Source organism: Hanamia caeni, from assembly GCF_003721595.1.
Taxonomy (GTDB): domain Bacteria; phylum Bacteroidota; class Bacteroidia; order Chitinophagales; family Chitinophagaceae; genus Ginsengibacter; species Ginsengibacter caeni.
In genome coordinates this window covers 1-45,053 of record NZ_RJJR01000025.1, presented here as the reverse complement: position 1 = coordinate 45,053, position 45,053 = coordinate 1, and the positions used below count along the sequence as shown (strand labels likewise).

Annotated in this window: 36 protein-coding genes and 1 other RNA gene; 28 read left to right on the top strand and 9 right to left on the bottom strand. The window is 38.0% G+C overall.

Annotated features, from left to right (window positions below):
• Positions 1-90 precede the first annotated feature (90 nt).
• A complete protein-coding gene (locus tag EFY79_RS20255) occupies positions 91-1,356 on the bottom strand; it encodes a glycosyltransferase family 2 protein (protein WP_123122580.1) in 1,266 nt (421 codons plus the stop codon).
• A gap of 157 nt (positions 1,357-1,513) precedes the next feature.
• Here EFY79_RS20255 and EFY79_RS20250 point away from each other — a divergent pair, with 157 nt between their 5' ends.
• The 4 genes from EFY79_RS20250 to EFY79_RS20235 all read left to right on the top strand — a co-directional run bounded on the left by EFY79_RS20250 (position 1,514) and on the right by EFY79_RS20235 (position 8,136).
• Entirely contained in the window at positions 1,514-2,302 is a 789-nt protein-coding gene (locus EFY79_RS20250; RefSeq protein WP_123122579.1) for an inositol monophosphatase family protein, read from the top strand.
• 73 nt (positions 2,303-2,375) lie between these two features.
• Entirely contained in the window at positions 2,376-3,461 is a 1,086-nt protein-coding gene (gcvT, locus tag EFY79_RS20245) for a glycine cleavage system aminomethyltransferase GcvT (protein ID WP_123122578.1), read from the top strand.
• 30 nt (positions 3,462-3,491) lie between these two features.
• Positions 3,492-4,232: a 2-phosphosulfolactate phosphatase gene (locus tag EFY79_RS20240; protein ID WP_123122577.1), complete on the top strand. Its 741-nt coding sequence runs from the start codon at positions 3,492-3,494 to the stop codon at positions 4,230-4,232.
• A 139-nt stretch (positions 4,233-4,371) separates the two neighbouring features.
• Positions 4,372-8,136 (top strand): DEAD/DEAH box helicase, encoded by a 3,765-nt coding sequence (locus tag EFY79_RS20235; protein ID WP_123122576.1) that lies wholly within the window; start codon positions 4,372-4,374, stop codon positions 8,134-8,136.
• Between the two features lie 854 nt (positions 8,137-8,990).
• Here the strand turns inward: EFY79_RS20235 and EFY79_RS20230 are convergent.
• From EFY79_RS20230 to prfA, 4 genes are all read right to left on the bottom strand, one after another.
• Positions 8,991-9,596, bottom strand: coding sequence for a superoxide dismutase (locus EFY79_RS20230; protein ID WP_123122575.1), 606 nt, complete (start codon positions 9,594-9,596; stop codon positions 8,991-8,993).
• Positions 9,597-9,746: 150 nt separating this feature from the next.
• Positions 9,747-10,211, bottom strand: coding sequence for a nucleoside deaminase (locus tag EFY79_RS20225; protein WP_123122574.1), 465 nt, complete (start codon positions 10,209-10,211; stop codon positions 9,747-9,749).
• Positions 10,212-10,236: 25 nt separating this feature from the next.
• The gene (locus EFY79_RS20220) at positions 10,237-13,716 is read right to left on the bottom strand and encodes a glycosyltransferase (RefSeq protein WP_123122573.1); all 3,480 of its coding nucleotides are present in this window, start codon (positions 13,714-13,716) and stop codon (positions 10,237-10,239) included.
• 374 nt (positions 13,717-14,090) lie between these two features.
• Complete coding sequence (gene prfA, locus EFY79_RS20215; protein ID WP_123122572.1) at positions 14,091-15,152, bottom strand: peptide chain release factor 1; 1,062 nt, start codon at positions 15,150-15,152, stop codon at positions 14,091-14,093.
• Positions 15,153-15,268: 116 nt separating this feature from the next.
• Between prfA and EFY79_RS20210 the strand changes: the two genes are divergently transcribed.
• Positions 15,269-16,444 carry an amidohydrolase family protein gene (locus EFY79_RS20210; protein ID WP_123122571.1) on the top strand — a complete coding sequence of 392 codons (1,176 nt, stop codon included), beginning with the start codon at positions 15,269-15,271 and terminating at the stop codon, positions 16,442-16,444.
• Between the two features lie 51 nt (positions 16,445-16,495).
• Here the strand turns inward: EFY79_RS20210 and recO are convergent, their stop codons facing one another.
• Both recO and EFY79_RS20200 read right to left on the bottom strand, forming a co-directional pair.
• Positions 16,496-17,227, bottom strand: a complete 732-nt coding sequence (gene recO / locus EFY79_RS20205; RefSeq protein ID WP_123122570.1) for a DNA repair protein RecO — start codon at positions 17,225-17,227, stop codon at positions 16,496-16,498.
• A 72-nt stretch (positions 17,228-17,299) separates the two neighbouring features.
• Positions 17,300-17,857 carry a Uma2 family endonuclease gene (locus EFY79_RS20200; protein WP_123122569.1) on the bottom strand — a complete coding sequence of 186 codons (558 nt, stop codon included), beginning with the start codon at positions 17,855-17,857 and terminating at the stop codon, positions 17,300-17,302.
• A gap of 187 nt (positions 17,858-18,044) precedes the next feature.
• Here EFY79_RS20200 and rsmA point away from each other — a divergent pair, with 187 nt between their 5' ends.
• The 12 genes from rsmA (at position 18,045) to ligD (ending at position 34,042) form a co-directional block, all read left to right on the top strand.
• On the top strand, positions 18,045-18,797 hold the full coding sequence (gene rsmA, locus EFY79_RS20195) for a 16S rRNA (adenine(1518)-N(6)/adenine(1519)-N(6))-dimethyltransferase RsmA (RefSeq protein ID WP_123122568.1): 753 nt from the start codon (positions 18,045-18,047) through the stop codon (positions 18,795-18,797).
• 111 nt (positions 18,798-18,908) lie between these two features.
• Complete coding sequence (locus tag EFY79_RS20190) at positions 18,909-19,121, top strand: KTSC domain-containing protein (RefSeq protein WP_123122567.1); 213 nt, start codon at positions 18,909-18,911, stop codon at positions 19,119-19,121.
• Positions 19,122-19,353: 232 nt separating this feature from the next.
• A complete protein-coding gene (locus EFY79_RS20185; protein ID WP_123122566.1) occupies positions 19,354-22,842 on the top strand; it encodes a methylmalonyl-CoA mutase family protein in 3,489 nt (1,162 codons plus the stop codon).
• A gap of 88 nt (positions 22,843-22,930) precedes the next feature.
• On the top strand, positions 22,931-23,737 hold the full coding sequence (locus EFY79_RS20180) for an N-acetylmuramoyl-L-alanine amidase (protein ID WP_123122565.1): 807 nt from the start codon (positions 22,931-22,933) through the stop codon (positions 23,735-23,737).
• Between the two features lie 71 nt (positions 23,738-23,808).
• Entirely contained in the window at positions 23,809-24,198 is a 390-nt protein-coding gene (locus tag EFY79_RS20175; RefSeq protein ID WP_123122564.1) for a DUF4258 domain-containing protein, read from the top strand.
• Between the two features lie 62 nt (positions 24,199-24,260).
• Entirely contained in the window at positions 24,261-25,784 is a 1,524-nt protein-coding gene (locus EFY79_RS20170; protein WP_449404882.1) for a GH3 auxin-responsive promoter family protein, read from the top strand.
• Positions 25,785-25,981: 197 nt separating this feature from the next.
• Positions 25,982-27,145, top strand: a complete 1,164-nt coding sequence (locus EFY79_RS20165) for a hypothetical protein (RefSeq protein WP_123122563.1) — start codon at positions 25,982-25,984, stop codon at positions 27,143-27,145.
• A 128-nt stretch (positions 27,146-27,273) separates the two neighbouring features.
• Positions 27,274-29,070: a DNA polymerase III subunit gamma/tau gene (gene dnaX / locus EFY79_RS20160; protein ID WP_123122562.1), complete on the top strand. Its 1,797-nt coding sequence runs from the start codon at positions 27,274-27,276 to the stop codon at positions 29,068-29,070.
• A gap of 135 nt (positions 29,071-29,205) precedes the next feature.
• Positions 29,206-31,557: an efflux RND transporter permease subunit gene (locus tag EFY79_RS20155; protein WP_123122561.1), complete on the top strand. Its 2,352-nt coding sequence runs from the start codon at positions 29,206-29,208 to the stop codon at positions 31,555-31,557.
• 142 nt (positions 31,558-31,699) lie between these two features.
• Positions 31,700-32,476, top strand: a complete 777-nt coding sequence (gene ku, locus EFY79_RS20150) for a non-homologous end joining protein Ku (protein WP_123122560.1) — start codon at positions 31,700-31,702, stop codon at positions 32,474-32,476.
• The gene (locus EFY79_RS21815) at positions 32,476-33,090 is read left to right on the top strand and encodes a DNA polymerase ligase N-terminal domain-containing protein (RefSeq protein ID WP_123122559.1); all 615 of its coding nucleotides are present in this window, start codon (positions 32,476-32,478) and stop codon (positions 33,088-33,090) included. The genes ku and EFY79_RS21815 overlap by 1 nt, the downstream gene beginning before the upstream one ends.
• A gap of 1 nt (position 33,091) precedes the next feature.
• Entirely contained in the window at positions 33,092-34,042 is a 951-nt protein-coding gene (gene ligD / locus EFY79_RS21810; protein ID WP_123122558.1) for a non-homologous end-joining DNA ligase, read from the top strand.
• On the opposite strand, the gene EFY79_RS20135 is transcribed toward ligD, so the two are convergent.
• Positions 34,033-34,593 (bottom strand): GNAT family N-acetyltransferase, encoded by a 561-nt coding sequence (locus EFY79_RS20135; RefSeq protein ID WP_123122557.1) that lies wholly within the window; start codon positions 34,591-34,593, stop codon positions 34,033-34,035. The genes ligD and EFY79_RS20135 overlap by 10 nt on opposite strands.
• A gap of 276 nt (positions 34,594-34,869) precedes the next feature.
• On the opposite strand from EFY79_RS20135, the gene EFY79_RS20130 reads away from it, so the two are divergent.
• The 3 genes from EFY79_RS20130 to fsa all read left to right on the top strand — a co-directional run bounded on the left by EFY79_RS20130 (position 34,870) and on the right by fsa (position 36,462).
• On the top strand, positions 34,870-35,370 hold the full coding sequence (locus EFY79_RS20130; protein WP_123122556.1) for a DUF4399 domain-containing protein: 501 nt from the start codon (positions 34,870-34,872) through the stop codon (positions 35,368-35,370).
• Between the two features lie 176 nt (positions 35,371-35,546).
• An RNA gene (gene ffs, locus EFY79_RS20125) (signal recognition particle sRNA small type) lies at positions 35,547-35,645 on the top strand.
• Positions 35,646-35,805: 160 nt separating this feature from the next.
• Positions 35,806-36,462 carry a fructose-6-phosphate aldolase gene (gene fsa / locus EFY79_RS20120; RefSeq protein ID WP_123122555.1) on the top strand — a complete coding sequence of 219 codons (657 nt, stop codon included), beginning with the start codon at positions 35,806-35,808 and terminating at the stop codon, positions 36,460-36,462.
• A 91-nt stretch (positions 36,463-36,553) separates the two neighbouring features.
• Here fsa and EFY79_RS20115 read toward each other — a convergent pair whose 3' ends face one another.
• A complete protein-coding gene (locus EFY79_RS20115; protein ID WP_199727599.1) occupies positions 36,554-36,958 on the bottom strand; it encodes a hypothetical protein in 405 nt (134 codons plus the stop codon).
• A 250-nt stretch (positions 36,959-37,208) separates the two neighbouring features.
• Here EFY79_RS20115 and EFY79_RS20110 point away from each other — a divergent pair, with 250 nt between their 5' ends.
• From EFY79_RS20110 to EFY79_RS20075, 8 genes are all read left to right on the top strand, one after another.
• Positions 37,209-38,615 carry an anthranilate synthase component I family protein gene (locus EFY79_RS20110; protein ID WP_123122554.1) on the top strand — a complete coding sequence of 469 codons (1,407 nt, stop codon included), beginning with the start codon at positions 37,209-37,211 and terminating at the stop codon, positions 38,613-38,615.
• A gap of 3 nt (positions 38,616-38,618) precedes the next feature.
• Positions 38,619-39,203, top strand: coding sequence for an anthranilate synthase component II (locus EFY79_RS20105; protein ID WP_123122553.1), 585 nt, complete (start codon positions 38,619-38,621; stop codon positions 39,201-39,203).
• Between the two features lie 49 nt (positions 39,204-39,252).
• Positions 39,253-40,245, top strand: coding sequence for an anthranilate phosphoribosyltransferase (gene trpD / locus EFY79_RS20100; RefSeq protein WP_123122552.1), 993 nt, complete (start codon positions 39,253-39,255; stop codon positions 40,243-40,245).
• On the top strand, positions 40,245-41,030 hold the full coding sequence (trpC, locus tag EFY79_RS20095; RefSeq protein WP_123122551.1) for an indole-3-glycerol phosphate synthase TrpC: 786 nt from the start codon (positions 40,245-40,247) through the stop codon (positions 41,028-41,030). The genes trpD and trpC overlap by 1 nt, the downstream gene beginning before the upstream one ends.
• Positions 41,031-41,660, top strand: a complete 630-nt coding sequence (locus tag EFY79_RS20090) for a phosphoribosylanthranilate isomerase (RefSeq protein ID WP_123122550.1) — start codon at positions 41,031-41,033, stop codon at positions 41,658-41,660.
• Positions 41,661-41,671: 11 nt separating this feature from the next.
• Entirely contained in the window at positions 41,672-42,850 is a 1,179-nt protein-coding gene (gene trpB, locus EFY79_RS20085; protein ID WP_123122549.1) for a tryptophan synthase subunit beta, read from the top strand.
• Between the two features lie 118 nt (positions 42,851-42,968).
• A complete protein-coding gene (gene trpA / locus EFY79_RS20080) occupies positions 42,969-43,742 on the top strand; it encodes a tryptophan synthase subunit alpha (RefSeq protein ID WP_123122548.1) in 774 nt (257 codons plus the stop codon).
• 66 nt (positions 43,743-43,808) lie between these two features.
• The gene (locus EFY79_RS20075; RefSeq protein WP_123122547.1) at positions 43,809-44,846 is read left to right on the top strand and encodes a TlpA disulfide reductase family protein; all 1,038 of its coding nucleotides are present in this window, start codon (positions 43,809-43,811) and stop codon (positions 44,844-44,846) included.
• Positions 44,847-45,053: the final 207 nt, after the last annotated feature.

The following is a 45,053-nucleotide window of genomic DNA, read 5'->3' as shown; positions in this document are numbered from 1 at the left end:
TTTTCAAACTCTTTACAAACTTATTAAAACAAAAAATGGAGAATTCTTCAGCTCTTTAAATCTTAAATTTGGTTTTTAAGGGTTGACTATTTATTGTGCCGGATAAAATGGATTTTCTTTTTCTAAAATAACTTCTCCACACTCGTCTTTGTTAGCACTGCCTACGATAGAGTGGCTTGCATTTGCAAATATTTTGATGGCGATATTTTGTGGAATCATCCGCATCGCAGAAATAATTTCTCTGAACGAAAGATCTCCTTCGCAAAAAATAATTTCTTCAGCGGATGAAACGGACAGCGCATGTTGCAAGGCAGGAAAGCCGGCGATGATATTTTGTTTACTAATCTTGCCCATTTCAACTCTTCCTGATACAATCTTATTTTGGGATGATTTCTCCAACAGACGTTTTACCATGGTGAATTCCATTTCACTCCCTGCAATAATTACTTTTGAGGGTAAAGAAAGTTTTTGTTTCTTTTCCGTATTGATTTTGATTATTCTTGAAAAGGCAGAAGCAGCACCCCGTAAAAAAATTGCCGCATGCAGAAAAAAATTGTATAGCCATGCAGGCCTTTGACGAAAATGCTTTTTAACGAAAATGCTCATTGCCTTATAAAACATTTTCACATAATTAATGCTTCCCTTGCGCGTGCTTTCGCCCTTAAAATGAATGATGGTGCTTTGTGCAAAATAGTAATTTACAAATCCTGCGCTTCGGATACGGTAGCTTAAGTCAATATCTTCACCATACATAAAAAATGCTTCATCAAAACCTCCTGTTATATCAAGAATTTTTTTAGGGACCAGCATAAAGGCGCCCGCCAAAACGTCTACAGGTTGCGTTTCATCTTCATTTAAATTTCCCAGGTGATAGCGTGAAAAGATTTTGGAACCTGGAAATAATTTTGACAACCCCGAAAGTTTATAAAACGACGTTGCCGGGGTAGGAAATGACCTTTTACTTTCTCTTAAAAATTGGCCCGAGCCATCAATCATTTTAATGCCCAATGCTATATCACTTTTTTTTGATTGAATAAAGAGAATGCATTTTTCAAAGCAATCTTCCGGCACCACGGTGTCCGGATTTAGAAACAGAATAAAATCGCCTTTTGCAATTTTCAACGCCTGGTTGTTTGCTTTTGCAAAGCCGGTATTGGTTTTGTTCCAAACGAAAGTGACTTTTGGAAAGCGGTTTTTGAAAAAATCAAAACTTCCGTCTGCGGAATTGTTATCAATTACAATGATTTCGCCCTCAATATTTTTCAGCGCTTTTTCTACTGATAACAGGCACAACTCTAAAAAGTATTTTACATTATAATTTACTATGATGACAGAAAGTTGCAATGCCGGGATCAAATTGGTTTTTTGGTAAAATAAGAATTATAGTTTTTTGTGCTTTCACTGCGCTCTCATTCAACCGGGGCAATTTAAAACTAAAATAACAGACTTGAAATTCAAATAAACGCAAATCTTTTGTTTCTGCTAATCGAACAAATTATATAATCTTTGCACCATGCATAGAGAAACATTAATAGCTGCGGTCAATGCAGGTGCAGAGCAATTGAAAAGTTTTTTTAATCAAAAGTTTACAATAAGCCATAAAGAAGGTGTGAATAATTTGGTGACGGAAGCTGATTTTGCTTCGGATAAAGCAATTCGAAGTATCATTAAAAACGACTTCCCGGATGACGGAATTGTCAGTGAAGAAAGCCGCGAAAAAGAAGCAGGCAGCGAATATAAATGGATAATCGACCCAATAGACGGGACGGTAAATTTTGCCAACGGAATCCCTTTGTGTTGTGTGAGCATTGGCCTTGAGTATAATGGCAGCATGTTGATGGGGGCGGTGTATAATCCACTTATGGAAGAATTTTATTTTGCTGAAAAAGGCAAGGGCGCTACTTTGAATGGCAACAAAATTTTTGTGAGCTCAAAAACGAGATTAATAACGAGTTGCCTTGTTACCGGCTTTCCCTACACCTACCTGGAGCAAGAGTACGGGCCAATAGAAGTGTTTTCAAAATTGATCAGGAGAGGGATTCCTGTAAGAAGATTAGGAAGCGCCGCAATGGATCTTTGCTGGGTGGCTGCTGGCCGCTTCGATGGATTTTATGAGCATGAGCTTCATGCCTGGGACAGCGCAGCCGGTTTTTTAATAGTGGAAGAAGCCGGCGGCAAAGTAACTAACCTTGCAGGAGATCCCTATTCACCTTATCAGCCCGGCATCGTAGCCACAAACGGAAAAATTCATAATGAGTTAATCAACGTGATAGCAGGGGGAAACGTGCAGGAACTTTTGTGAGCGTCATTTTCTTTACGAATGCGCATTATTATATCCATTTTTATTTTGCTATAAATTTGCAACGCCATAAAATATGAAGAATACCCCATTCACTAAAAAACACGTCGCACTTGGCGCCCGGATGGCTGAATTTGCGGGGTATAATATGCCTATAAGCTACTCCGGCATTAACGATGAACACCTGGCGGTAAGGAATAACGCGGGTGTTTTTGATGTAAGCCACATGGGTGAATTTATTTTGAAAGGTGAAAAAGCATTAGAGCTGATTCAAAGGGTTACCAGTAATGATGCGTCAAAATTAACTGCAGGCAAAGCTCAATATAGCTGCTTGCCGAACAAAGAGGGAGGCATAGTAGACGATTTAATTGTGTATTGTATTGAGGAAAACAAAGTTTATATGCTGGTGGTGAATGCTTCAAATATTCAGAAAGACTGGGACTGGATTTCAGCGTTTAATACTGAAAATGTGGAGATGCATAACATTTCAGACAAGACCTGCTTATTGGCTATCCAGGGGCCTGATGCTGCAAAAATGATGCAGCCGCTGACAGAAGTTGACATTCTGAATATGAAATATTATACTTTTCAAAAAGGTAAATTTGCCGGCGTAGATAATGTTTTAATCAGCGCAACAGGATACACGGGTTCCGGCGGCATAGAAATTTATTTTGAAAACAAGGAAGGCAATGCGGATAAAATCTGGAATAGAATTTTTGAGGCGGGAAGCGGCAAAGGATTAAAAGCCATTGGCCTGGCTGCGCGTGACACATTAAGGTTAGAAATGGGGTATTGTTTATATGGAAATGATATTGACGATACCACCTCGCCGCTGGAAGCAGGCCTGGGATGGATAACAAAATTCAATAAAGACTTTACCGGTAAGGAGGTTTTGGAAAAACAAAAAGCTCAGGGAATAAAAAGGAAACTGGCAGGTATTGAACTGACAGAAAAGGGTATTCCAAGGCATGATTATGAGGTGCTAAATCAAAACAATGAAGTCATTGGGCATGTTACAAGTGGAACACAATCGCCTTCTCTTCGTAAGGCAATAGGCATGGCTTATGTTCAATTGGAATATGCAAAGGCAGGCACTGAGATTTTTATTAAAATAAGGGATAAAATGGTACCGGCAAAAGTGGTAAAAATGCCATTTGAGTAAATCCGGCTTTTAAAACAAATTTTTCTGCTAATGAGACCAGGTAAGAAAGAAATTCCTTCATTAAATACAGTGTTGTCGCCGTCGCTGTTAAACTTGTATGACATTTCGGACAGCACGGTGGTCATAATTGACGTGCTCAGGGCTACCTCTACTATTGCGGCTGCATTGTATAACGGCGCAAAATCAGTAATTCCGGTGGATAGCGTTGCTGGTTGTATCAAGTTAGGAAAACAAATGGAAGTAATTACTGCCGGAGAACGGGATGGTAAAATCGCAGAAGGCTTGCAATATGGAAATACGCCACTGCAATATTCTGCGGATTTTATCAAAGGAAAAACCCTGGTGCTTACCACCACCAACGGCACTAAATTGCTACATGTAGCGCTGGCTGCAAACGCCAATGCTATAATCACCGGCTCATTCTGTAATATTTCTTCTGTTTGCGACTACCTGGTAAAAAAAAAATCAAATGTAATGCTGGCCTGTGCTGCGTGGAAAAACCGGGTAAATATTGAAGATACCCTTTTTGCCGGCGCAGTTGTAAACCGGATAAAGCAACATTTTGATATTAATTGCGATGCCGCGATGATTGCCGAAAGCCTTTATCTGCAGGCAAATGGCGATCTTTTAAATTTTATGAAAGAAAAAAACGCTTCCCATTATCATCGTTTGATGAATTATGGCTTGCTGGAAGATATTAAGTTTTGTCTCACCGAAGATAACGCCAACGTACTCAGCCTGTATTCAGCAGGTAGGCTCATAGCGGGCTAAAAACTATCTTAATTTTCAGGCTACGCTCCCGAAATAACGGTTTGCCCTTCGGCAATTTTTAAATTTTCTTTATTTTTGCAAATTGCTTTTTTCACAATAGAAATCGTGTAATCGGGCATTTATTCTAAATTTTACTTTTTTGGCACTACCCTTTTTTATTAAATACATATACAATTCTGGAACTGATGAAGTGATTCGCCGGGGCAAAAAGATTTACTCACAGCGTTTTGTTGAGCTGGTTGACAACGATGAGCTAATCCACTCGGTGACTTTTCGGGTAAAAGATGATAGTTATTCTACCTTTTATAAGGTTCAAATACAAAAATATGATGAGCCGAAATCTTTTACCATTCATTGTTCCTGCCCTTATAATATCAGTGATATCTGTCGCCACGAAGCAGCGGCTTTAATGCAGTTGCAGGACCTGGTGGATAAAAATCTTCTTGAATCCGGCAACAGCGCACCTGTTTTTAATCAAAAACATACGGTTGTTAAGATTAAATTTATTGACCTGAAGATGATAAGGATGCTTACGGGCATGCAAAATTATACCGAAGCAGAAGAAATTTTAAGAAAGAATAAATGCAATATTCTTATAGCCGCCGATGAAAGGGTAGAAGCTGATCTTGAGGTTAACGGTGCGGTGTTTCATATTATTTTACAAAAGAATGAGGAACGGAATTTTGACACTTCATGCACCTGCAATGATGACGAGCATCTGCTCTGCAAACATAAAACAGCATTATTTCTTCATTTACTGAATAATTGGGGCCCTAACTATTTTGACAGCATCCGCAACTGGGATAAAGAAAAAAATAAATTGCTGCAGGGATATGGCTATACGCTTAATGATGACCTTTCGGGAAAATTTGAATGGATATATAAAGATGGCAAGCCTTTTTTAAAGGTAATTGACCCTTCGGTGAGGAGAATTTCCGCTCCTGTAAATAAGCCGGTTCATGAAGAAGCAATAGCTACGGAAGTGGAAGAAAGCCCTAAATTTTCTGCGCCCGTTTCAAGACCATTTACCGTGGCCAAGCACCTGACGCTTGTGTTTAATGCAAATGAAAAATTATTTCCTTTCGTGTCGGTAGATGTGGTGCAGGGTGAATTTAATAGGGAAGAAAATGAGTTCATTGGAAAGATGGAAAAGCTGGATCTTTCAAAATTTATAAATAGTTCCGATTTTAGCGAAAGCGATAAACAATTGCTGCAATTAGGAAGGAAACTACAGCAGGTAGAAATTAATAAATACCTCAATCGCAATTCGCCATTTAGTGGTTATTGGGAAAATATTATCTACGATGAAAAAGATGAATTGCCGCAGGAAACGAAAATGCTGATGGCAGAGTTTATTCATCCAAAGCTCAAAAGGATATTTAAAGAGAATGAGGATAAGCCGGTATTTCATTTACCGCGGGGCAAAAATTTTTCAACCCAAAACCTGGAACGCGTTGATATATCCGCTATTACTCCTGTTATAGAATTTAAAGTGGCGCCTGGTGATAGCGATTACACGCTGGAAACAGAAATCGTTCTAGGCCATGAGAAGGCCGGCATTTCTGAAAATGAGTGGAAAAGTGATTTGCTTTTTATGCATGATAAAACATTGTATTTATGGGATAAATCTGAGCAGGTTTTGATTGCGGAAAAATTCAGAAATCCGCTTAAAATCCCCCGGGAGCAATGGCCGCAGCTTTTGAAGGAAATGATAATCCCGCTTACAGATGAGTATACTGTTTCGTTTGATAAATCATTAATTAAAGAAACAAAAGAAGGCCAGCCTGATATTAGCGTGATGCTAATTGAAAAAGGCGATTATCTTTTATTCCAGCCGGTTTTTAACTATAAAGGTTTCAGTGTAAAACCGGGTGATAAGGACACGATTATTGTTCCGGATAATGATAAAGTGTTGATGGTAAAGCGAAATGCAGAAGCCGAAAGGCATTTTATTGAGAAACTGGCGAGCCTTCATTCGCAGTTTATCAGCCAGTCTCAAAATAAAAGTCTTGTGCTGAAAGGTGTGGATGTATTAAAAAACAATTGGTTTTTCCTGTTTGTGGATGCGATGCACGAAATGAAAGTGCCGGTTTATGGATTCGAGGCACTTAAAAATTTCAGGTTTAATACCGCCAAACCTTCTACGCACATTCATCTCAGCAGCGGTATGGATTGGTTTGATGCCAAAGTAGAACTGGCTTTCGGCGAACAAAGAATTGGTATTGTTGAAATTCAAAAGGCGCTTTCCAATAAGCAATCTTTTGTGCAATTGAATGATGGCACATTGGGAATATTGCCCGATGAATGGATAAAAAAATACGCGCTGCTTTTTAAAGTAGGCGAAGGAAGAAATAATAATCTCCGGTTATCAAAGTTTCATTTGAGCGTGATAGATGAATTGTATGAGCAACGTGATGAAAATGAGCTGTCTTTTGAGCTTGATGAAAAGTATGAGCGCCTGCGGAATTTTAAAAGTATACCGGAGGTGCCTATTCCTGCTCATTTGGAAGGCAAATTACGGCCTTATCAACTCTCTGGTTTTCACTGGTTAAATTACCTCCGCACAGTAGGGTGGGGCGGAATACTCGCCGATGATATGGGCCTCGGGAAAACAGTGCAGGCGCTGAGCATTCTTCAGCATTTTTATGAGGGAGAAGGAAACTTAAGAGCCTTGGTGGTGTGCCCTACCACGCTGATATATAATTGGGAAAACGAAATTCAAAAGTTTACACCTTCTCTTTCGCACCAGATTCATCATGGTAATGCCCGCGCCAAAAGCAAAGAAGATTTTGGCAATGAAAATATTATCATCACTACCTACGGCACTTTGCGCAGCGATGTGCAAATGCTGATGAAAATTAATTTTGATTACGTAATCCTCGACGAATCACAGGCGATAAAAAATCCGGCATCCAAGGTTACGCGTGCTGCCTGTTTGCTAAAAGCCCAAAACCGTATATGCATGAGCGGTACACCGCTTCAAAATAATACGTTTGATATTTATGCTCAAATGAATTTTTTAAACCCCGGTCTGCTCGGCACAGTAGAATTTTTTAGAAATGAATTTTCAACACCTATTGATAAACTCGGTGAACAGGAGCAGAAAGAGCATTTGAAAAAATTGTTGTATCCCTTTATCCTGAGAAGAACCAAAGAGCAGGTAGCGAAGGATTTGCCGGAAAAAACAGAAACGATTTTATTTTGTGAAATGGAAGCTGCGCAAAGGGCCGTGTACGACAGCTATCGCAATGCTTATCGCAATAAAATCCTGGGCGTAATAGATGAACAGGGAGTCGGCCGTTCACAGCTCACGATTTTGCAGGGATTGATGAAACTACGCCAGATCTGCGACAGCCCGGCCATTTTAAATGAAGAAGAAAAATATCCTAACGATTCCATCAAGCTGGAAGAACTGATGCGGGAAATAACCGAAAATATTGGTGAACACAAAGCGCTGGTGTTTTCTCAATTTCTCGGGATGCTTGCGCTTATCAGGAGCGAATTAACGAAAAACGGCATCGACTTCGAATATTTTGATGGAAGCACATCCCCTGTAGATAGGGAGAAAGCAATTCAGAATTTTCAAACCAATGAAAATTGCCGCGTATTTCTTATCTCGTTAAAAGCGGGTGGAGTGGGGCTCAACCTTACAGCGGCCGATTATGTATATATCGTGGATCCGTGGTGGAATCCGGCAGTAGAGCAACAGGCTATAGATCGTACGCACCGTATCGGTCAAACAAAAAATATTTTTGCCTACAGAATGATTTGCAAGGATACGATTGAGGACAAAATTCTAAAATTACAGGAACGCAAACGTATCCTTGCAAAAGAATTGATTTCAGATGATCAGTCTTTTGTAAAAAGCCTGACCAAAGAGGATGTAGAATATCTATTCAGCTAAAAAATATTTAAGAAGTTATAAAATCTTTTAACCTTTGGAAATCTCTTTTGTTGCCCGATTCAAATAAGGCTACAAAATTCCTCGTAAAATTTTTCAGAAAAACTGAAAAAGCAGATTTGCTCTCGTAAGCATTGTTTTTCATGATAATTGAATTTAAATGAATAAAAATTTAAGAGTATAAAATAAAAACATTTAAATATTTGTTCAAATAGCAAATTCACCTGATTTTATCTTCCGTAAATTCCGCAATGCCTTACCACATATTATTGTGATGCCGGTATCTTCGTTTTGCCTTGTTGTTATATAAGTTTGAATAATAATCCGGGTGACGGGCTATTTTTAGAATGAAAACTTTCAATTTTGGCGAAAGCACGTGGGAAAACAGGAAATTGGTTATGGGGCTCATACAATAAATTAATATCTCATTAACGAAAGAGATTATGATTTATTATATTATATGCAAAATTTGAGCAGGCTACCTGGCAGTAAAGCAACAAAAAACCGGAACTCAATTGAACTCCGGTTATGCTGGTTTTCCTTGGGATAATTTTTTGACCCGATTCATCAGGCCTTTAAATAAATTCTCTGTTTTTGAATGTTGACCAGCACAAAGTCAGTGCCATTAAAAAAGTTTAGCATAATATCTCAGCCTGGCTTTATCAGTTTTTATCGCTGTCAACATATTTTTTTATCATAATCTATAATTATTTCATTAATATCCGCATAAAATGATGCCATAGTAAAAGGCAGCAGTGAAAGCATAAATATTGCGATTTTTTATTTTGGGCAAAAAGTTGTTATCAAAAAAAAGCCGCCCGAAAAACCGGGCGGCCTGCCATTCATTAAAATTGTAACTATTTCGCATTTTCGAAATTCTCTGAGGCCTTTTTCCAATTTACTATGTTCCAGAATGCATTCAAATAATCTCCTCTTAAATTCTTGTATTTTAAATAATAAGCATGTTCCCAAACGTCGCAGCCTAATACCGGTGTACATTGGCATTCCGCAACGTCCATTAGAGGATTGTCCTGGTTAGGGGTGGAACAAATAGTCAGTTTACCGCCGGAAGCACCAAGCCATGCCCAGCCACTTCCAAATCTGGAAGCTCCGGCAGCATTAAATTTTTCTTTCATTGCGTCAAAAGAACCAAACGCTTCATCAATTGCCGCTGCGAGTTTTCCTTCCGGCTTTCCTCCCCCATTTGGTGAAAGTATTTCCCAGAAAAAACTGTGATTCCAGTGTCCGCCGCCATTGTTTCGGATGGCCGTGCTAAGACTTCCTGCATTTTTAATTAATTCTTCAAGCGTTTTATCGGCGTTTTCGGTACCTTCTATTGCTTTATTAAGATTATTTACATAACCCTGGTGATGTTTGTCATGATGGATATGCATAGTCTCTTCGTCTATATGGGGTTCCAGTGCGTTATAATCGTAAGGAAGATCCGGTAATGTAAATGCCATAATTAAATATGATTTAAATTGTTAATAAATGTAGGTAACAAATTTACTTAATGTATATCACAAAATAAGCCTGTGCCCAAAATATCGCAAATAGTTTCCGCTTTGCGTAAAATAATTGCAGCATACAATTTCGCAAACTCCAGGCCAGCCTTATCTTTTTTTGATAAAAAAGTTTTGGATTAACCCGAGGCATTCCTGCGAAAGAACATCTTTTTCAACTATCGTTTTGGGATGTAGCAGACGTTTATGAAGAGAAATGCCTCCATGTTTTGGATCCGATGCGCCATACACCACCCTGGCAATTTTGCTCCAAAATAATGCGCCGCAACACATAGCGCACGGTTCCAGGGTAACATAAATAGTTGCCTCAGGTAAATATTTTGCGCCTAAAAAATTAAATGCTGATGTAAGTGCAATAATCTCAGCGTGCGCTGTCGCATCTTTTAAAGCTTCTACCTGGTTATACCCCCGTGCGATTATTTTTTTATTCATCACTATTACGGCTCCTATAGGCACTTCATCCTTATCAAATGCTTTTGAGGCTTCACGGAGCGCCTGCCTCATAAAGTATTCATGATTTTTTTCCTCCCTTACTTCTCCGAAGACATTATTCATCTATTTTTTTTTCAATTTCAAATCCTCAATTTTCAACTTTCACCACCGCAACTTCCTTCACAGTGCCTGTTCGCTTTAATGCCCCCCAAGACTGTATTTCACCTTTTATTGCTTTATTAAAAGATTTCAGCAAAATATAATACATCAACTGCCTGTACACTAATCTTTGTGGAAGCATCCAGATTAATTTAACTGCATTTTCCTTTTCATAAGCGAAGGCAAGGGCAGCTCCGGCGATATCCACCAGCGTAAAAATAAAATAATAGAGTATGATATGGGGTATGCTGGCTACCACAATTCCAAAAGAGGCTGCTAATAAGCTGAACACTAAAATCAAATCCGCAAGAGGCGCCAGAATAGGCAATATGATTTGATAAATCAAAATATTAGGCATCGCAATCATGCCAAAATTTTTATACTTTGAATTGAAAATCGTGTCCCTGTGTTTCCAAAAACATTGCATCACCCCAAAGCTCCAGCGGAATCGCTGTTTCAAAAATTGTTTGAAAGTTTCCGGGGCTTCAGTATATGAAATTGCCGCGGTGCAATTCCTTACAACATAATCTTGTCTCAGCAGCCGCATGGTCAGATCACAGTCTTCAGCGAGTGTATCCGTTGTAAATCCTCCTGCGGAAATAATAGCTTCTTTTTTGAACGCGCCAATAGCGCCCGGTACCACGGTAATACAATTCAAAAGGTCAAAAGCGCGCCTGTCAAAGTTTTGTGAAGTGATGTATTCAATACTTTGCCAGATGGTAATCATGTTCACTTCATTGCCCACCTTTACATTTCCGGCTACAGCCGCTACATTTTCTGAATCGAATTTTTGCATCAGGAGCGAAACGGCATCAGATTTCAATTGTGTGTCTGCGTCAATGCAAACTACAAAGTCCCCACTTGATTTCTCAATTCCGAAATTGAGCGCCGACGCTTTCCCGCCATTTATTTTACTAAAAACGTGCACTTTAGAATTCTGCTTAAAATGTTCGTTTACTATTTCGAAAGTATGGTCCTTGCTACCATCATCTACAAAAATTATCTCAAGCTTCGGATAATTCTGCGATAAGAGACTATTTATGGTTCTTATAGAATTTACCTCTTCGTTATAGGCAGGAACTATAATACTTACTAAAGGAAAATTTTCTTCATCGCCAGATAAAAACGGCGTGAAAGTGGTTGCCGCATTTTGTTCTTTTCTTTTTTGAATGCTTGCCAGAAGCGCCATCAAAATCATCCGGCCAATAGAAAGCAATATCCCAATAATAAATAGTGTGAATAAAATCTGCCCGCCCCAGTACGTAGATTCGGCAAGAAAAAAATTGAACTTTCTTGTCCATCTGTCACGGGCATTGCTGACGCCTGGCATCACCTGGTCCCTGGTTTTGCCCATCAGGTCTGAAACGTTCGTAAACACATATCCTTTTTTCTTAAAATAATCGATGATTCTGGGAAGCGCCTCTACCGTGGCTTCGCGTGTATCACCACCGGCGTCGTGTAGCAAAATAATGCTTGCATTGGTGGCTTCTTCCTGCCTGATTACCCTGGCTACGATGGAATCTGCAGAAACTCCGGGGGCCCAATCATTGGGATCAATGCTCTCATTGATGGTCAGATAATTTTCATCCCTGCTTCTTTGAATTGGAGCTAACTCGTCATAAGTCTGCGGCTCCGAATCTGCATTGTATGGCGCTCTGAACAAAATAGTGGAATGGCCTGTCACACTTTCAATTAAGAGCCGTGTTAATTTCATTTCCAAGGCAGCCCGTGACAGGCTCATTTCAGCAATATTATGATGCGTAAAAGTGTGGTTGCCTATTTCAAAACCATCCTTATATTCTCTCTGTAGCAAAGGAATATTCTGTTCCGCATTAATGCCTATTACAAAAAATGTGGCAGGTACTTTTTTGCGTTCAAGAATGCTAAGAATTTTTGGAGTCCATTCTGCGCTGGGGCCATCGTCAAAAGTAAGAATCAATTTATGGCCTTTGCCCACGGTAGTATCTTCTGCAAATTTCCTGATAACATATCCGGAAGGAAGCTGAAGATATTTTTGCTCAGCTATTAATTGTTCAGAAGAATCAATTTCAAGACTGACCTTCCCTTGTTGGGGAGAGTATAAAATATCCAATACTTCGCCTTCACCCTGAAAGATAACACTGTTTATTACAACAGGCATTGTTTTCAGAGAGTCGAAATTGAAAGGATGTTTATCAAGTGAATCATTGCTGAGGCTGCGGTTATAGTATTTCCAAATTCTGGGGTCTTCGCTGCTTAATCGCCACAGTGCAGTTCCTGCGGTCGGAAATTCATCACTGAAACGCAAAATATTGAAAGTGGTGGCAGCATCCGTGAACCATACTTCATGATTTTGAATATCTGTGGAGTCGTCAGCGCTTTGGGTGATATAACTATAATGAAGATTGTAAGAATCATCGTCATAAATAATATTTGCATTTACTGTTTTTGCCCTGTTGATGGCTTCATTATAAGTTAAAGGAAGCGAATCAATTTTACCATCCGTCCAGCTATAACCAAATGCGCCAACGCCTAAAATAATTTTTTCAGGGTTAATTCTGTCCGAAGTCCAGGATAAGGCATCTTCAATCCATTTTTGAGCGCTGATGGGCCCCGGCCCCGTAGAACCATTGTATTCGTCATAGGCCATCAGGATTATATAATCATTGTAATCAGAAAGCTTTTTATAATCATAATCCTCATTCTTGGGTTCTACATCCATACTCACCAGCATATTTTTAGCATGCAGCGCGTTGTATAACTGTCGCTGGAAGGAAGTAAGCGGTGCATTGGATTTTTCGTCCAGTTCTTCAAAGTCTACATTGATACCGGCAAGCTGGTACCATGAAAGTGTATCAACTATTTGCTGAATAAAATTTTTTTGGAGGATAGAATCGTTTAAAATTTTGTTCAGCAGTTTTCCATCAAAGTCTTTCTTAGAAGAATTGAAGTTGGAAAGGATGGGCATAATCCGCAGATGATTTTGCTTCATCATTTTTAATCCCGCGCTGTCTATTCTTGTTTGCAAGCGGTGAGTGACAGTATCAATAAAAAGCCATTCAGGAAAGATGGTATTAATTTTATCCGCATTTTTTTCAAGATCGTCCAATGAAAGTTTAGCGTTCCACGGCGTATAAAAAGCTGCTCTTATTAAGGATAAGGAATTTACTTTCGAAAAAGCATTTTTTGTATTCTTTTTTAATGAATCTTTTTTCAGCTTGTTGAGTAAGAAATCTTTAAACCCTTTGTATTTTATATTTTGAGCATTCTTAAGCACTAATGGATTTGACGGATCAAGCGAAGATTGATATTCCCTTGCTTTCGCCTGGAGGTTAGGTACATTAGGTAAAGACCCGCTGTACAACGCTATTCCCAACACTACAAGAAAGAAGATTGCAATCATCAGCAACAGGCGTCCCGTCCATTTAAATCTTTTCCAACGGGTGGGCTTGTCTGTTTGAAAAATTTGAGTCGGCTTATTATTGCTCATTTGTTTTGAATAAAAAATTCAAAAGGATAAAACCCGTGGCAAAGTTAGTACTGATATAATCTTATTTATTTTATTTCCTCTTTCATGTATGTGGCTTAACAAAAAATTATTTTAGGAACTAATTCAAAAAAAGAGAAGGCCCCTGTAGAAACAGGGGCCGTTTACCAAAACTAACTGCTTATGAGAAAATTGAAATTTAATGTTGTTGAATTATATATTTCAAATCACATGCCAAAAATATAAACGAATGTGTTAACAAAAATCTAATCCGAATAAATTGCCCACAATTTTAATTTTTTGTGACAAAATGCGAAAATAGAAAAAAGTTTCAAATGTCTTTTTACTGCTGATTCGCACATTTTGAAAGCCGGAAATCATTGGTGAGCAAGCTTTTCAGCATTTTCAGCAAATTGAAGTGCATCAATAAATTCCTGTAAATCACCATTTAAGACTTCTTCAAGGTTATATACTGTCAAGCCAATTCTGTGATCTGTCACCCTGCCCTGCGGAAAATTATAGGTTCTTATTTTGGCAGACCTGTCTCCTGTGCTCACCAGGCTTTTTCGATGACGGGATATTTCTTCTTCCTGCTTGCGTACTTCTTCTTCGTATAATTTCGTGCGCAACATTTGCATGGCTTTTTCGCGGTTTCCAAGCTGGCTTCTTTCGGTCTGGCAAACTACTACTAACCCCGTAGGGATGTGCGTCAACATTACTTTTGTTTCCACCTTATTTACGTTCTGGCCACCAGCGCCGCCGCTTCTTGCAGTCTCCATTTTCACATCGCTATCCCTCACTTCCACATCCACCTCTTCGGCCTCAGGCATCACAGCCACAGTGGCAGCGCTTGTATGAACACGGCCGCTCGCTTCGGTATCAGGCACTCTCTGAACGCGATGTACGCCGCTTTCGAATTTCAAAGTTCCATATACGTCTTCGCCGCTAACCTCTATCTGTATTTCTTTGTAGCCGCCTACAGTGCCTTCATTTTCACTAAGTATGGCGGTTTTCCATCCTTTCGATTCACAAAATTTCAAGTACATTCTTGTAAGGTTACCGGCAAAAAGTGAAGCTTCGTCACCGCCTGTGCCCGCCCTTATTTCAAGGATACAGTTTTTTTCATCCTGCGGGTCTTTCGGAATCAGCATAGTGCGAATCCTTTTTTCAAAATCTTCTTTTTCTGCCATCAAACGGGGCAATTCTTCCTTTGCCATATCCCGCATTTCCTCATCGTCGCTATTGATTACCTCTTTATTAAACTCAATGTCATCAAGGGTTTTTGCGTATTGGTTTCGTAGATTTACGATTTTTTCCAAATCGCGGTATTCCTTACTTAATAGTTTATATTTTTTATTATCACTAACAATTTCAGGATTGGTTAATGCGACAGCTAATTCTTCAAATCGTGCCTTTATTGCTTCCAACTTTTCCAGCATAAATCTTTTTTTTGATGTTGATTATTTAGCGATTGGGTAAATTGCGTACCATCTGATGTAGAAAAAATTACCCTTCTGTTTTTAATTGTGGGCAAAATTAACCTAATAGTTTTTACATGCCATATCGAAAGTTTAAAGCTGATTATCTATTTACAAATGATAAGTTGGCGAAAGGAAAAGTTTTAATAACTGAGGAAACAGGAAAATTTGAAGCGATCGCCGATGCAAAAAATGTTTCAGGCGATATCGAAATTTTTAAAGGAATTATTTGCCCCGGATTTATCAACGCCCATTGCCACCTTGAACTTTCCCATCTGAAAACTATTATTCCTGAAAAAACAGGGTTAATAGATTTTGTATTTGAGGTAGTTTCAAAAAGGTATTTTGAAGACAATCAAATTTTGCGTGCGATAGCGGTTGCGGAGAATGAAATGATTAGGAATGGGATAGTAGCGGTAGGCGACATTTGTAATTATTCCATTACTCTTTCTCAAAAAATCAAGCTTAACCTGCATTATTATAATTTTATTGAAATCAGTGGATGGCTGCCTGAAATTGCTGAAGCCAGGTTTGAAAAAAGAATGCTTGCGCTAAAGCAATTTGAAATAAATAAACTTATAGCCTCCATCGTTCCTCACGCGCCATATTCTGTTTCTGATGTTTTATGGCAAAAGATTATTCCATTTTTTAGCGGCAAAACAATCACAATTCACAACCAGGAATCGGAAGAAGAAGATTTGTTTTTTCAAAAAGGCCAAGGCGATTTTTTAAGAATGTTTAAAAAAATGAATATTGATAATTCGTTTTATCACCCTAAAAAACTTCGAAGCCTTCAAACCTATTTTCATTATTTCTCTTCTACAGCCTCTTTAATTTTGGTTCATAATACTTTTACCACGCAGGCTGACCTTGATTTTATTGCTTCTAAAAGAAATAATAAACAATTGGTTTCTTTTTGTGTTTGTCCCAATGCAAATTTATATATAGAAGATACACTGCCTCCGGTAGATTTATTTTTAAGAAATAATCTCAACGTTGTTATAGGAACGGATAGTCTTGCTTCCAATCATCAACTTAGTATTTTAGAAGAATTAAAAACGATAAGCAAAAATTTTCCGGAGATTGAAACAGAAACTTTATTGAAATGGGCCACTATAAATGGCGCGCGGGCGCTGCAAATGGAAAGCGATTTGGGAAGCTTTGAAAAGGGGAAAACACCCGGCATATTATTGATTGAAAATGCAGACGGTAAAAAAATCACTCAAGACTCAAAGGTCAAAAGACTATTGTAAACAGTGGATGAACAAATAAGCGAATTTTTTTATTGAGCAATAGTTTCCAAATCAGGATAAGATAGCAGACAGGACATTCAGAGTTTTCATTTTACCAAATTCAGGAATGTGCCATCCATAAAAGCTTTCCATAGTTTTCAACATGGCACTCCTGGTTTTACCGTTCATCTTTATCTCGCTCAAATCATTTGGATGAATGGCCTTAAGTATTTCAGAAAAGTCGCGACTTAGTTGCGGAGTAATAAATTCTGCGGCCGCTAAATTTTCTTCAACAAAACAGCCTTCTTTTATACTAAAGATATTTTTCTTTTCCGAATAATTATTTTGTAAACTAAACCCGGAAATCTGCGCTATCCGGATAGAAAAATAAACCGAAAAATTCGCGGTGATTTCTTTTCGAGCTATATCAAGATGTAAAAAAGCATCTTCACAAAAATGAAAAAGATTTTCGTTCGTTTCGGGCTGCTTCAGGGTTTTTTGCAGCAGTTCAACCATAAAAAGCGCTATAGAATTTTTAATAACATCGCTCAAAATATTTTTATAAAGAATACTCCATTTTACTTCTTTTATCCGCTGTAGATTTTTTAATTCGTTGTGGTAAACCTGCATTTCCAATAAAGAGGATGGCTGAAATAAATAAGCCTTTGTGCTTTTACCCGGCGTTCGAACGCCGGGTACCAAATAAGTCTGGATGCCGAATAATTCAGTAAAAATGGAAACAACGATGCTCGTTTCCCCATATTTAATGGTTCGTAAAACAATCCCTTTGGTTGAATAAATCAATTCGTAAAAAATGTAAAAATGTACAATGAGAAAATTACAGTAAAGGAATAAATAAGCCAGATTTATATTCCGCTATTTTTTATAAATATCTTTCATGGATATAGAAATATTCAATTTGGGAAGGGCGATAATTTCTTCCGGTTCTGTATAGGATATCATATCCCATTCTTCCTTATCTTTTTTGAAATTGCAGAGAACCAGATATTTTTCTGGTTCAACAACAAGATAATAATCCAACGTTTTTATTTTCCTGTATTGAATAAATTTATCTACCAAATCTTTTGCTCTTGTGCTTTCGCTTAACACCTCGGCAATCAACTCAGGCTGAAATTGAACGTATTCATTTTCCTCTGTTTCTGATTCTTTTGTTATAAAAATATCCGGATAATAGTATTGATTTTCATCTTCTATCTTCACTTTCATGTTTTCTATAAAAACTTCATATCCTTTTTCAGTCAATAGACTTTCTAAAATCCGTAAAAGGTTTTTACAAATTTTATGATGCTTTCTTGATGCTCCCGACATTTCAATTAAGTTGCCATTAATAAATTCATGACGCAAGGCTCCTGCTTCTTCAATCCTGAAATATTCCTCAGGTGTATAAATTTTATGTAACTCCAATGATTGCATAGCATTTCAAATTTAACACAAATACAAATTAAAAAGGAATAATAAATTTTCCCTCACGAACAATTTCTCGTTTTTAAATTATAGTAAACAAGCAAATAATCAGCAATTATATTCTTTGAATTTTACCAATAAAATAATAAAACTACTAAGCCACCGAGCCAATAAACTTATACTTAATTTGCACCTCATGCATACACTTAAAAAATCTCTCGGCCAGCATTTTTTAAAAGATGAAAAAGTAGTTGAAAAAATTATCGCCGCTTTGATGCAACATCCGTTTAAAAACCTACTGGAGGTGGGACCTGGTGGCGGTGCGCTTACTAAACATTTGGTTAAAATTCCCGGCATTTATTTCAAGGCTGTCGAGCTGGACCAAGAAAAAGTGAATTATCTTTTAAAGCAATTTCCTTCTTTAGAAAATCATCTCATTCATAAAAGTTTTTTAGAAATGGAACGTCCGTTTGATGAGCCTTTTACCGTCATTGGAAATTTTCCTTATAATATTTCAACACAAATTTTATTTAAAGTTTTGGAATGGAAAGAATATGTTCCTGTTATAATCGGTATGTTCCAGAAGGAGGTGGCAGAGCGGGCTGCCGCTAAAGAAGGTAGCAAAATTTATGGCGTTTTAAGTGTGCTTCTGCAATATTATTACAATGTGGAATATCTATTTTCTGTAGGAAATGAATGCTTTACGCCGCCGCCAAAAGTGCAGAGTGGCGTGATCAGGTTAACAAGACGCGAGACTTTTTTGGCGGTAAAAAGTGAAAGAGCATTTTGGACGTTGGTTAAAACCGCTTTTAACCAGCGACGCAAAACCTTGCGTAATGGCGTTAAAAGCCTGATTCCAAAAGAACTTCTTGATAATAAATTTTTTGATCGCCGCGCGGAAACATTAAGCGTTGAAGAATTTGCAGCGCTTACTTTTAAGATGAATTAAAGTAAGATATTTCTTACAAGTTTGGAATTAAAATTGTTTGCTTCAAATAAATATTTTTCTGGGATGTTTTCGTATCTGTGCCGTCCTGAAAGAGTTTAAAGAAGTAAAAAAATGAAAAAGCAACTTGTAAATTCTTCTACCGCCGAAGCATTGGGCTACGATGAAAAAATCAAAACTTTAAGGGTTTGGTTTACGACAGGAAAAATATACGATTATGCGGGCGTTCCTAAAACGAAGTTTAAAAATTTGCTTCGTGCCTCGTCTATCGGCGAATATTTTAATAAAAAAATAAAGGGGTTCTACACTTACAAAAAAATAGAATAGCATCTTTGAATTATACTTTCAGAATATATAAGCAAGTGTTGTAAAATAAAAATCCATGTTATTTGTTGCTTCGCTGTATCGCTTATGTCTACACAAAAGCAGTGACCAAGAAATGCTGGTCCAGCCTTCTTTTTAAAAAGTACTTAATATATTTCTTTTTCTTTAGTTGTAATTTTACCAGGGGTCAAAAATCAATGGTTTTTAATTTATGTAATGAACTATCCAAAAATTTATGCCGGATAAAAAAAATCGTAAACTACGAATCGTAACTGCTGCTTCTTTGTTTGATGGTCATGATGCGGCTATTAATATTATGCGAAGAATTATGCAAAGCAAAGGCGCTGAGATCATTCATCTTGGCCACAACAGAAGCGTGCATGAAATTGTGGAGTGTGCTATTGAAGAAGATGCAGACGCCATTGCCATTACAAGTTACCAGGGTGGCCACATAGAGTTTTTCAAATACATGAAAGATCTGCTGAATCAAAATGGTTATGAGCATATCAAGATTTTTGGTGGTGGCGGCGGAACAATTTTGCCCGCTGAAATCGCAGAACTGGAAGCCTACGGAATCACAAAAATTTATTCTCCTGACGATGGGCGAAAAATGGGTTTGGAAGGAATGATTGAAGATGTAGTGGAGAAGAGCAGCCTTTTCCTAAACCCTTTAAAAGAAGAAACAAAAACTACTACTACCAAAATAAACGGTGGAGTTGGCAATTTTCATGATAAGCACATTTTGAGCGAATGGAGAGATATTAAATTGGTCGCTACTTCAATTACAAAAGCGGAGAATGGCGAAAATGTTGAGATTTTAAATACAATTATAAATAAAAATGATAATGGTAAAAAACTTCCGGAGGTAACGAGCCGGGCGGCGACAGTCCTGGGAATCACAGGAACCGGCGGCGCAGGAAAATCTTCTGTTACTGATGAAGTTGTTCGTCGTTTTTTAAGCATGTATTCTGAAAAAACGATTGCAGTAATTTCTATAGATCCATCACGAAAAAAAACCGGCGGCGCATTATTGGGAGACAGAATCCGTATGAATTCGATTCATCACCCGCGTGCTTATATGCGCTCTCTTGCGACAAGAGAGCATGACAAAGCATTAAGCAATTATGTTCAGGAAGCAATTGATATTTGCAAAGTTGCGGGCTATGATTTTATCATTTTGGAAAGTGCGGGCGTCGGACAAAGTGATGCTTCCATTTTGGATTTTTGTGATATAAGCCTGTATGTTATGACGCCTGAATACGGCGCTGCCTCTCAGTTAGAAAAAATTAATATGCTCGATTATGCAGACATTGTTTGTATCAATAAATTTGATAAAGCTGGCGCTCTCGATGCATTGCACGATGTAAAAAAGCAATACAAACGCAACCATAATTTGTGGACGGCAAAAGATGAGGATCTTCCCGTGATCGGAACAGTTGCCTCTACTTTTAATGACCCGGGGTGCAATCAGTTGTTCAACAAAATCATTGATGAAGTTAATCAAAGAACCGGGCGCGATTGGAAGAAATATGAGGCGCCTCCAGGAAGCGAAAGTCGTAATCATTCAATTATTCCAGCCAAACGGATTCGCTATCTCGCAGAAATCGCCGAAGAGATTGGGCATTACAATAAAATGGCTGAAGAACAGTCTGCTATTGCAACACAGCTTTATCAGCTAAATGGAACCATTCAAAATCTTAAAAACAATTTAGGGGCCGACGAAGAAAAAACCTCAATTCTTATACAGCAATTGGAAGCGAGAAAATCAGCAGTTGAAAAAGAACTATCTGCTTCATCAAAAAAATTATTGGACGAATGGAAAGCAACAATTGCTCTTTATCAAAAAGAATTTTTTGAATACAATGTAAGAGGAAAAGTGATCAAACAAGCTTTATTTGTTGAATCTCTTTCTCATACCAAAATTCCAAAGATTGCGGTTCCAAAATTTAAAGACTGGGGCGATATTTTACAATGGCAGTTGCAGGAAAATTTTCCCGGGAAATTTCCGTACACGGCTGGCGTGTTTCCGCTGAAGCGTGCAGAAGAAGATCCAACGAGAATGTTTGCGGGCGAAGGTGGCCCGGAAAGAACCAATCGCAGATTTCATTATGTAAGTCTTGGACAGCCTGCAAAGCGCCTGAGCACCGCGTTTGACAGCGTCACATTATATGGCGAAGATCCGGCAGTGCGCCCGGATATTTATGGAAAAGTTGGCAACTCCGGCGTTAGTATTGCGACAGTAAACGATGCGAAAAAATTGTACAGTGGATTTGATTTATGCGACCCTAAAACTTCTGTAAGCATGACAATCAATGGGCCAGCGCCCATGTTACTGGCATTTTTTTTAAATGCTGCAATTGATCAGCAATGTGAAAAATATATTATTGAGCACAACTTACGGGAACGCGTAAACGAAATTATTGAATCGAAATTCAACCTGGACGATCTTCCAAAATATATCGGCATCAACGATGAGCCCGTGTATCCTCAAATAGGAAAAATGACCGGCCATTTGCCAAAAGGAAGTGATGGATTGGGCTTGCGGTTGCTGGGTTTGAGCGGTGAAGATGTTTTGGATAAAAATGTTTATGAAGAAATAAAAGCAAAAACTTTATCCTCTGTTCGCGGCACTGTGCAGGCTGATATTTTAAAAGAAGACCAGGCGCAAAACACCTGTATTTTCTCCACGGAATTTGCATTGAAACTGATGGGGGATGTCCAGGAATATTTTATCCAAAATAATGTGCGAAATTTTTATTCGGTATCCATCAGCGGTTATCATATCGCTGAAGCCGGCGCCAATCCTATCACACAGCTTGCATTCACTTTATCGAATGGTTTTACTTATGTAGAATATTATATGAGCCGCGGAATGAAGATTGACGATTTTGCACACAATCTTTCTTTCTTTTTCAGCAATGGAATGGATGCCGAATATTCTGTAATCGGTAGAGTGGCGAGACGAATTTGGGCGAAGGCGATGAAGTATAAATATAAAGCCAATTCCCGTTCGCAAATGTTGAAATATCATATTCAAACGAGTGGCAGAAGTTTACACGCACAGGAAATTGATTTCAATGATATTCGTACCACATTGCAGGCGTTGTATGCTATTTATGATAATTGCAACAGCCTTCATACAAACGCTTACGATGAAGCCATCACAACGCCAACAGAAGAAAGTGTGCGTCGCGCAATGGCAATTCAATTAATTATTAATCGTGAATTGGGAACTGCAAAAAATGAAAATCCTAACCAGGGAAGTTTCTTAATTGAAGAATTAACTGATCTCGTTGAAGAAGCCGTAATGGCTGAATTCAACCGGATTTCTGAAAGGGGCGGCGTGCTGGGTGCTATGGAAAGAATGTACCAGAGAAATAAAATTCAGGAAGAAAGCTTATATTATGAATCATTAAAAAATACAGGAGCGCTTCCACTTGTGGGTGTAAACACTTTTTTGAATAAAAAAGGATCGCCGACGGTGCTTCCGCTTGAGGTGATTAGAAGTACAAAAAAGGAAAAAGATCTGCAGATAAAAAATGTAAAAGAGTTCCATGAAATGCATAAAGATAAAAGTGATGAAATGCTGAAACGCTTGCAGAATGTGGCGGTCAATAATGGAAATTTATTTGCCGAATTAATGGAAACGGTGAAATATTGTTCGCTCGGCCAAATCACTCATGCCTTGTATGAAGTGGGCGGCCAGTATAGAAGAAATATGTAAAAGATAAAAATTAGTTGAATGTTATTAAGATACTATCATTGGCCACTTTACCTGTAGCTACTTTACTTACCCTTTTTTGCCAAAAATTATGAACCCAAAATACTGTATTATCCTGTTTTTCTTATCCTGTTTTATTGCCTGCACTTCCAATAAATTTGCGGCTACTAACAGGGTTTACAAAAAACAGGCAAGGGCATTTTCAAAAGAAATAAAGCAGATACCTAAAGATCAGTTTTATACTAAAAGAAGCTGGGCAGGAACCACGAATTTTGGATTGCGCAAACCCGACTTTGTAATCATCCACCATACCGCGCAAAACAGTTGCGAGCAAACCCTTGGAACTTTTACATTGCCGCAAACACAGGTAAGCGCGCATTATGTGATTTGTAAAGATGGAACTGTTCATCATATGCTCAACGATTATCTGCGCGCCTGGCATGCCGGAGTTTCTTCCTGGGGAAATGACAAAGACATTAATTCCTCTTCCATTGGGATAGAACTGGATAATAACGGTTTCGAGCCTTTCCCTGCAGCGCAAATCAACAGCTTACTAACGTTGCTGGATACACTAAAATCCAGATACCGGATTCCGGCAGCCAATTTTATTGGCCACGCTGATATTGCTCCAACAAGAAAAAATGATCCGAATGTAAATTTTCCCTGGGATTTGCTGGCCGGGCAGGGTTATGGTTTGTGGTATACAGATACAACAGCAGTTTCCGTTCCTGAAAATTTTAATCCATTGCAGGCGCTAAGGATTATAGGGTATTCAATTAAAGATACTTCTGCAGCTATTGTGGCTTTTAAGCGCCATTTTGAAAAACAAGACAGTTGCACCACCATCACGGACGCGGATAAAAAAATTCTTTACAACCTGATGAAACAATATGAATAAGCCCGACGGTTTTGATGTGAATAATAAGCACCCTTGCCTACCGGCAGGCAAATAATTCGTAATTTTTTTTAATGAAAAAATTAAAACGCAAGACTCTTTATTATTTTATATTGAGCGTGCTGGCTCTTCTGCTGATTATAAAAGGATTTGACGCATTTAGTCCCAAGGCGGGCCGTGCAGCGTCTTTCAGAAATAGCAGCCACCTGATTCTGACCAAACATGCAAAATGCAGGATGGCCTGCAGGCAAATTACGGAAGGAGAAATAAGGCAGATTCTCGAAGACGGCGTTATCAATTATAAAAAAAGTGGTATTGGATCCCAGGGCGACAGCACATTCGCCGTGGAGGGGTACAGCACTGAAAAACAACACATTAGAGTGATAGTTGCCCCCGAAAATGATGGCATGGTTATTATTACCTGCATTGATTTAGATAGAGAATGGCCGTGCGATTGCGACTGATTGTAAACGCTTAAAACGAAAGTAATTTATTTGTAAATTTGTAAACATCCTATAGTATTAAAATGTCAATGCGATTTAAATCATACCTGGCAAAACCTTTTGCCCTTTATATATATAAACAAATAAAAAGATCCATGAGAACTGCGCTTGCGGATCAGCTCAGCATTTTCAGTTCGCTTATCAAAACCGGGATGCAAACAGAGTTCGGAAAAGAACATCATTTTGAAGATATAAAATCCCATGCAGACTTTGTAAAAAATGTTCCCATTCGCGAATATGAAGATTTTAAAGTTTATATAGATAAGTTGAAACAGGGAAAGCAGAATATTTTGTGGAAGGGATTTCCTATTTATTTTGCGAAAACCAGCGGCACTACCAGCGGCATAAAATATATTCCCATTACTAAAGAATCGATCCCCAACCATATCAATACTGCGCGAAATGCATTATCGTGCTATATGGCTCAAACAGGAAATTCCTTATTTGCAAATGGTAAGATGATTTTTTTAAGCGGTTCGCCGGAGTTGGAAAGAATAGGCGGCATCCCTACAGGGCGGTTAAGCGGAATAGTAAATCACCATATTCCCAGCTATTTAAGGTCCAATCAATTGCCTTCTTTTGAAACTAATTGCATAGAAGATTGGGAAGAAAAGCTTTCCAAAATTGTGGATGAAACCGTAAATGAAGACATGACGCTCATCAGCGGAATACCTCCATGGATTCAAATGTATTTTGATGAATTACAGAAAAGAACCGGGAAAAAAATTAAGGATATTTTTCCGGAATTTTCAGTGCTGGTGCAGGGCGGCGTAAATTTTGAACCTTATAAGGCGAAGTTGTTTGAGAGCATCGGGAAAAAAATAGATACCATCGAATTCTATCCGGCCAGCGAAGGCTTTTTTGCATTCCAGGACAGTCAGCACGATGAAGGCCTTTTACTCAACACGGACAGCGGCATCTTTTATGAATTTGTTCCTGTGGAAGAGATTTCAAATAAAAATCCTGCCAGGCTAACATTAAAAGATGTTGAATTAAATAAAAATTATGTGTTGATCATCAGCAGCAATGCCGGTTTATGGGCTTATAATATTGGTGATACTATCAGGTTTGTTTCGTTAAACCCTTACCGCCTGGTAGTTACAGGAAGGGTAAAACATTTTATTTCTGCTTTTGGCGAACATGTAATTGGAGAAGAGGTGGAAGATGCATTATTGAAAGTTGCAGATGCTGAGAATATAAACATTACAGAATTTACGGTAGCGCCAAATATTTCAAATACCGGTGATAAGAGTTTTCACGAATGGTTTATTGAATTTGAAGATGTTCCGTTAAACCTTGCATCATTTGCAAAAAAAGTGGATGATAATCTTCGGAAAAAAAATATCTACTATGATGATTTGATAAAAGGAAATATTTTGCATCCTTTGAAAATACGGGTGGTGAAAAAGAACGGGTTTATTAACTATATGAAAAGTGTCGGTAAATTAGGCGGGCAAAATAAAGTGCCCAGGCTGAGCAATGATCGCAAACTGGCTTCTGCTTTGTCTCATTGGCTGCAGAATACACAGCCCGAGGCAATTAAATAAATTTTTATCAGATATCTTTGTTGCTAACAAGAAAAAATACACTATTTGTTGATTTACTGTAAACAAGCACCGCACGTGATTTTCAGACTTCAATGTGATTGCCTGTTTTAAGCGAATAATAAATATAGCTGCATCAATTGAAATTAGTTTGGAAGCCGTTTTCCTTATGCCATTTAAATTTATTTATCTTATTTCTAATGCAACTCATCCAGGTTTTAGACATTAATACTGCAAAAGAATTTCTGGAAGTGCCCCTCCACATTTATAAAGACGACCCCAACTTTATTCGCCCTCTTGATAAAGATATCAATGAGGTTTTTGATTCGAAAAAAAATAAGGCGTTCCGCTTCGGCGAGTCTGCACGTTGGATTTTAAAAGATGATGATGAAAAACTGGTTGGCCGGATTGCAGCCTTTGTTTATAAAAAATATAAAAATAAAGGCGATGAGCAAAAAACCGGCGGAATAGGTTTTTTTGAATGCATTAACAGCCAGGAAGCTGCAGATATGCTGTTCGATGTGGGCAAACACTGGCTGATGCAGCGCGGTATGGAAGCTATGGATGGTCCTATAAATTTCGGAGAGCGCGATCGCTGGTGGGGCTTGGTGGTTGAAGGGTTTAAGCCGCCAATTTATTTAATGAATTACAACAGGCCTTATTACAAAGACTTATTTGAAAATTATGGCTTCAAAGTTTTTTTTAACCAAATCTGCTGGTATATTTCGCTGATGGCGAATATTAGTGATAAGCTTTTGAGCCAGTACAACAGGTATAAAGACAATCCGGATTATGTAATCGCTCATGTGCGTAAAAATAATCTGAAAAAATTTGCAGAAGATTTTTGTGAAGTTTATAACAAGGCATGGGCAAAGCATGAAGGAAACAAGCTGATGAGCAAAGAAGTTGCCTATAAGTTGTTTAAATCGATGAAAATGGTAATGGATGAGAACCTTGTATGGTTTGTTTACCACAAAGGCGCTCCTGTTGCATTTTGGGTTAATCTGCCGGAGCTAAACCAAATTTTCAAAAGATTTAATGGCAAATTTGGATTGATAGAAAAAATCAGGCTGCTATGGCTAAGATATCGGGGCGCTTGCGATAAGTTTACCGGCATTGTCTTTGGCGTTATTCCCGAATACCAGGGCATGGGCATTGATTATTTTATGATAGTTTCTGCCACTTATATCATCAGGAAAAAAACGAAGTATAAAGAATTGGAATTGCAATGGCAGGGAGATTTTAACCCGCGGATACTGAATATCTCCAAAAGTATAGGCGCAGAGCACAGCCGTATTTTGTCCACGTATCGTTATTTATTTGACAGAAGCAAAGAGTTTAAACGCCATCCCATTCTGGACTAGAATGTGTGTTCATTTCATCATACATTTTAAATTTTGTGCGTGATATTCCTGTTTACTTTTAAGGCAGGGTTTCTTAACTTGCAGCTATTCTGTTTTTATCAATTAAATTTATTTGAGGGTTTGGATTTATGGACAAATTTATAGTTTCAGCACGCAAATACAGGCCGCAAAATTTTAGTGCCGTTGTTGGTCAGTCACATATTACAACTACATTAAAAAATGCGATAAAGAATAATCAACTGGCGCATGCTTTTTTATTTTGCGGACCACGGGGCGTAGGAAAAACTACCTGTGCCCGCATTCTTGCAAAGACTATAAATTGTGAAAACCGTACGCCTGATGGCGAAGCATGTAATATTTGTAATTCGTGCATTTCGTTTGATAATGGAAGTTCAATGAATATTCACGAGCTGGATGCGGCAAGCAATAATTCAGTAGATGATATTCGCGCTCTTGTTGACCAGGTCCGCTTTGCGCCGCAGGCTGGAAAATACAAAGTTTACATTGTTGATGAGGTACACATGCTTAGCGCGTCTGCATTTAATGCATTTTTGAAAACGCTGGAAGAGCCACCACCGTTTGCTATATTTATTTTAGCTACCACTGAAAAGCACAAAATTCTTCCTACTATTTTATCGCGTTGCCAGATTTTTGATTTTAAAAGAATCACGAACGACGATACAGTGCATCATTTGATGGAGATTTCTGAAAAGGAAAATATTAAATCTGATAAAACGGCACTTCATATCATTGCGCAAAAGAGCGAAGGTTGCCTCCGCGATTCGCTGAGTATTCTTGATAAAATTGTAAGTTTTACCAACGGTGAAGTTACCTATGAAAATACGCTGGAGCATTTGAATATTCTCGATGAAGATTATTATTTCCGTCTTGTGGAAGCGATGCAAAAACAAAATGCCGGAGAAGCGATTTTAATATTTGATGAAATCAACCGCAAAGGTTTTGAAGGAGATTTGGTTTTAAATGGCTTTGCAGAATTTCTCAGAAATCTGCTGGTAAGCAAAGATGCCAAGGTGGCCGTTCTGCTTGAAGTTTCTGAAGATTTTAAACAAAAATATTTTGAAACTTCTTCAAAAATGAATGATGCGTGGCTTATCAGCGCGCTCAATATTTTAAATGAATCCGAAATAAACTACAGGCTTGCGAAAAATAAACGTTTACACGTTGAGCTTACGTTCATCAAATTATCCTATCTGAACCAGGCGCTTAACCTGGTGAATGACGGTGGACAATTATCTAAAAAAAAACAGCTTGAAACCATAAAGCCGGTTTCGTTTAAAACTATCACGCCTGTTGCGCTTAAAGAAGAAACGGTAAAGAACCCTTCTTTAAGTATTAAGAAAATTCCTGAAACAGAAAGTGGTGCCAAGCTTACAATTGAAAGCAATTCCGTTCCTATAAAAAAACCAGGTTCGCAGGCTACGGTTACTGATAGTACATCGCCAGCAGCCAAAACAAAGATCACCAAGCTTCGTTCATTAGAAAAAATCCGCCAAAAAGTAGCCGAAGAAAACAGGAACAATAAACCTGTAAACCTGAATGAAGAAGAACTTTATATTGCCTGGGGAAAGTATATTGATAAATTGTCTATTGATAAAAGCCCTGTGGTTTCTAATTTTAAAACGGCTAAGCTTAAAGTTGCCGATGAGAATTGTATTGAAATCATTACGAAAACTAATTTTCAACAAAAATTTATAGAAGCAGAACGCGGCGAACTCATAACTCATTTTCAATCGCATTTTAATAACCGGGCGCTCGTTTATAAACTGTCAGTAGACGAATCAGAAACAGAAAATGCCGTGAGGGAAGAAGTTCTTTCTACCAAAGAGCAATACCTGAGAATTATTGAACAGTATCCTTTGGTAAAAGAATTAAAAGATAAATTGAGAATGCAGTTGGATTATTAACATTTAAGGAGATACGTTGACTTCACCAAAATAAAAAACAATCTTATTTATTCTTTTACTATAATCTATTTTCATCAGGGGATGAATATCAAATCAAAGATTTCCAATTAGAACAAATTATCTAATCTTAGAAGTATGTGGCAACGCCTTGCGAAATTGGTACTTAACAACCGGCTTACACTGTTGATTGCGCTGTTTTGTGTCACTATTTTGATGGCTTTTTTTGCGTCCAAAATCAAAATGAGCTATGAGTTTTCGAAGGCCATCCCTACGGACAATATAAAATACAGGGATTATCTCGCTTACAAAGAAAAATTTGGCGATGATGGAAATGTACTTGTGATTGGCGCGCAAAGCAAACAGTTTTTTAAGCTGAAAAATTTCCTACATTTTATTGCATTAACCGAAAGTCTAAAAAAGATACCGTATGTAGAAAATGTATTGAGCGTCACTAACACGGTGAATCTTTTAAAAGATTCAGTAAATGAAAAACTTGATGCAATTCCGATTTTTTCAAAACATCCTCAATCGCAGGCGGAAATTGACAGTTCGCTCGCTGTTTTCTATTCACTTCCTTTTTACCGTTCACTTTTATACAATCCAGCAACAAATGCCTATTTAATTGTAGTAAGAATAAATAAAGAAATACTAAATTCCAGCGGCCGCACCGCTGTAATTAGGAATATAGTTGATAAGGCAAATAATTTTACGGTTGCCACGGGAATTCAAACACACATAAGCGGCTTGCCACTTATCCGGACCCAGGTTGCAGATAGGATTGCACATGAAATGAAATGGTTTATCATCGGTTCGCTGGCACTCTCGGCATTTATTTTATTGTTGTTGTTCCGGTCGTTACAAACAACGTTATTGTCTTTGTGTGTAGTTATAGTCAGCGTAATATGGAGTGTTGGCAGTATGTATTTATTTGGATACAAAATCACTTTGCTAACTGCGCTGGTTCCTCCTCTTTTAGTTGTTATTGGCATTCCCAATTGCATTTATTTTTTGAATAAATATCATTCATCGTTTGAGAAAAGCGGAAATCAAAAACAGTCATTAATTGATATGGTGAGCAAGATGGGAGTTGTTACCCTATTCTGCAATATTACTGCTGCAATTGGTTTTGGCGTATTTGCGCTCACTAAAAGCGCTATCCTGGTTGAATTTGGCCAGGTGGCAGGTGTAAGCATAATGCTGATTTTTGTGATATCTTTTATATTGCTGCCAGCTGTTTTAAGTTATATGAAGCCGCCCACCCGCGGGCAGTTGCGTTACCTGAACCTTAAAATTTTCATCAACTCTTTATTAAAAATTGAACACTGGGTTTTTAATCACAAAAAAATCGTGTATGCATCAACGTTACTATTAATAATTTTTTCAATTATTGGAATCTCGAGGTTGAAAACGGAGGGATTTATTGTGGATGATTTGCCAAAGACTGACAAGATTTACCAGGACTTAAAATTTTTTGAAAATAACTTTCATGGAGTGATGCCGCTTGAAATAGTAATTGATACAAAAAAAAGATACGGCCTTTCAGGAGTTCGTGTATTGCCCGTGTTGAGCAGGATGGATTCTCTTTCCACTTACATAAAACAACAAAGCGAAATGAGCAAACCACTTAGTATAGTGCAGGGAATCAAGTTTGTAAAGCAGGGTTTTTATGAAGGCGATTCGGCTAACTATGCATTGCCGAATTCATTTGATATCGCTTTTGTCGGAGATTATCTTCGTCCCCAAAAGGATTCTGGTTCTCAAAATAATTTGTCAAAATTACTTTCCAGTTTTATTGACACCGCAAGGCAAAGCACAAGAATGAGCATCAACATGGCGGATGTAGGAACGGAAAAACTGCCCGGAATTTTAAAAAACCTGCAATCAGAAACAGACAAATTATTCGATTCGTCAAAGTATAAAATTACATTCACTGGCTCAACTATCACCTTTCTTGAAGGAAGCATTTATATCATTAACGGACTGAAAGAAAGCCTGCTTTGGGCATTTTTGTTTATCGGTTTGTGCATGTTGTATTTATTTAAATCATTGCGGATATTGATTTGTTCTTTAATTCCAAATTTAATTCCGTTGGTAATAACCGCCGGAATAATGGGATGGGTTGGCGTAAGGCTTAAGCCTTCTACGGTGCTTATTTTTAGCGTGGCCTTGGGTATTGCAATTGATGTTACTATCCGCTTTTTGGTTAATTACAAACAGGAATTGCCTATGAATAATTTTGAAATTTCCAAAACCGTCTCTGAAACAATCCGGCATACAGGACTGAGCATTTTATATACTTCCCTGGTTTTAATTGCCGGATTTGTTATTTTTTGCTTCAGCGGTTTTGGAGGCACTGAATCTCTTGGCTGGCTCACTTCCGTCACCCTTTTTTCTGCAACTCTTACAAATTTGATTTTGCTTCCTGTTTTATTGTTGGATTTTTCCGGGGGAAAAGGCAATATTACCGGCCCGTCTAAAGTGAATTAGTGGCTCCTGTCTCTCTAGTGTAGAATTAATTCCTCAGGGACTGCCTCCCGCGGTCTTTTTTGTGGGCTAAAACCCTTTTTTAAGCAGGTTAAAAAAAGGCATACATATTTCTTTGCAACTGTTACACCTTAAATCAAAAATTATGAGGGCAATATGGACCGGCGCTATAGGTTTTGGATTGGTAAATATTCCGGTGAAAATTTATAGTGCCACAGAATCAAGCAATCTGAATTTAGATATGCTGGATAAGAAAGATCATTCTAAGATTAAATACCAGCGCGTAAATGAGAATACCGGCAAAGAAGTGGAATGGGGTAATATCGTAAAGGGGTATAAAATTGCGAATGATTACGTAATCCTTGATGAAAAAGACTTTGAAGCGGCGAGCCCCGAAAAAACAAAAACAATTAACATCACGGATTTTGTAAAAGAATCTGAAATCAGCAGCCTTTATTATGAAACACCTTATTATCTGGAGCCTGATAAATCCGGCACCAGGCCCTACAAGCTTTTGCTGGAAGCACTGGAAAAAACAAAGAAGGTGGGTATAGCCACTTTTGTGATGCGGAATAAAGAAGCACTTGCGGTTTTACGGCCTGAAAAAAATGTGATTGTTTTAAATAAAATAAGGTTTGAGCAAGAAATCAGGGATCCGGCTGAATTGACTTTGCCAAAAAATACGGAAATAAAACCTGCCGAATTAAAAATGGCAATATCCTTAATCGATCAGCTCACTGATAAATTTGATATATCCAAATACAAGGACAATTATAATGATGAATTATTAAAAATAATTGAAGCAAAATCGAAAGGTAAAAAGATTAAGGCGCCGGAAATGAAAGTGGTACACAGCAAGACCAAAGACCTGATGGAGCAGTTGAAGGCAAGTCTGGATGTAAAACGAAAAAAAGCATCATAATGGCATTAACAACCTATAAAAAGAAAAGAAATTTCAAGGAAACCTCCGAACCGGGTGGTGTTACTAAAAAGTCTGACGCTAAATTAATTTTTGTGGTGCAACGTCATAAAGCATCGAGATTGCATTATGATTTTCGCCTTGAATTAGATGGATTTTTAAAAAGCTGGGCAGTTCCCAGAGGCCCGTCAATGAACCCGAAAGACAAACGGTTGGCAATGATGGTGGAAGATCATCCTTATGATTATAAAGATTTTGAAGGCGTGATTCCTGAAGGAAATTATGGAGCCGGCATTGTTGAAATATGGGATAGCGGTACTTATTCAGATATTGATAATTCTTCTTTTAATGAAGCAGAAAAAAATCTTCGTAAAGGCTTGAAGTCAGGAGATTTTAAATTTCAGTTGTTTGGAAAAAAATTGAAGGGAGAATTTGTTTTGGTGAAATTGAAAGGCAAAGAAGATAACAGTTGGCTGCTCATAAAGCATCGCGATGAATTTGCAATTGATGAGGAGTATAACAGTGAGGAGCACACGAAAAAAAGCTCGCCTATAAATAAATGGCTTTCTGAAAATAGCAAGCCTTCAAAAAAAAGGACAAAAAAAACAAACAGTTAATATGGCAGCGCTGGCAAAAAAAGATACAGACAAGTTGGAGCGTGTTTACAAATTCGGCAAAAATGAAATCAAAGTAACCCATCCCAATAAGATTTATTTTCCGAAAGAAAAAGTTACTAAAGGCGATGTAGTAGATTATTACGTTTCCATGGCCGGTTATATTCTTCCGTATTTAAAAGGGCGGCCTGAATCGCTGTTGCGCAATCCAAGTGGAATTACCGGTAAAGGATTTTTTCAGAAAGATGCAGCAAATGATACGCCTTCTTATGTGCATTGCAAACAGGTTTTTTCAGAATCAACCCAAAAAGAAGTAAACTATATTGTTTGTGATAACATTGAAACTCTTGTATACCTAAACAACCTCGGCTGTATTGAAATCAATCCATGGCATTCTACTACTAAAGCCCTTGATAAACCAGATTACCTGATGATAGATATTGATCCTTCTGATAACAATACTTTTGAACAGGTAATTGAAGTAGCGCTAATGGTAAAGGCAATCTGTGACAAGGCAGGCGCCGATTGCTATTGCAAAACTTCCGGAGCTTCGGGAATGCATGTGTTTATTCCAACAGCAAAAAAATATACTTTCGACCAGGTAAAGGATTTTGCTTACCTGGTGTGTATGATGGTCAATGAAGAATTGAAAAGTTTTACCACTTTAGAGAGAAATTTATCTAAGCGAAATAGCAAACATATCTACATGGATTACCTGCAAAACCGGCGTGGGCAAACGATTGCATCGGTTTATAGTTTGCGCCCAAAGCCTGGGGCAACTGTTTCTACGCCTTTGTTGTGGGATGAAGTAAAGCCCGGATTATCTCCCAAACAATTCACAATTTATAATACGCTTGAAAGAGTGCAACAAATGGGAGATGTATTTAAAGGTGTGTTGGGCAAAGGAATTAATTTAAAAAAATGTCTCGAAAACCTGGAACAGGTTCATGAATGATTGGGATTTAGAATTGAATAAATCGCGGTGTCTTCAAACTGGCCATTGAAGAAAAAATCTTCTTTAAACAACGCTTCGCGAATAAACCCGGTTGATTCCAAAGCTTTGGCAGAGGCATCGTTCACCGGATTTATTTTTCCTTCGATGCTATGTAAATGCAACGTATTGAAGCCATAATCTATAATCCGCAAAATAGCTTCTTTGCCAATGCCTTTTCGCCAATATTCAGGCGACAGCATATATCCGATCTCAGCACGATAATGTTCCTTTATTATTCTCCAAAGCCCGATTGTTCCTATCAATTTATTGACATCCTCCTTTAATGCCATTGCCCAGTTAATTCCTGTATTATTAGTGATTCCATCGTTTATTAAATTAATAAATTCATCAGCTTCTGCTATTGTTTGCATCGGTTTTTTGCCAATGTATTTCATCACCCGCACATCAGCTCGCAGTTTAAAAATTTGTGCGTTATCACCGCCTCCCATTTTCCTTAAAACCAGCCGGGAAGTAGTAAGCGTGGGAAATGGCTGAAAATTTACTTCGATCATCTTAATTTTTTACAGATAATTAATGTAGTAAAATGACAAATCTTACTGTTTTTTATTTTGTAAAATATGACTTTTTAAAATGATAGCTGCCCAAATTAAAATCGTTGAATCAGCGGTGTTACTCATAGTTCTATTTGCTGCCATTCAAACCAAATATTGCAATAGTGGCATTCGAATGTTATGTTGGATTTTTGCTCTTAATCTTAGATAGATGTTCAATTGGGAAAAAACAAGGATATTTACCCTATTCTTTAACTTTTTAATTTTAAAATCGTAATGAAAAAAATTCTCGTGATTCCTGCAATATTATTGTCAGGATTAATTGCCTGCAATTCAGGAAACAACAGCGAAACCACTACCACCACTGATTCTTCGGCAACGGATACTTCTCATGCTTCTATGGATATGTCATCAGAAGGTAGCTTGCCGGCAGTTCCTGATGGCGCCACTGTGTTTTTTAAAAATTTAAAAGATGGACAAACGGTTTCATCTCCGGTAAAAGTAGAAATGAGTGCAAATGGTATTTCAGTGGATAGCGCCGGTGCGGTAAAGCCCAACTCAGGGCATTTTCATATTTTAATTGATGCAGAAGATTCAATTCCTGCAGGACAGGTTATTGCAAAAGATAGCAGCCATCTTCACTTTGGAAATGCGCAGCAGGAAGCTTCGCTTACACTTGCACCCGGCAAACATAAGCTGGCTTTGCAATTCGCTGACGGAGCGCATCGCAGCTACGGAAATAAATTAGATCAGGTTGTTTCAATTACTGTAAAGTAAGCAACATAAATTGATTGATATAAGCAGCTCTCATTTTTCAGATAAGAGCTGCTTTTTTTATTTCGCTTTTTTCAATCCGGAATGATCGCTGATTTGTGAAAGGCTATGAAAAATAAAAAACCTGATTATTTTTTCGTTTACTGTTGAGTTTTATTTTTGATCCTTATATTTGCAACCGGCAAGTCTTATACGGCCAGCTCCTGCAGAACTCCCCCAGGATCGGAAGATAGCAAGGGTATGTGGTTGAGCGGTGCGATGTAAGTAACTTGCCGGTTTTTTTTTGTCTTTTCTCCCGGTATAATTTCTCCTTCATTATATTTTTTCTATTCAAAATATTTCAAAGCTTTTTGGAATTGCTTACCGTTTTTAAATTCGGGCTCTTCTTTATTTCATAAATAATATATTTGCGAAATTTTAAATTTTAAAAAAGAGATTATGAAGTATTTTATTGACACGGCAAACCTGGATCAGATAAAGGAAGCCAATGATTTAGGGATTCTTGATGGAGTAACTACAAACCCCACACTGATGGCAAAGGAAGGTATTAAAGGAGAAGAAGCCGTTTTTAACCATTATAAAACAATTTGTGAAATCGTAAAAAATGGTGACGTAAGTGCTGAGGTAACTGCGATTGATTTCCAGGGAATCATTAACCAGGGCAAAAAGCTGGCCGCTATTCATAAAAATATTGTTGTAAAAGTTCCGATGATTGCCGAAGGAGTAAAAGCAATAAAATGGTTTACTGATAATAACATCCGTACGAATTGTACACTCATTTTTAGCGCAGGACAGGCTATGATAGCCGCAAAGGCCGGTGCTGCATATGTTTCGCCGTTTATTGGCCGCATAGATGACAGTGGCTGGGATGGGTTGGAACTCATTCAGCAGATAGCAAACATATTTGCAATCCAAAATATTAAAACAGAAATCCTCGCTGCTTCTATCCGGAATTCATTGCATATCATCCGTTGTGCTGAAGCCGGCGCTAATGTTTGTACCTGCCCGTTAGATTCTATTGTTGGCTTAACAAAGCATCCATTAACAGATATTGGGCTTGCAAAATTTATGCAGGACGCTAAAAAATTTGAATAAGTTTTAAACTTTAAAAATTAACTCAAATCAAAAAAAAAGCGCTGTTGTTCAAAGAACTTCAGCGCATTTTTATATTTGTAATCAAAGGGGTTTAACTTTTTTTCTTTTTAGATCCCGTACTGCTCTGCCCGTGCAAAATTTCGTCTAAAGTTTTAAGCTCAGGATCTGGCTCCTGCTTAATGTAAATTTCAAATTCTTTATAGATCGCAGGATCCGATCTTAGAATTACCTTGATATTCACTTTCGACTTAGAAAAATCGGCTGGCAGAAAAAGAGAATTGCCATAAAATTTTCCGTCGCTGGCTGTAAAGATTATTTGAGTGGAATCCAATGGCAAATACCTTCCATTACTCAGTTTACCATCAATGTTTATATAATTGTAGGTTCCCTTTTTTAAACTGTCTGTATATAGGTGCACGTAAATGCTGTCAATTTTTTGAGCATTCAATACAGGTGAAAAACTAATGAATAAAAAAAACATAATAAATCTGAACATACGTAATATTTAATGAGACCACTTTAAGTAAGCGAACGTTGCATAGTCATTTCTTTTTTATGATTTTTTTCTGAATAAAGAAAAAAAATTTGCTGGTTAAAATATTTCATTTCATCTTTGCGGCTGTCAAATGAAAATCAATAATACATATAATAGCTGGTGGCACACGACCTGATGATTGTGCCGAATTGCTATTATTTGTAAAAAAAAATATTACGCCCCGGCATTAAGCCGGGGTTTTTTTATTGTTATGAAAAAAATAGAAATAGTTACCACAGCAAAAAAATTATTGGCAGATGTTTTCACGCCGGTTGGAATATACCTGCGCCTTCGTGATCGCTTCAGGGATACAATTCTTTTGGAAAGCGCTGATTTTCATGCCATGGAAAACAGTTTTTCTTATATAGGAATTAATGCCATAGGAGGCATCGAAGTAAAGAGTTTTTCTGAATTGGAATACAAATTTCCTAACCAGGAGGCCGTGAAAACTGCAATCAATCCGGAACTGAATGTGGCCGCTGAAATATGGAATTTTATGCAGCACTTTCACGTTGCTGAACCCGCGCCTGCACCGGTTAATATGGCCCAGGGTTTGTTTGGCTACACCTCCTTTGATGCGATACAGTTTTTTGAAACTATCCGGTTCAAATCCAGGCAAACTAACATTCCCCTAATACGTTACCGGCTTTATCAATACGTAATTGCGATTAATCATTTCAAAAATGAATTATTTATTTGTGAAAATCATATTCACGGCCTTGAAAGTGAAGCAGAGACTATCGAAAATATAATTAAAAGCAAAAATGTACCTACGTTCCCTTTTGCAGCTAAGGGCAATGAAACTTCTACATTGACTGACGGCGAATATGTAGAGATGGTGAAAAAGGGGATCGCAAGCTGTGAAAGAGGAGATGTATTTCAGGTGGTGTTGAGCAGAAAATTTCAGCAAAAATTTTCCGGAGACGATTTCAATGTTTACCGTGCCTTACGAAATATTAATCCAAGCCCTTATCTTTTTTATTTTGATTATGGTGATTATCGTTTGTTTGGAAGCAGCCCTGAAGCACAACTGAAAGTGAAAAATAATAAAGCAATTATGCATCCGATTGCCGGCACTTTCAGGCGGTCGGGAAATGATGCACAGGATGAGCAATTGGCAGAAAAATTATTAAATGATAAAAAAGAAAATGCGGAACATGTGATGCTTGTGGATTTGGCGCGGAATGATCTCAGTCGCCTGTGCAGCAATGTATCCGTAAGTCATTTTTGCGAGGTTCAGTATTTTTCACACGTGATTCACCTGGTGAGCGAAGTGACTGGTGTTACGCAAAAAGATACCAACCCTTTTGCTTTGCTGGCAGTTACTTTCCCTGCCGGAACGTTGAGTGGTGCACCAAAATATAAGGCTATGGAACTGATTGATACTTACGAAAACAATGCGCGCGGGTATTATGGCGGTTGTATTGGTTTTGCCGGGTTCAATGGCGATCTGAATCACGCTATTATGATCAGAACTTTTTTAAGCAAAGAAAATTGCCTGAATTACCAGGCTGGCGCAGGTATTGTTGCTGCCTCCAATCCTCAAAGTGAGCTGCAGGAAGTAAATAATAAATTAAATGCTTTAACCGCGGCTATCAAATCCGCAGAAAATATCTAAAAAATGAAGATTTTAATTTTTGATAATTATGACTCTTTTACCTACAATCTTGTTCACATGGTGGAAGGGATCACTAATGAGAAAGCGGATGTGTACAGGAACGATAAAATATCATTGGAATCAATCAATGAATATGATAAAATTATCTTGTCGCCCGGGCCCGGCCTTCCCTGCGAATCAGGATTGCTGCTGCCGTTAATAAAAAAATTCGCACCTTCCAAATCAATTATGGGCGTGTGTTTGGGGCAGCAGGCGATTGCAGAAGTTTTTGGAGGAAAATTAATCAATCTCAAAAATGTATACCACGGAGTAGCAACGAAAATCAAAATTGACGAGTATCGGACTAAAACACAAAACGATGTTTTTAAAGATTTACCATCAGAATTTGAGGCGGGCAGATACCATTCCTGGGTGGTTGACAGCGAAAATTTTCCACAGGATTTAGAAATTACCGCGAGGGATGAAGATGGATTAATAATGGGTTTGCGGCACCGGACTTATGATGTGCAGGGTGTACAGTTTCATCCTGAAAGCGTATTGACGCCTGAAGGCGAGAAGATGATGCGAAACTGGCTTAGCATTGTATAACGGTTACCAGTAAACGAATATTAATAATGATTTTTAATTTGCGATTATCATGAAGAAAATATTACAATTTTTATTTGAACATAAAACGCTTTCAAGGGAACAGGCAAAAGAAGTTTTATTGAACATTTCCAAAGGCATTTATTCCGATACCGAAATAGCTTCGTTCACTACTGTATTTCTTATGCGCAATATTACCATCCCTGAACTGATGGGTTTTCGCGATGCATTGATAGAATTGTGTGTATCTGTTACCTTGAATGGTTATGAAGTAATCGATATTGTCGGTACCGGCGGCGATGGGAAAAATACTTTTAATATTTCCACTTTAAGTTGCTTTATCGTGGCAGGGGCCGGGTATAAAGTGGCTAAACACGGGAATTACGGCGCCACCTCTATAAGTGGGTCCAGCAATGTGATGGAAACATTAGGATATCATTTTTCTAATGATAACAAAAAGCTTCTTAAAGAAATTGAAGAAGTTAATATTTGTTTCATGCATGCGCCTTTATTTCATCCTGCCTTAAAAGTGGTTGGCCCGGTAAGAAAAAATTTAGGCGTGCGTACTTTTTTTAATATGCTGGGGCCTTTGGTAAATCCTGCCCAGCCCGGCGTTCAGATGATTGGGGTATATAACCTGGAAATGGCAAGAATTTATTCTTACCTGCTTCAACAATCCGATGCGAAGTTTATGATTATTCATAGCCTGGACGGGTATGATGAGATTTCTTTAACCGGCGATACCAAAGTCATCACCAATACCGGCGAACAAATTCTGACTGCGCGGTTTTTAGGAAAAAGATCGGTGAGCCCGGAAGATATTTATGGAGGCAATTCAACAGAAGAAGCCGCAAAAATTTTTCTGAGAATTTTAAAAGGAGAAGGCAGTTGGGCCCAGAATGCGGTTGTGATGGCTAACGCTGCAATGGCTATTTTTGCTGCAGGGCATGTTAAAGATTATGATGAATGCTTGCGGCTTGCAATTGATAGCCTGGAAAGTGGAAAAGCTTATCAGAATTTTCAAAAATTAATCAGTTTGCAATAATGAATATCCTGGAAACGATCATCGGCAGAAAGAGGATAGAAGTTGAAAAAAAGAAATCGTCAAAAAAGATTTCAGAATTGGAAGCTATGCCCTTTTTTAAAAGAAAGGCTTTGTCTCTTCGTGCATCTTTGTTGAATCCGGCAAAAACCGGAATTATCGCTGAATTTAAAAGAAAATCGCCGAGCAAAGGCTATATTAATCAACATTCTTCTGTGAACGATGTGATTGGCGATTACGTAAAATTTGGTGCCAGCGGCGTTTCTGTGCTTACTGACGAAGAATTTTTTGGAGGTTCGTTATCAGATTTTCAGCAAGCAAGAAATTTTGATACTCCGATTTTGCGCAAGGATTTTATCATAGATGAATACCAGTTGATTGAGTCAAAAGCCTTTGGCGCCGACGTAATTTTATTAATAGCCGCCTGCCTTTCAACAAATGAAGTAAAGCAATTGGCTGCTTTTGCGAAACAATTAGGCCTTGAGGTGTTGTTGGAAATCCATCATGAAAGTGAATTGGAGCATATTTGTGATGAAACTGACATTGTTGGCATCAATAACCGCAATCTTAAAACTTTCAAAGTGGACATTGCTCATTCTATAGCACTTTCTAAAAAAATACCTTCGCATAAAATAAAAATATCCGAAAGCGGGCTTCACGAGGTAAGCACAATTCACCATTTAAAAGGCAATGGATTTAGCGGATTTTTGATGGGCGAAAAGTTTATGAAAGAAAATAATCCGGGAAATGCATTTGCCGGATTTGTAAAAGAACTAACCAAAAAATAAATGAAAATAAAAGTTTGTGGCAATACAAGAATTGAGCAATTGAAAGAACTAAGCAATTTGCCAATTGATTATGTGGGACTTATTTTCTATCCGCAGTCTCCCCGTTGTGTGGTGCAGAAGTTGGATCCAAATGATTTTAAACAATTAAAAATGCCGGTAACAAAAGTTGGTGTTTTTGTAAATGCAAGCGAGGAAGAAATAATGAAACAAGTGGAAGACTTCGGCCTCGAAATGGTGCAGCTTCATGGTGACGAAACCGTGTCGTTTTGTAATAAAATCAGTGACCAGCTTAAAGTAATCAAGGCCTTCCGGATTACCGATTCTGACGCAAATGTAGATTGGCTGGTGCAGGAATACCATGAGGTTTGTGATTATTTTTTATTTGATAAGGGTTCTGCTGGTTTGTATGGGGGAACTGGGAAAAAATTTGATTGGGACCTCCTTCGGAATTCTACTATCAAAAAGCCATTTTTTTTGAGTGGCGGAATCGGAAAAAATGATGTAGCAGCGCTCAAAGCATTCCATCATCCATTTTTTTATGGAGTGGATGTAAACAGCCGGTTTGAAATTTCGCCTGGCATAAAAGATTTAAAACTCATAAAGGATTTTGCAGAAGAATTGATAAACTAAATATATTTTAAATGTGGACAGTTGATGAAAATGGCTACTATGGTCAGTTTGGAGGTGCTTACATTCCCGAGATGCTTTATAGCAATGTGGAAAACTTAAGAAATAATTATTTAAAAATTATTAACGAAGAAAGCTTCAAAAATGAATTTGATTCTCTTCTTAAGGATTATGTAGGAAGGCCCACTCCTTTGTATCCGGCCGGGAGGTTAAGTGAAAAATACGGAGCGCAAATATTTTTGAAGCGTGAAGACCTCTGCCATACCGGCGCTCACAAGGTTAACAATACCATTGGCCAAATTCTATTAGCTGAACGGCTCGGTAAAAAAAGAATTATTGCTGAAACCGGGGCCGGGCAACATGGAGTGGCAACAGCTACTGTTTGTGCGCTGAAAAACCTGGAATGTATTGTCTACATGGGTGAAAAGGATATTGCGCGCCAGGCGCCCAATGTGGCCAGGATGAAAATGCTTGGCGCAAAAGTAATTCCCGCCATCAGCGGAAGTAAAACGCTGAAAGATGCTACCAATGAGGCTATTCGCGATTGGATCAACAATCCTGAAGACACTTACTATTTAATCGGAAGCGTGGTAGGCCCGCATCCCTATCCTGATATGGTGGCCCGGTTTCAAAGCGTAATAAGCAGCGAAATGAGAAACCAGCTTAAAGAGAAAACAGGTAATGAATTGCCCCAATATGTGATTGCCTGCGTGGGTGGCGGTAGCAATGCAGCAGGCGCTTTTTATCATTTTTTAGAGGATGAATCCGTAAAGTTAATTGCAGTAGAAGCTGCGGGCTTGGGGATAGATAGCGGGATGAGCGCGGCAACTACTCAGTTAGGCTCGGTCGGGATTTTGCATGGAAGTAAAAGTTATGTAATGCAAACGGATGACGGCCAGGTTGTTGAGCCACACAGCATTTCAGCGGGCCTTGATTATCCAGGTATCGGCCCTATGCATGCTAATTTGTTTGCTTCCAAAAGGGCCGGTTTTATGAATGCCACAGATGAAGAATCTTTAAGCGCCGCCTTTGAACTGGCAAAATTGGAAGGTATTATTCCGGCCCTGGAATCAGCGCATGCGCTGGCAGCCTTACGCAAAATTAAATTTGAAGAATCTGATGTGGTAGTAGTTAACCTGAGTGGCAGAGGAGATAAAGACATGGACACTTACATGAAGAAACTAATTAGTTAATGTACTGATTAGCCAATTTGCTAATGAAGAATTATCACTATTTGTTTGTTTACTGTGATTGTTGTTAAAAACAAATTCTTATAACCATCGTTTCTGTTTGATGTAAAAAAATAAATAAATGGATTTCATTCAAAAATTATTTGAAAAGAAAAATAAAAATGTTCTAAGTATTTATTTCACTGCCGGTTTTCCGAATTTAAATGATACACAGAAAATCCTGCATTCGTTACAAAACCGCGGAGCAGATTTAGTGGAAGTAGGAATGCCCTATAGCGATCCATTGGCAGATGGGCCTGTGATTCAAAACAGCAGTATGAAAGCTTTGAAAAACGGGATGACGATAAAGAAGCTATTTGAGCAATTAAGTGAGATAAAAGACGAAATAAAAATTCCTTTGATATTAATGGGTTACCTGAATCCGGTATTACAATATGGCCTCAACCGGTTTTGTGCACATGCTAAAAATGCCGGCATCAGCGGTATCATTTTACCTGATTTGCCGGTTCCTGCCTATGAAAATGAGTATCAAAAGGCTTTTACAGAAAATGAGCTTGACTTTATTTTTCTCATTACACCTGAAACTTCTGAAGAAAGAATCAGGAAAATAGATTCGCTTTCCAATGGATTTATATATGCTGTGTCTTCTTCATCTATCACAGGTAAAAATGCTGATCTCAAAGCCCAGGAAAACTATTTTAAAAGAATAAATAGTTTGAAGTTGAAGAATAAAATTTTAATCGGGTTCGGAATTAGAAACCATCAAAGTTTTGAGCAGGCCTGCGAGCATGCTGCAGGCGCCATTATCGGCACGGCCTATATAAATGCTATTGAACAGGCGGAAAACATTGATGAGGCTACCAAAATCTTTCTTAACTCAATTTTAAAAGGATAGGCAGACTTTTCAGATTCTTTTTCCCGACAATAAAATTAAATTTGCTGTTCACATAATTTTTAGGAAATGAAGTCATTTTTTCTTTTATTATTGGCTGTTCCTTTTTTTGCCATTTCACAACCGAATTCAAATGGATACGAGATTAGCGGCAATATTACCGGATATCCCGACGGCGCATCCGTTTCATTTTTGAATCAACAAACCAATGCGCTTGAAAAGCAGGGGACTATCCAGGATGGAAAATTTACTATCAAAGGAAATTTAGCGGAACCTTCTTTTATTATTTTGGTTTTTGGTGAGCAGCCACCGGCTGTTCCTATGTTCATTGATAATAGCAAAATTCTGATAAAAGGAGACAGGAATAATCTTGAAAATTTATCCATCACCGGTTCTAAAACAGAAAACGAATACCAGGAATACGTTAATGCAGTAAAGCCTTATGAACATTTATTTACAGGCGAAGGCGGAAAAAGCAGTGATTCAATTCTTGCTTTAGAAAAGATTACGGAGCGCTTCGTAAAAAAATATCCTTCCTCTCATGTTGATCCGGTTGCAATTATCAGGATGATGCAGATTTCAAGTAACGTGAAGCTGGCGGATAACCTGTTTCAATCCATGTCTAAAGATGTGAAACAAACCAATCTTGCCAAATATGTGGATCAGCAATTGGAGATAGCTAAAATTAATCCTATAGGTGCAAAGATTGCAGACTTCTCTGAAACAGACACTGCTGGTAAAAGAGTAAGCATTACTTCTTTTCGCGGAAAATATGTGCTTATAGATTTTTGGGCAAGTTGGTGCGGTCCATGCCGAATGGAAAACCCAAATGTAGTAGCCGCCTATAATAAATACAATGATAAAAACTTTACGGTCCTTGGCATTTCACTCGACCAGGCAAAACCTGCATGGCTAAATGCCATCAGGATGGACGGTTTGAATTGGACACAAGTAAGCGACCTGCATGGCTGGAGCAGCGGGTTGGCTACAAAATTTAAGATTTCCAGCATTCCCCAAAATATTCTTATTGATCCCAACGGGATCATCATCGCAAAAAATCTCCGCGGTGAAGCCCTGAACCAAAAGCTTGGCGAATTATTTAATTAGCTAATGTGCTAATTAATTATATGTTAATGATAGTAAGCGAAATTGCCTACCGGCATACAGCCTTTTAAGCAAGATTTTTAATTTGCGGGATCGATTAATATGGCATCAGCTAATTAGTCAACCCTTAAAAACCAAATTTAAGATTTAAAGAGCTGAAGAATTCTCCATTTTTTGTTTTAATAAGTTTGTAAAGAGTTTGAAAAAAAT

What these genes read in the sequence shown, in the direction of transcription:
- fsa (WP_123122555.1), top strand. Translation starts at nt 35,806, where the DNA reads ATGAAGTATTTTATTGACACGGCAAACCTGGATCAGATAAAGGAAGCC.
- EFY79_RS20180 (WP_123122565.1), top strand. Translation starts at nt 22,931, where the DNA reads ATGAACCCAAAATACTGTATTATCCTGTTTTTCTTATCCTGTTTTATT.
- ku (WP_123122560.1), top strand. Translation starts at nt 31,700, where the DNA reads ATGAGGGCAATATGGACCGGCGCTATAGGTTTTGGATTGGTAAATATT.
- EFY79_RS20250 (WP_123122579.1), top strand. Translation starts at nt 1,514, where the DNA reads ATGCATAGAGAAACATTAATAGCTGCGGTCAATGCAGGTGCAGAGCAA.
- trpA (WP_123122548.1), top strand. Translation starts at nt 42,969, where the DNA reads ATGGATTTCATTCAAAAATTATTTGAAAAGAAAAATAAAAATGTTCTA.
- EFY79_RS20075 (WP_123122547.1), top strand. Translation starts at nt 43,809, where the DNA reads ATGAAGTCATTTTTTCTTTTATTATTGGCTGTTCCTTTTTTTGCCATT.
- EFY79_RS20200 (WP_123122569.1), bottom strand. Translation starts at nt 17,857, where the DNA reads ATGCAATCATTGGAGTTACATAAAATTTATACACCTGAGGAATATTTC.
- EFY79_RS20220 (WP_123122573.1), bottom strand. Translation starts at nt 13,716, where the DNA reads ATGAGCAATAATAAGCCGACTCAAATTTTTCAAACAGACAAGCCCACC.
- EFY79_RS20115 (WP_199727599.1), bottom strand. Translation starts at nt 36,958, where the DNA reads ATGTTCAGATTTATTATGTTTTTTTTATTCATTAGTTTTTCACCTGTA.
- EFY79_RS20190 (WP_123122567.1), top strand. Translation starts at nt 18,909, where the DNA reads ATGAAAAAGCAACTTGTAAATTCTTCTACCGCCGAAGCATTGGGCTAC.
- EFY79_RS20155 (WP_123122561.1), top strand. Translation starts at nt 29,206, where the DNA reads ATGTGGCAACGCCTTGCGAAATTGGTACTTAACAACCGGCTTACACTG.
- ligD (WP_123122558.1), top strand. Translation starts at nt 33,092, where the DNA reads ATGGCAGCGCTGGCAAAAAAAGATACAGACAAGTTGGAGCGTGTTTAC.
- EFY79_RS20135 (WP_123122557.1), bottom strand. Translation starts at nt 34,593, where the DNA reads ATGATCGAAGTAAATTTTCAGCCATTTCCCACGCTTACTACTTCCCGG.
- EFY79_RS20230 (WP_123122575.1), bottom strand. Translation starts at nt 9,596, where the DNA reads ATGGCATTTACATTACCGGATCTTCCTTACGATTATAACGCACTGGAA.
- EFY79_RS20090 (WP_123122550.1), top strand. Translation starts at nt 41,031, where the DNA reads ATGAAAATAAAAGTTTGTGGCAATACAAGAATTGAGCAATTGAAAGAA.
- EFY79_RS20110 (WP_123122554.1), top strand. Translation starts at nt 37,209, where the DNA reads ATGAAAAAAATAGAAATAGTTACCACAGCAAAAAAATTATTGGCAGAT.
- prfA (WP_123122572.1), bottom strand. Translation starts at nt 15,152, where the DNA reads ATGCTGGAAAAGTTGGAAGCAATAAAGGCACGATTTGAAGAATTAGCT.
- EFY79_RS20170 (WP_449404882.1), top strand. Translation starts at nt 24,261, where the DNA reads ATGTCAATGCGATTTAAATCATACCTGGCAAAACCTTTTGCCCTTTAT.
- EFY79_RS21815 (WP_123122559.1), top strand. Translation starts at nt 32,476, where the DNA reads ATGGCATTAACAACCTATAAAAAGAAAAGAAATTTCAAGGAAACCTCC.
- EFY79_RS20185 (WP_123122566.1), top strand. Translation starts at nt 19,354, where the DNA reads ATGCCGGATAAAAAAAATCGTAAACTACGAATCGTAACTGCTGCTTCT.
- trpB (WP_123122549.1), top strand. Translation starts at nt 41,672, where the DNA reads ATGTGGACAGTTGATGAAAATGGCTACTATGGTCAGTTTGGAGGTGCT.
- dnaX (WP_123122562.1), top strand. Translation starts at nt 27,274, where the DNA reads ATGGACAAATTTATAGTTTCAGCACGCAAATACAGGCCGCAAAATTTT.
- trpC (WP_123122551.1), top strand. Translation starts at nt 40,245, where the DNA reads ATGAATATCCTGGAAACGATCATCGGCAGAAAGAGGATAGAAGTTGAA.
- EFY79_RS20175 (WP_123122564.1), top strand. Translation starts at nt 23,809, where the DNA reads ATGAAAAAATTAAAACGCAAGACTCTTTATTATTTTATATTGAGCGTG.
- EFY79_RS20165 (WP_123122563.1), top strand. Translation starts at nt 25,982, where the DNA reads ATGCAACTCATCCAGGTTTTAGACATTAATACTGCAAAAGAATTTCTG.
- rsmA (WP_123122568.1), top strand. Translation starts at nt 18,045, where the DNA reads ATGCATACACTTAAAAAATCTCTCGGCCAGCATTTTTTAAAAGATGAA.
- EFY79_RS20105 (WP_123122553.1), top strand. Translation starts at nt 38,619, where the DNA reads ATGAAGATTTTAATTTTTGATAATTATGACTCTTTTACCTACAATCTT.
- EFY79_RS20240 (WP_123122577.1), top strand. Translation starts at nt 3,492, where the DNA reads ATGAGACCAGGTAAGAAAGAAATTCCTTCATTAAATACAGTGTTGTCG.
- trpD (WP_123122552.1), top strand. Translation starts at nt 39,253, where the DNA reads ATGAAGAAAATATTACAATTTTTATTTGAACATAAAACGCTTTCAAGG.
- EFY79_RS20225 (WP_123122574.1), bottom strand. Translation starts at nt 10,211, where the DNA reads ATGAATAATGTCTTCGGAGAAGTAAGGGAGGAAAAAAATCATGAATAC.
- gcvT (WP_123122578.1), top strand. Translation starts at nt 2,376, where the DNA reads ATGAAGAATACCCCATTCACTAAAAAACACGTCGCACTTGGCGCCCGG.
- EFY79_RS20130 (WP_123122556.1), top strand. Translation starts at nt 34,870, where the DNA reads ATGAAAAAAATTCTCGTGATTCCTGCAATATTATTGTCAGGATTAATT.
- EFY79_RS20210 (WP_123122571.1), top strand. Translation starts at nt 15,269, where the DNA reads ATGCCATATCGAAAGTTTAAAGCTGATTATCTATTTACAAATGATAAG.